Below are 45,420 nucleotides of genomic sequence, written 5' to 3'. Positions count from 1 at the left end.
TCGGCAGTATACTGGTAGGCCAATTTATTAGTTGAAGTCCAGGTAATCTCATCCGGCAAATTTGCCGCATTGTAAGCAACAGCAGTAATACCCTTGTTTACATCTGATATCAGCCTGCCATTCCCGTCATACACATATTCAGTGGCCTGCTGCGCCTGGTCGTTGAAGCCCAGTGCCTTCACCCCTGATGAAGCCCCGCTCAGGTCATCGATCTTTACATGCCGACCCCCTTCATAATCATAAACCAAGCTGTCGATCTTTTCCCTCACCCCGCTCAGCAAAGCATATCTATTCAATTTCTTTACGTTACCGAGATTATCATAAGTCGCATTCTCATTGTAATTACCGTTATCTGTCCCCGAGGTTGAAGACACCGCAGCCGTCAAGCGATCAAGCTTATCATAGGAAAATTTATATCCCAATTGCGGTGAAGTACTGGTACGGGCCACTTTCCATTTGCTCTCACTGATATTCCCATTATACTGCGGGCTAGCCCCATCATCATACTTTAGTTCCTGCCCGAATTTAGTATTCCCTGAATAAGAGACCCCTATATTATTAATGGACTTCAGCCAGCCTTGTTCATTAAAGGCATAATCTATAGTCTGTAAATAATTAGCGCCATTATCAACAGAATGCAGCTTTTTGTTGATCACCTGACCAAGCTCATTGTATTCTAGACTGGACAAGATCACTGGTGTCTGGCTATTAATGCGTTGTTTGGTTTTCAACAAACGTCCTGCATGGTCATACTCATAATACTCCCTGAGCGTAGTTGTCACACTGTTTCCCACACTAATCCTCTTGATAGAATCTATAGCTCCAGAAAAACTATAATAGCTGTAATACTCATCCGTACCATTTAAGTTGTTTTGCGCTTTGGCAACAATCAACTGTCCTTCTTCATCATAGTAATTAACTTTCCAGAGATAAGTGCCGGTGCCTAGTATCTTTGACACACTTGCTGTAGGCAATCCCTTTACCGTCTCAGTGCTGCCCGATGGCAAGGTATTCCATGGACAAGAACCGGGCAGATCATAGTCATCATAAAAATTGGCACTGTAGGTTTCTGCTACATTACTGGTAGGAAAAGCAACATTAGTATAACCAAGTGCACCGCCTGCGTCACGCTGCTCCCAATTTACTGTAGATGCACTTATCAATCCCTGCACCGTCGCCCTGCTGCCGCTATTTTGATAACGACCTGAAAGTGCTATCCTACCCATCATATCATATTTGATGAATGTCCATTCCTGATTGGTACGCTGTACCGAATCCTGGGTAAGCACAGGCATATCCAGCTTATTATACACAACATACTGCCAGCCCGCACCAGGTATTTTCTTTTCAACCAACCTGCCCCGCTCGTCATAATGATAAGCATACACATGTTTTTTAAACGTAGTATCACCTTCAACAAAACTTGAAGCCACTATCGATGGTGCCAAAACATACAAAACCCTATCGGTAATCACAGGATCATAAACATAATAAGTCGTGATGGCAACGCTTCCCGTTTCGAACAACTTCTCTGCTATCAGTCTTCCTCCCTGGTCTGTGTAAACTTCTTTCGTCCCAGCTTTTCCTGATACCCAGTTGGCATCCATTGCAATCTGTTTATATAAGCCTGAAAGCGTACCGGAACCTGAAATTGTAGAACCGCTCTTCTGCCAGTTTACAATACCGTCACCACTTACACTTAGTGCTACATCTGCTTTTGACGTATGACCGGATGAGGCAATACCTGAATCATAGGGTTGCCATGCCGCCCCTGCACTACCCTGTTCCTGCCTGCCAAGTGCAGTTGGATCAACTATAGTCTTAGCATATGGATAAGTTGTGTTTGGATAGCCCTGACCTGTCTGCTGATAAAAACTGTATTGTCCACTGCCTGAATAGCCGCCTGTGCCCGTTAAAGCATCTGTTTTAAAGCCCCCACCCACATTTGTACTGGTCGTGTAAGGCAAGTACTGCGTGTGCATTCTCCCTGCCTGATCATAATTTAATGGCTGCACAATGTCTTTGCCTGAGGGAGATCCTTGCACTACAATACTCTGCATGGGCCTACCCAGACCATCTACATATTCAATAGACTCAGTCACCTCACTGGTACTCCTGCCAGTCTGGTTTACATGAGTACTTGTTTTGATTCCAGGGATTTTAAATACCCGTACACTACTATAATTTAAGTTTGCATTTGGCGAAAACGAGAATGTAGGGTAAGCACTGCTAGTAATATATGCATGGAAGTTATTACCATAAGGAACATAAAAACCGTCTGTCAGCGTAATCGACTTGCGTGCTGCGATCAGTGGACTACTATAATTGTTCAGCACGATATCTTGCTGCGCATATACCCCGTTGGTTACCGCTGCAAATAAGAGAACCAGTAAGGTCTTAAAAAGCCTTTTTTGCGTTAATTGTTTGCTCATAAAATCAGATGATTAGTACTGTTTTTGATTATAACTATAACTTTTAATGATGTTTCTATTCATGTCCCTTTCGTACTTTAATCGCTGAAAGCCGTCATAATCATAATACAGGGTGTTGCCCCTGGCATCTGCTTTTGTAATGATCCCTACTAATGGTTTAAACGCAGTGCTACTCATCATCGCCTCTTTTGGATGCAACCTCAAATCATCTATATATCCTGTTCCTGATATAGTAATAGACCCCGAAGAAGTAGTTAAATATTTAGTGATCAGCGACCATCCATCTAAGGTTCTCCCCGTGATCGTCTTAATAAACGTAATTCCAATCCCGGTAACGGAAACCGTTGCACCCGACTTCTCCCAATAGCTCAATTGAAATGTCTTCGAATTGGAAAGCCCTGTTTTGGTGATATTACCCCCTGCAAGATTATAGCATTGTTCGCCAACCGGCGAGGTCACATCACCACTGCATGTGCCTGAAAAAGTCCAGTTGCCTTTTGCCCGTCTTTCAAAACTGGAATAAGCAACGTCAGTGATGGCCACATTACTGACTTCAGCAATGACATAACGGTTGTTATAACCCCATACAGAACAACTTGTAATCCCATTGGTGGCAGTACTTTGTAGTAAATTCCCCATACCGTCATAAACATCGTAGGTAACCCTCTTCTCGTAGCGCAAGTCAGGACTTATTCCATCAGTCAAATGCTGTGGTGTGCTCAATGAGTTTAAATTAGAATAACCAAATTCACTAGTAAATCCGTTCACAGGTCTAACTAGCGCCAACTGTTCCCGCATCAGCGCCTTTCCCGATGGATAGTAAAGAGATATTTGTCCACCCACTATGCTATCATGATCAAGAACAACTGTTTCCAAAGGCAAACTAAACAATCTGTTATTGATTAGGCTGTCTATCATAGGAGTACCTGAGCCAGACCAATAGTCCCTAGGATATAAATATCTCGTTACTCTATTCACCTTACCATCTGCTGTAGATATGAATTCTTCAGAAATAGCGTTGCTGGACAGGTAGGTATATTGATAGTATAGTTTAGTAGAGTCTGTTAGTGATTTAACCGGCTTCAACGGTTCCGCCTTGCTGACTAAACCTATAAAAGTTAAGCAGAAGATAATAAATATTGATTTAGATCTCATAACAATGTCTTTAAAATTATTCAGTATATTTTGTTACAATGCGGCTCGAAAGAAACCGATTTGGATAAGGTAAAATCAAGTAACTGTTAAAATCAAACACAGATTGAATACCTGTACTAGTATAAATACCCTCCAGACTCATACCTCCCGAGTAATCGGGCGCCATCATTGCATAATTACTGATCCTGATATTTCTCAACCCAGAACCATAAGTAAGCATATCATCAATATTTGAACCCGTATATGTATATTCTTCTCTACTTGTCTTTTTCCAGGTGGATTGGATCATCTGGTAATTCGTAGCAGAAAGCATCTTCGGCTTATATCCTAAAATAACCGCTCTAAAATTCTCAGGTTTATATATCCTTGAGATGACACCCCTTCCAGCTATGTTAGGATTGGTATTCCTCTCTGTTATTAAAGGAATACTTGGTTTTATTACATTAATCAGTGAATCATATACAAATTCAGTCTTGGATATAGCAACATTGCCATTGTATATTTTCTCCGTGACTTTTGCATAGTAAACAGGATTTTCTTCAAAACCTGCAAAATCCAGATTTCCTTTGTATTGATTGCTAAAATTGTAAGTATTGTATAATATCCAATTTGATGGATCTCCTAAATTATCTGGCAAAACACCTATTTCTGCACCTTGCCTGATTGTATTACCCCAATTAACAATGTTGTCCATGTTGAGCACATAACCCGTTCCCAGCGGTATATTCCCTGACTGAGGACTGTCATCGTCGTTATCACCATAGGTAAAAGTGCGCCTTTGAGCCTGTCCTATAATGCCATCATTACTGATAATTTCCCTGACCCTGTAACCGGCTCCAGGTCCATATACTTGATAAGGTGATGAGGAAACTAAATGATTTTCAAAAGAATATGTGGTCGTTCCACCTTTAGGGTATTTTATCTCTTTAAGTAAATAAATTGGTGGGGTTGCAGTATTTACTAATCGCGTATCAAACTCCATGCTCGACACATAGTCTTCTAAATATCCGTAGGTTCCATAATCAGGTTTATATATGGATACCCCCTGGCCAATCCCCTCGTTAAATGGAATGGATGTTTTCTTTACAATATTATTTACCCTCTTCGAAAGATACCCCCAGTTATCCGTACCCAAGGCTAAACTATCAAACAGGACATTATTCTGATCTTTCATTTGATACGTGAAGCGATAGACCAACGCTTGTTCACTTCCTCCGTTAATCTTTACTGAGTCAAGAAACGCGAAACGCAATCCTTGTGTATAATACAAATTCACCTTCCTGATCAAATTACTGTCTAGATCCATGATTTTTATCTCATTGATCAAATCTTCAACCACACCCCCTATGGTCATATTTTGATAACCATATGTAACGATCCCTTCAGGAAAATTAATGCCCGCCGGAATCTGATCCTGACCATATGTGACGCCTGAACTATCTGACCTTACATAATTGTAAATTGATTCATTATATGGAAAGCACTCTTTACATCCTTCTTTGATGTGTACAGATTTACCAAATCTTTTTTCTGATGGCCAGGGCATGAAATAACTAAAAGACACTGTATCCCCATTTAACGCAGTAGCAGATTTTAACATCCAGGCTGTATTTATAGCGCTAACGTCTGTGTAGACAAATTGGATCGCAGCATCCTTTCCAAATTCGTATTGGGTTCCCTGCTCATCTTTTACTGCGAAATATTGACTAGCTATAGGCCCATTAAAAAACTTAATATCCGTTCCTAAAAATGATTCATCCAGCGTGCTTATAACATAAGGACTTCTGGAAGTAAACACGAACCGTCCCGACGTATTAAATAAATTGTATCTGAAAATATCCATTTCTGAATCACGATAGTCCGTTGTGTGCAAGTCAGCATGATAAATGCTTGTAGAAGATCCATCCCTAGCTGGATCCGGGAAAATAAACTTCGAAAGATACATATCTCTAAAAGCGCTGTTATAAAATGTATTAGAAGGATAGGACGACATATCCGCCTGTGTTCCTTCTAAATACATACTATCAAGATCAGTCATAGGATAATATTCATCTTCTCTTCCACGTACTGTCCTAGAGATCTGAAAATTTGTCGAAATTGACCAACCTGCGCCAACCAAACCAGACTTCTGGTTCATTTTCAGGCCTCCGGCGTGATAGCTCAAAGAAATGGGAATCTTTGACCCTCCAAAATCAATGTCATACAGAGGAATTTGGATTTGAGGCAATCCTGTATTATAAGATACCGGATGATTCATTGATTGCTCAATCGCCTTGCTCGCTCCAATAGGACTTACCTGGGCCTTAATGATTAGATTAAATAAAAGCAAAAATGTAAGAATTGTTAATTTTCTCATTTTATAATTGTTATTCGGTTTTTCTCTATTTGATTTGCTCTATATTTTTTTTTAACACAGAGTCTCTACCACATACTATTGTAGTTCATTCACTTATAAAAAAAATGGAATTTAGTTAAGCCGTATCAGTATCAAAGGAAGGCCAAAGAAGATCTTTAATGATGTTGAGAGTGAAAGCTATTTCTAAAAGAAAAGAATTGAGAGGAGATAAAAAGCGTTTTTCCATAAGATTGAGTATTAGCGTTTAATTTAGATGCTCATTTTCAGTGACTAAGCATTGTATACCCAAATGTAATTTTTTAAATAGTCACTTGTATAATTTTTTTAATGAATTTAGAAAGAAAAATTTACAAAATCGGTTGAGCATAGGCATACTCGGCATTTTCAAATCCTAAATTTTGAGAAAATAAATAATTTTTTGATAAAATAATATGACCCTACTGTAAGGCCACCATAACCCCACAGTGACCCCATCTTTTTCTTACAAAAAGGTGGGGTCACTGTGGATTAATTATAGATTAATTGTGGCAGTACTATAATACAACTAATGGCAAGATACGACGGGAAACGACTCAGGGGAATAATTGGCCCTTACATTTTCAGAGATGGAAACAGCAAAAAACACACTATTGTTCAGTCTAAAGCTGAAAAAGTAACACAAACAGAAGCATCACAGAAAACTGCGGGCGTTTTTGGCAATGCAAGCGTTTTATCCAGAAACATCAGGGATGACCTGCGCTGTCTGACCGGAAAGTTCTACGACGGAACAATGATCAACCGGCTCAATACAGTAAACAGATCCATCATGGAACATTGTTTTGATAAGCAAACAGAAATCTACACCTATCAAAGCGATAGCTTCAACAATCTGGTAGGATTTGAATTTAATGATTACGCCAAACTTTCAGCCCATATTTGGGTAGAGCAGGTAATCTCGCTGGAGGGAAACAACCTGACGCTAAGCCTCCCGACTTTTGCTGTCCCGACAGAACTGACAATGCCTGTAAGGGCAAACGAAGCTGAAATAACTGTAACACTAGGACAGTATGTACTCGCAGACCGGGTGAAAAAGCAAAGGGAAGAACAAAAGCTGACCGTAGTAAACGGAGAACAGGTACCTGCACATGATTTTACTTTCGAAGTAGCGGAAGGATGCCTATGTGTACTTTCCATAAACGTAGAGTACTTTCAAACCCACCAGTCGATAAAAAAACCTTTGAACACAAAAACACTAAACCCTGCCGCAGTATTCGGAGCGGTTATCACACCAGGAACATTCGTATTACCTCCCCTAGAAAAAACGGAGTTTAAATCGAAGGCTTCGCCATGGTCAAGGATGGATAAATAAAACTTAATTTTGCTGAACTTGAAGGGTAAATCCCTTACTTTTGTATACTGTCTTAAAAAATTATGAAGCAATATTTAGATTTGATGCAGCATGTGCTCGATAATGGCACGCAAAAACACGACCGTACCGGAACGGGAACTATTAGTGTATTCGGTTATCAGATGAGATTTGACCTGCAAAAGGGCTTTCCGATGGTGACCACCAAAAAATTGCACCTCAAATCTATCATCCATGAATTGATCTGGTTTTTGAGCGGCGATACCAATATCAAATACCTGAAAGACAATGGTGTGAGGATCTGGGACGAATGGGCAGATGAAAACGGCGACCTTGGTCCTGTTTATGGTTCGCAATGGCGTTCATGGCCTAAACCTGATGGCGGTCATATTGATCAGATCTCAAAAATCATAGATACCATCAAAAATAACCCGGATTCCCGCAGGATCATCGTATCTGCATGGAACGTGGCCGAGGTAGACAATATGGCTTTGCCGCCTTGCCATGCCTTCTTCCAGTTTTATGTGGCCGACGGAAAATTGAGTTGCCAGCTTTATCAGCGCAGTGCGGATATATTTTTAGGTGTGCCTTTTAATATTGCTTCTTATGCTTTGCTGACCATGATGGTAGCACAGGTGTGCGGCTTGCAGTATGGCGACTTTATCCATACGCTGGGCGATGCGCATTTGTACAACAACCATATTGAGCAGGCCAGGCTGCAGTTGAGCCGTGACACCAAAGATTTGCCGGTGATGGAGATCAATCCTGAGGTGAAAGATATATTCAGCTTCAAATACGAAGATTTTACACTGAAGGGTTATGAACCCCATCCACACATTAAAGGAGTGGTAGCAGTATGATTTTATCTATCGTAGTAGCTATTGCTGAAAATAATGCTATCGGCAAGGATAATCAGTTGTTATGGCACCTTCCGGCCGACTTAAAACATTTCAAACAGATCACCAGCGGCCATACGATTATTATGGGCCGTAAGACGTATGATTCTATCGGCAGGCCCTTGCCAAACAGACGTAACATCGTCATCACACGCAATACAGGTTTGGAGATTGAAGGAGTAGAGGTTGTAAACGATATTGCTGCAGCCATTGAGCTTTGCCACGATGAGGAAGAAGTATTTGTGATAGGCGGCGCAGAGATTTACAAACATGCGCTAAACGATACCGACCGCATATATCTAACCAGGGTTCATCAGCGTTATGACGCTGATACCTTTTTTCCTGAAATCAATAGTGAGGATTGGGAAGAGCGTGATGTAGAACATCATGAGCCTGATGAAAAAAACAAGGTAGCTTATACGTTTTCAACTCTTGAGCATGCCTGAACAGGAGATCTCTCCTATCGTCGAGATGACGGACGCTGTTATAGTTGACGACAGAGCGTAGTTATAATTGATGACAGGGCGCTGTTATAATTAAAAAATTCAGAAGGTAGCCTATTAATTAAAAAAATAATTAGATTTGCCGACTTGTTAAAAAAATATATTGCATATAGACTAATTATTACAAACACAAACAAATAATGCAGGGTAAAGGTTTTATAAAATTTATGGCGATACTTTTAGGTATTGTCTGTGTGTATTCTCTCTCATTCAACTTTGTTACTTCAAAGGTTGAAAAAGACGCAAAAGCTTATGCTAAAGGAGATCCGGAAAAAGAAAAAGCTTATCTGGATTCAATGGCCACAGTCCCGGTTTATCCGTTATTTGGATTTAACTACCAGTTCTGCAAAGCAAAAGAAATTAACCTTGGGCTAGACCTTAAAGGTGGTATGAACGTAACGATGGAAATATCGTTAGCTGAATTGGTTAAATCTTTAGCTGACAATACTTCTGACGCCAACTTTAATCAGGCATTGGCTACTGCACAGCAAAAATTAAATGCTGGTGGTAAAGATTACATCGATTTGTTTGTAACTGAGTTTGAAAAATTATCTCCTAATGTAAAATTGGTAGACTTCTTCTCTAACCAGGATAACGCTAAGGAATTGAAACCTGATGCAAGCAATGCTGAAGTTAAGAAATTCCTTTCTAAAGAAGCTACCAGTGCGATCGACCGTTCATTCATCATCATCAGAAGCCGTATCGATGGTTTTGGTGTGGTGAGTCCGAACATGCAGAAACAAGAAGGTACTAACCGTATCCTGATTGAGATGCCAGGTGTTCAGGATAAGGAAAGGGTACATAAATTATTACAAGGTTCTGCTGAACTTCAGTTCTGGCATGTATACCAAAACCAGGAAGTATATCCTGTTTTGGAAAACATCAACAAAACATTGGCTTCTTCTTTAAAAGAAACCAAAGCTGTTGACACAACTAAAGCTGCAGGTACTGATACAGCTACTAAATCTGAAAGTAAACTTGCAGGCTTAGCTAAAAAAACTACTACTGCTGATTCTGCTAGCTTAAAAACTCAGGAAGCAGCAAAATCTAACCCGTTGTTTGCAGTGTTGACAGTTCCTTCTTACATGGGAGAAAATGGTCAGCAACAATTGCGTCCGGGTGCTGCTGTGGGTTGGGTAGCTCAAAAAGATACTGCAAAAGTTAATGCATTCTTGAAGAGACCAGAAATCGCTTCTATCATTCCTCAGAGCTACAAATTCATGTGGAGTGTGAAACCTGCTGATCTTGGATCTCCTGTAGGTGGTGCCAAAATATTTGAATTGTACGCAATTAAAGTGACTTCATTGGATGGCAGACCTGATTTAGGTGGCGAAGCAATCAGTGATGCACGTGCAGATTACGATCAAAACGGAAAACCGGAAGTGTCAATGGCTATGACTGGTGACGGTTCTGCAATCTGGAAAAAAATGACTGGTGAGGCTTCTGCTGATCCAAACAACAAAAGATCTATTGCAATTGTATTGGATAACCAGGTTTACTCTGCTCCTACTGTAAATGATGAAATTGCTGGCGGAAGGTCTTCCATCACTGGTAACTTTACGGTAGAGGATACACAGGATTTAGCGAACATCTTGAAAGCTGGTAAATTACCTGCTCCTGCAAGAATCGTTGGTGAGTTCGTAGTAGGTCCTACTTTGGGTGAAACTGCAATTCACAATGGTTTATTGTCATTCGTACTTGCATTTATCGTGATCCTGATCTTCATGGCCATGTATTACAACAAAGCCGGATGGGTAGCTAACCTTGCTTTGGTGATCAATTTATTCTTCATCATGGGAATATTGGTGTCTCTCGGCGCTGTATTGACATTGCCTGGTATCGCTGGTATCGTGTTGGTAATCGGTTTATCTGTGGATGCGAACATCCTGATCTTTGAGCGTGTAAGGGAAGAGCTTACTTTAGGCAAGCCTACTCCTGTAGCGATCAAAGAAGGTTTCAAACATGCAATGTCTTCGATCATCGACTCAAACGTAACGGTATTTGTATTGGGTGCTATCCTTTATGTATTCGGAACAGGACCTGTTCAGGGTTTTGCGACTACATTGTGTATCGGTATTATATCATCACTGTTCTGTGCTGTGTTAATTTCACGTCTGGTATTTGAGTGGTTATTAGAGAAAAAATCTAACATTACCTTCGGTAACAAATATACAATCCACGCATTTAAAGACATCGCATTCAACTTCGTTGGACACAGGAAATTATATTACACCATCTCTGCAGTAATCATTGCATTGGGTGTTATATTCTACATCAAAAATGATGGATTAAATCTTGGTATCGACTTTAAAGGTGGTAGAACTTACATCGTTCACTTCGATAAAGGAATGGATACTGAGGATGTAAAAGCTAAATTGAACTCAGTATTTACTGAGTCTGAAACCATCGTTAAGACAGCAGGTGCTGACAATGAGTTGAAAATCACTACTACTTACCACATTACTGACACTGATACTCAGGCTGATAAATTAGTAGAAACTGCCTTGAATAAAGGTTTAACTGAAACTGGTGTTAAATATACTATTGAAAGTAACGAGAAAGTAGGTCCAATCATCGCAAGTGATATCGTTTACGGTGCTTATGGTGCTATCCTTTTCTCTTGCTTGGTGATGTTTATCTACATCGTAATCAGGTTTAAGAAACTAAATTATGGTTTAGGTGCGGTAATCGCATTGTTCCATGATGTGCTGCTTGTACTTTCATTCTACACGATTCTTGATGGTGTGCTTCCATTCTCTCTGGAGATTGGTCAGGATTTCATCGCGGCGATATTGACAGTAATGGGTTATACGATGACTGAAACTGTTGTTGTATTTGACCGTATCCGTGAGAAACTTGCTGAGTCGGGTAAAGACGACCTATATGGTGAAGAAAGAAACAAACTGATCAACTTTGCATTAAACAGTACATTGAGTCGTACCATCTTAACTTCGTTAACGGTATTCTTCGTATTGGTTGTGATCTTTATTTTCGGTGGAGCTAGTATCCGCGGATTTATCTTTGCATTGCTGATTGGTCGTATCATCGGTACTTACTCATCACTATGTATCTCTACCCCTATCGTAATTGATTTGGGTAACAAGAAAAAATAAGAAATTACTTCTTTGTGATAAATAAAGGCATCCTTTTTGGATGCCTTTTTGTTTGTTATGTATATTTACCAAAATTGATATTTATGGATCAGCATTTTCCTAAAGGCAGTAAAACAAGGATTGTAATTGTAGGAGGCGGATTTGGCGGGATTGAATTGGCTAAGAAGCTTAAAAATCAAGATGTTGAGGTGATGATGCTCGACAAACATAATTATCATACTTTCCAGCCGTTGCTTTACCAGGTAGCCACAGGAGGTCTGGAAGCTGATTCCATTGCTTTTCCATTAAGAAAGATATTCAAAGGTCAGAAAAACCTGACCTTCCGGGTTACAGAGGCAAAAAGGGTTTTACCTGCGCAAAACGTATTGGAAACCAGCATCGGCTCCATCGAATATGATCATCTGGTCATTGCTACAGGATCTACGAGCAACTTCTTCGGGCAGGCAGAAATAGAAAGCAATGCCATGCCGATGAAATCAATTCCGGAAGCATTGAACTTGAGGAGCTTGATCCTCCAAAACCTCGAGGCTGCTCAGATTGCAGAAGATCCGGTTTTAAAAGCGGAACTGTTGAATTTCGTGGTGGTTGGCGGCGGCCCAACAGGTGTAGAAACTGCCGGGGCAATTGCCGAACTGAAAAAACATGTGCTGAAGAATGATTATCCCGAACTTGATCTGAATCAGGTAAACATTTACCTGATTGAGGGTTCTCCTGAACTATTGGGCGCTATGTCTGTGCAGGCACAGAAAAAATCAGAAGATTTCTTAAAAGAGCTTGGTGTGTCTGTGATGACCAATTCGAGGGTACAGGCTTATAACGGCAAGGTTTTGAATCTGGTCGACGGTAGAAATATCCCTACCTCTACAGTAATCTGGTCGGCCGGAGTAAAAGGTGTAGTTTTAGATGGCCTGAATGCTGAAAGCATCGTAAGGGGCAACCGGTTAAAAGTAAATGAGATCAACAGGATAGACGGGCATGAGAACATTTACGCGATTGGCGATGTATCTGCGATGATCACTACTGAATTCCCTAACGGGCATCCCGGAGTAGCGCCTACTGCTATACAACAGGGAAAACTACTTGCAAAGAACCTCTTAAATATCATTAACAAAAGACCTACAGAGCCGTTTAAGTATTTCGACAAGGGTGCTATGGCTACAGTCGGCCGCAACCGTGCGGTGGTCGATCTTCATAAGATCAGGTTTCAAGGCATTTTTGCCTGGTTCACCTGGATGTTTGTCCACCTCATGACCCTGGTAGGGTTTAGGAATAAACTCGTGGTATTTGTGAACTGGGTATGGAGCTATTTTAGTTATGACAGAGGTACAAGATTAATTATACGTCCATTTTTCAAAAAAACTAACGATGAGTCAAAGCTCAATTAAGCTAATTGAATGTCCGCGTGATGCGATGCAGGGTATCCATGATTTCATTGATACTGATTTAAAAGCTGAATACATCAACCTCTTGCTGCAAGTTGGTTTTGATACCATAGATTTTGGCAGCTTTGTATCTCCAAAAACGATTCCGCAATTGAGAGATACAGCGGAAGTATTGAGCAAGCTTAATCTGAGTGATACACATTCGAAGCTGCTTGCCATTGTAGCCAATTTAAGAGGCGTACAGGAAGCTATCCTGCATCCGGAGATCAGTTACCTGGGTTTTCCTTTTTCAGTCTCTGAGACCTTCCAGCAACGCAATACTAATTCAAGTATTATTGAATCCATGGAAACTATAAAGCAGATGCTGGAACTCTGTGATAAGAATAATAAAACTGCAGTGATTTATTTGTCTATGGGATTTGGAAATCCTTATGGGGATGAATGGAACGAAGAGATAGTGGAAAACTGGGCTTCACAATTGGTGGGTAACGGAGCAAAGATCTTGTCTTTATCGGACACTACAGGTGTCTCCTCTCCTGAAAAGATCAGGCAAATATTGCCCGCTTTAGTACAGCGTTTTGAAAGTGTTGAAATCGGATTGCATTTGCACAGTACGCCTGCTACGCGGTTGGAAAAGATTGAGGCAGCATATGAAAGCGACTGTAAACGCTTTGACAGTGCGCTGATGGGGTTTGGTGGTTGTCCCATGGCAACTGACGACCTAACCGGCAACCTGGCCACTGAAGACCTGATCAGTTACCTGCAAAGCAAGGGAGAAAATCTGGGATTAAATATGAGCAAATGGCAGGAAGCCCTGCAGTTTTCATCAAGGGTATTCTTTTAAGCAGAAGTTGCTTTTAAGCCTTTTTTACCATTTTCATGTGCTGGATTCCGGCTTCCTCAAACTGTTCGCCTTCGGCAATAAAGCCGAACCTGGCATAGGTACGCATGGCCTGCAGTTGGGCATTGAGGTATATGTATCCTGCATCGCTGGGTAAATCTGACAAAGCAGCAGCCACCAATGCCTGTCCTATCCTCTTGCCGCGGTGTTCTTTTAATACTGCAAAGCGTTCCAGCTTATATCCATTGTCCGTTTTGCGCCACCTGCATGCACCACATGGTTCGTTATTTAACAGGGCAAGAAAGTGCACGGAGTCATCTTCATGTTCCCACTCCAGTTCAGGCGGACAATTTTGTTCATCAACAAATACGGTTTTCCTTACTGCAAATACTTTTTCTAAGTCCTCTTTGCTATTTACCTTGTTTACCTGTAGCGCTTCCATGATTGAATAATTTATGTTAAATAACCGGTGATTTTGAAACAAAAAAAGCGCCACAAAATGGTGTTTGTGACGCTTTGGTATAATTTGAATCCAGGATTACAATTTATCGCTGGCGTCTTTGCAATTTAAGTCTTCGAAAGCCTGTTTTAAACGCTCAACAAACTTCTCCTCACCCTTGCGTAACCAAACGCGTGGATCGTAGTATTTTTTGTTTGGTTTATCTTCTCCATCCGGATTACCGATCTGGCCTTGAAGATAAGCTTCGTTAGCTGTATAATAATCTAAAATACCTTCCCAGAACGCCCATTGCATATCTGTATCGATATTCATCTTGATTGCTCCATAAGAAATGGCTTCTCTAATCTCTTCCTGAGTAGAACCAGAACCGCCGTGGAATACAAAATTGATTGGTTTTTCAGCAGTCAATGAGAACTTCTCTTTGATATAATCCTGAGAGTTTTTCAGAATAACAGGCTGTAATTTCACGTTTCCTGGTTTATACACACCGTGTACGTTACCAAAAGCAGCTGCTACTGTAAATTTATCACTTACTTTACTCAACTCTTCATAAGCATATGCTACTTCAGAAGGTTGTGTATATAATTTAGAACTGTCTACGTCACTATTGTCTACACCATCTTCTTCTCCACCGGTTACCCCAAGTTCGATTTCGATAGTCATACCTAATTTAGCCATACGCTCCAGGTATTTTGCAGAGATTTCCATGTTCTCTTCGATCGACTCTTCTGAAAGGTCAAGCATGTGCGATGAAAACAATGGTTTTCCATGTTCAGCAAAGAATTTCTCGCCATGGTCCAATAATCCGTCAATCCATGGCAATAACTTTTTAGCAGCGTGATCCGTGTGTAAAACCACTGCCACACCATAGTGTTCAGCTAATAAATGAACATGCTTAGCTGCAGACACTGCACCTAGTACGCAAGCGTTTAAGTTGTCATTGTTTAATGTTTTACCTGCATAAAACTGGGCACCACCATTTGACAATTGAATAATCACCGGTGAATTAACCGCTTTAGCAGTTTCCATTACTGCATTAATCGTATTTGTACCGGTAACATTTACTGCAGGTAATGCAAATTGATGTTTTTTTGCCTGTTCAAATAATTCCTGAACGGCATCTCCGTAAATTACGCCTTTGTAGCCTTTTAAACTCATTCTTTATAATTTTATATATGCCGAAGTTATGAAAAATATCACTTTGGGCAAATGAATAAGGGATTTATTTCGTTTCTTTGTGGTCGCAATTTTTCAAGATATAACACATGGCTTGGTTTAAGAGAGAAAAAAAAGGTATCAGTACGTCGACAGAAGAAAAGAAAGAAGCACCGGATGGTTTGTGGAACAAATGTCCGAATTGCAAAAAAGCTCTTCACAGTGCTGATCTTATTGAAAATAAATACGTTTGCCAATATTGTGACTACCATTTAAGGGTAGGATCAAAAGAATATTTCCAGGTACTTTTTGATGATAATACTTTTGAGGAGCTTTTTGCTAACCTGACCTCAGGAGATCCGCTTAAGTTTACCGATAGCAAACCGTACACTGACAGACTGGTAGAGAGCATGGCTAAAACAGGCCTTAAAGATGCCATCAGAGCAGGTGTTGGTAAGATAGAAGGTGAAGACCTGGTGATTACCTGTATGGACTTCAATTTTATTGGTGGTTCAATGGGTTCTGTAGTGGGTGAAAAAATTGCAAGGTCGATCGATTATTCGATCAAGCATAAAATTCCATTCCTGATGATCTCAAAATCAGGGGGTGCAAGGATGATGGAAGCTGCATTTTCATTAATGCAAATGGCAAAAACATCAGCCAAATTAGCCCTCCTAAGCCAGGCAAAAATTCCATACATCTCTTTGCTTACAGACCCTACTACAGGTGGCGTAACAGCTTCTTATGCGATGCTGGGAGACATCAATATCGCCGAACCAGGTTCGTTGATTGGTTTCGCTGGTCCGCGCGTAATTAAAGAGACCATTAAAAAGGATTTACCTAAAGGTTTTCAGACTGCAGAGTTTGTATTGGAACATGGTTTCCTTGACTTTATTGTAGACAGAAGAGCAATGAAAGCGAAATTGGCTTCGTTCCTGAAGATGATGAAGAATTAAGTATTTATAAAAATACTGATAACAATAAAGGCCCGTTCAGACTGAACGGGCCTTTATTGTTTTATTAAGACATTTTACTTACCTCCCTGCTTTCCATAAAATTCAGTGTCTTTGAATCGGCATAGCGTTATTTTTGCGAAGCTTAAATCATGCAGCCGGAGAAAAGATCACTTAATTTTTCCCTTTACTTCTCTGTTGAAAGCGAATAAGGAAAATCAGCCTCTTTGGTACCCCTTGTCTTATTAGGCGTCGCAGTCATATCGAAATCCAACACCGCACCTTTCAACAGATCAGAATGGCTCAGCCAGTTTTTGCTATGAACGGAACCATTATATTTCAAACTCTGAACGTACCTGTTATCATCGCTGTTTTTAGGTGCATTGATGACAATGGTCTTTCCGTTATCCAGTTTTAAAGTTACTTTCTTAAACAATGGCGCACCAAGTACATATTGGTCTACCGCAGGAGTAACCGGATAAAATCCTAACGCAGAAAACACATACCATGCTGAAGTTTGTCCATTATCCTCGTCTCCGCAATATCCGTCAGGCGTAGCTCTATACATCCTGTTCATGGTTTCCCGTACCCAATGTTGCGTTTTCCATGGCGCACCTGCATAATTGTACAGGTAGATCATGTGTTGAATCGGCTGATTTCCATGAGCATATTGTCCCATATTCGCAATCTGCATTTCGCGGATCTCATGGATCACTCCACCATAATAACTATCGTCAAAAATTGGAGGCAACGTAAATACAGAGTCCAGTTTGGTTACAAATTTTTCTTTCCCGCCCATTAACCTGGCCAGTCCGTCAATATCCTGAAATACCGACCATGAATAATGCCAGCTGTTTCCTTCAGTAAAGGCATCACCCCACTTAAATGGGTTGAATGGAGATTGAAACTTGCCATCTTTATTCTTACCACGCATTAAGCCGCTTGCAGGATCAAACAAGTTCTTGTAGTTCATACTGCGTTTTTTATAAATATCAATTTCCGAAGCGGGTTTTCCTAAGGCCTTACCTAATTGATAAATCGCAAAATCATCATATGCATATTCAAGGGTCCTTGCCGCATTTTCATTGATCTTTACATCATAAGGTACATATCCCAGGTCATTATAATAGTTTACACCACGACGGCCGGTTGCCCTTGGCCCTTCATTATTTGCACCATGTTTTACAGCATCCCATAGTGTATTGATGTCATAACCACGTAAGCCTTTGATGTAAGCATCCGCTACGACAGAAGCTGAGTTGTTTCCGATCATACAATCTGAGTAACCAGGACTAGACCATTCAGGCAGCCACCCACCTTCTTTGTAATCATTTGCCAGGCCTTCCTGCATCTCTTTATTGATTGATGGATACATCAGATTTAAGAAAGGATATAATGCCCTGAACGTGTCCCAGAATCCTGTACCGGCAAACTTATAGCCAGGTGAAGTTTTCCCGGTGAAAGGGCTCCAATGAACAATTTTATTGTCTTTATCCACTTCATACATCTTATGAGGGAAGAAAAGCGCGCGGTAAAGACTGGAATAGAATGTACGTGTCTGATCGATAGTACCGCCTTCTACAGAAATCTTATCTAAGGTTTTGTTCCAAACTGCCTTAGCTTTTGATTTTGTCGTCTCAAAATTATCATTAGCCAGTTCTCTTTTCAAGTTGACATCAGCCTGTTCAATACTGATAAAAGAAGAAGCAATTTTCATATGTACCTGTTCGCCCTTTGCTGTTTTGAAACCAACAATAGCTCCGGAGTGATCCGCCTTTACTTCAAGTTCGCCTTTCAGCAGTTCTTTTCCCTTCCATCCGTTTGCAGATGCAAATGGCTTGTCAAAATAAGCAACGAAATAGTTTTTGAAACTATCATCTACCGGATGAGAATGCCTGGTACTATAGCCTATAATTTTTCTTTCCGCAGGAATGATCTTAATGTAAGATCCTTTGTCAAAAGCATCTACAACTATGTAAGACTCATCAGATTTGGGGAAGGTAAAACGAAATTGCGCTGCACGTTCTGTAGGAGTAATTTCAGTAGTCACATCAGCATCAGCTAAATACACGCTGTAATAATAGGGTTTTACAGTTTCTGCTTTGTGCGAAAACCAGCTTGCACGTTCGTCTTCAGCAAACTTGAGCTTTCCAGTTACCGGCATTACAGAAAATTGTCCGTAATCGTTCATCCATGGAGAAGGCTGATGAGTTTGTTTAAATCCGCGGATTTTGTCGGCATCATATGTATATGCCCAACCATTTCCCATATTACCGGTTTGGGGCGTCCAGAAGTTCATTCCCCAGGGTAATGCAATAGTTGGATATGTATTTCCGTTTGATAATGAAGGCTTACTTGCCGTTCCCATAAGTGGATTGATCCACTCTACCGGGTCTGTAACTTTCCCTACGGTCTGGGCAAAAGTACCAAACGATGCCAAAACAAGGGAGGCGGTTAAAAATTGCTTGATCATATATTTAGTTTTGTGTGATTTAAATGGTCGGGTTTTCGGAATAGGCTTTCCATAGGTCATCCAATGTTTTTCCTGTTTCCTTTTGCCAGATGTCTTTTGTATAAGTATGAGAACGCATGCTGTTATCTAGTTTTTTTACAATTCCTTTGTGGCCATTGCTTTCCAGCCAGGCAAGGAATCTTGCGGTGATGCGGTAGCTATTGGTATAACTCTGATTGGTTTTGTATTCAGGCAGCGTCCACCCGGCACCTTTGTTATCCACACCAAATTTATACCTTACATAATCTGCAATACCTTCTGTAAGCCATCCTGGTCCGGAACGTCCTTTGTATGCCTGTACCACATGCATGGCTTCGTGAGTTACCACATCAATATCACCGGGGTTATTTTTAAAATATGCCGGGCTGTAAACTATCCTGCCCCCACCCGTTGCTGCTACACCTTTATATGCAGTGTCAATTACAAAATTTACTTCCTTATCTGCTTGTTTATTGTATTCTTTTACCAATTTGGGATAAATGATGAAGAAGGTCTCTACCATCCTGGCTTTTAATGCAGGATCAAAATCTTTATCGAGACTGGTGAAATTTAGTGTAAAGCCATGTTTTTTAAAAGTCTCCTTTTCCTGGGCATTTAATTGCTTTATCGCCAGCAAGGGAATGATAAAAAATAATAACGCAATTGTTCTATTCATATGTGTTTCAAGTTTTAAAACGTTTTAGCGAAAACAAATAAACATAATAAAAAGGAAATTACAAAGCAAAAAAAGAGCAGTATGATATACATACTGCTCTTCGATTATACGTTTTAAACTTTTTAAGTCTCAGTTCCCGGCATCACTCCTGGTTCATGACTGGAACCTAAAGGTTTATGTTGACGTGCTGGTTTCTTTGTAAATGCCGATCTGTCGAGATTGGCTACCGAGGAAGTCTCTCCATTAGTATCATTTTCTGTGTTGACTTCAGTTTCTTTATAAACTGTCTTTTTATGCTTGTCCTGATTTGTTTTCTCTGAAATGCTCATGATTCATAGGGTTAAGTTAAAAAATAATGAGTTACCATATTATTAACACCCTACAAATCATATTGTTTAAAAAAGCTTTAGGCTGTTACATTTTGACTGACAATCTGTTTTACTTTATCAACTACGAAATCCAGCTCTTCTTTTGTATTGTATTTACTGAATGAGAACCTCACTGAAGGGCGATTAGGATCAGCAGAAATACCCGTTAATACATGGGAGCCAATGTTGGAGCCTGAAGAGCAAGCGCTGCCACCAGATGCCGAAACACCATTTATATCCAGATTGAACAAGAGCATATCAGCCATATCCATTGCCGGAAAAGAAACATTAAGTACTGTATATAAACTTTTTTCCGGAGCGGTTTCTCCGTTAAAATAAAGATCAGGGATTTCGGCAGTCAGCTTTTCTTTCAAATAAGATTTTAGCTCCTGGATATGGTCCTGATGCTGATGCATTTCAGCGTAAGCAATTTCAAGTGCTTTCGCCAAACCAACGATACCGTATACATTCTCAGTACCGCCTCGCATATTTCGTTCCTGCGCACCTCCAAAGATCATTGGACTGATCTTTATCGTATGGTTCACAAATAAAAACCCTACTCCTTTAGGCCCGTGTAACTTGTGTGCCGCACAAACGATAAAATGTGCTTTGAGTTTTCTGACATCATGTGCATAGTGTCCCATGGTCTGCACGGTGTCGCAGTGATATATCGCATCGTACTGCTCACAAATGTCTCCTACCCTTTCTATATCGGTCAATGTTCCCAATTCATTATTGGCATGCATTAAGGATACAAATGAGCGTTCATTGGTCTTTAATAATTCTTCCAGATGATCATAATCGATATTGCCTTTGCTATCTACGTTGACAAAACTCAGTTTATCAATTACACCTTGCTTCAGTAGCATGTTTAGCGTATGCTCAACGGCATGGTGCTCTATTTTAGAGGTAATCGCGTGCTTAATGTTATAAGCTGTGATACCACAGCGAATGGCCGTATTATCGGCTTCTGTACCGCCTGAGGTAAAAAAGATTTCAGCAGGAGTAGCATTTAAAAGTCCGGCAACTGTCTTTCTTGCTTTCTCTATAAGAGTCCGCACCTCTCTGCCCTGCGCATGAATAGAAGATGGATTGCCATAATGTGTATTCATTACATTGACCATTTCTGCTATTACAACCGGATCAAGAGGAGTAGTTGCAGCGTTATCTAAATAAATCCTGTTCATTTTATCAACTCAGTTTTAATATTTCTTTGATGTCTGATATAATTTTTGAGGCCAGATTTTCAGCTACTGTTTCTGTACTTGCCTCGCTATATATACGAATAATAGGTTCTGTGTTTGACCTGCGCAAATGTACCCATTGTTTGTCAAATTCTATCTTCAAGCCATCAATTGTGGTATTCGGCTGATCTTTGTAACGCTCCTGAACTTTAAGCATCAGGGCATCAATATCCATTTCAGGTGTTAGGGTGATTTTATTTTTAGAAATATGATATTCAGGATAGCTTTTACGCAATACGGAAATAGGTTTTCCAAATTGAGCCAGATGGGTCAAGAATAATGCAATGCCCACTAATGCATCGCGGCCATAATGTAGTTCAGGATAGATGATACCTCCATTACCTTCGCCACCAATGATTGCGTTAGTTGCTTTCATCTTATTTACCACATTCACCTCGCCTACCGCAGAGGCATGATATTCACCTCCGGATTTTTCGGTAACATCTCTCAATGCTCTTGTAGAAGAAAGATTGGATACGGAGTTACCAGGGGTATTCTTCAAAATATAATCCGCAACAGCAACCAGGGTATATTCTTCTCCAAACATACTTCCGTCTTCATTTACAAAACACAAACGGTCTACATCAGGGTCAACTACGATACCCAGATCTGCATTTTTACTTTGCACAACTTTGGCTATCTCTGTTAAGTTCTCAGGAAGCGGTTCAGGGTTATGCGGGAAATGTCCGTTTGGCTCACAATACAGTTCATAAACTGTTTCAACACCAAGGGCTTTTAATAAAGCAGGGACAAATATCCCTCCCGTAGAATTTACACAATCAATTGCAATTTTAAAGTTGGCTGCTTTAATAGCGGCTACATCGACCAATGGAAGGTCCAATATGACATCAATGTGTTTCTGCAGGTAGGTATCATTTGGGGTTACTTTTCCCAATGCATCTACATCAGCAAATTCAAATTCAGACTTTTCAGCAATATCTAATACTTCTTTTCCATCAGCATCGCTAATGAATTCGCCTTTCTCATTCAAAAGTTTTAAAGCATTCCATTGCTTTGGGTTATGGCTTGCAGTTAAAATAATACCGCCTCCTGCTTTCTCCATTGGAACAGCAATTTCTACTGTCGGTGTGGTAGACAACCCTAAATCGATTACTTCGATTCCCAGACCTTGTAATGTACCAATAACCAGGTTATTGACCATTTCACCTGAAATCCTTGCATCACGGCCTAAAACAATCTTTTTATTATTTGTTTTATTAACCACCCAAGAGCCGTAGGCTGCTGTAAATTTAACAATATCAATAGGAGTTAGACCATTACCGGCTATACCGCCGATAGTTCCCCTTATACCAGAGATAGATTTTATTAGTGTCAAAGCTTTAAGATTTTTTTCAAACTTAGATAAATTGTGCATCAGTGGTGAACATTTTTTTAAAAAATTCAATATTGATTGGAATTAAACAAATGCAACAAAGTAAATAATACTTAAGGATGCAGTTCAAAATACTATCTTTGTCTTTTTCTAAAACATCAAAATACTGGCTCTATGCAGCGTAAATGGTTTCAATATTGGTTTAATTCTCCGTTTTATCATATTCTATATAGTCAGAGAAATGATGCAGAAGCTGAATTTTTAATTGATAATTTATCTGCTTATCTGAAACCAGCTGCACAGTCGAGAATACTTGATATCGCCTGTGGCAGAGGCAGACACGCGATATACCTTAATAAAAAAGGATACGATGTAACAGGTATAGATTTGTCAGAACAAAGCATCAGGTATGCCCAGCAATTTGAGCAGAAAAACCTGCATTTCTTTGTCCACGATATGCGTAAATTGTCGTTTATCAATTATTTTGACATCGCTTTAAATCTGTTTACCAGTTTTGGCTATTTTGAAACGGAAAAAGATCATGTAAATGCATTGAAAGCTTTCAGAAAGGGATTAAAAGAAAATGGCACTTTGGTGATCGATTATTTCAACACGGAAAAAATCGTTAAGAATCTTACTCACCAGGAGACTAAAACCTTAGAGGGGATAGAATTCCATCTGCATAAGTTTGTCTCAGAAGGAAAGATCATCAAACACATTAACTTTGAACACAGAGGCAAAGCTTATGCTTTCGAAGAGCGTGTACAGGCTTTCAAATTAAGCGACTTTGAACGCATGTTTGAGAAAAGCGGACTAACCATTACGGCTACTTTTGGCAGTTATGCGCTCGACGCTTACGACGAGATCCAATCCGACCGTTTAATCTTAGTTTGTAAAAAGGCATGATAGAGAGTTTACAGCAATTTGATGCCGAACTCTTTCTAAAGATTCACAGGGGACTTTCCAATCCTATTTTTGATTGGTTGCTACCCCTGATGAGGAACCGTTTTTTTTGGGCACCACTTTACCTGTTTATTCTTGTTTTCTGTTTTATTGAATATAAAAAAAAGGGTTGGTACATCATAGGTATGCTCCTTTTCACCTTTGCTATCGGAGATATGCTGGCATCCAGGTTAATTAAGCCCCTGATAGGACGATTAAGACCTTGTAACGAGCTTACTCTTGCGGACGATATCATTCATCGGGTGCCCTGCGGAAGCGGCTATAGCTTCCCCTCTGCACATGCCACCAATCATTTTGCGATTGCCATATTCCTGATATTTGTTTTTTATGACAAATGGAAGCCAATTTTGCCTGTAGGGCTCGCCTGGGCTTTTATCATTGCATTCTCTCAAATTTATGTGGGGGTGCATTATCCGATAGACGTTATGGTCGGATCAGTACTGGGTATCATCATTGGTTTATGCACATCAAAACTTTATAAAACACTACAACCACAACTATAATGGAAATCTGGAAGATACTTATTTTATTCTTTAGTGCATTTTTAGGGGGCATGGGCATATTCCTGGTTAAAAATGATAAATCTCAACTGCTAAAACTGATTTTATCCTTTAGCGGAGCTTATTTGTTTGCCATTACTGTTTTGCACCTGATACCTGATGCATATCATGGTGCCGATCATGAAGATATCGGAATTTTTATACTGATAGGTTTCTTGCTACAGGTATTTTTGGAGCAGTTTTCTGAAGGCGTGGAACACGGCCACATCCACAAACACAACGATGCTAAGATCTTCCCTTATGGGATTATGATCAGCTTATGTCTGCATGCTTTTCTTGAAGGGATGCCTCTGGCAAAAGACCAGCACAATGCTTTAATATTTGGGATTTCCCTTCACCATATTCCGGCTGCTTTTGCATTGGGAAGCATCCTGATGCAAAACCATTTCAAAAGAGGAAACATAGTGGTCTATATTGCAATATTTGCGATAATGGCTCCTTTGGGCTTTTACGTGAGCTATGGCATCAGTAATGGAAGCATCGGCGGTATTGAAAATTACTTCAGCCGGATCATGGGGATAGTAATAGGTATATTCCTGCATATATCAACAACCATTTTGTTTGAATCAAGTGTTGACCATAAAGTAACTAAAAGAAAAATGATCGCAGTGCTTTGTGGAATAGGTATAGCTTTAATAGGATATTTCACGTCCGGTCATTCGCATTAGCCTCTCATTTTATCCAACAAATAGTTAAGTTGTTCCGCTTCCTCATCAGTTAGATTAGATGAAACAGGAGCAGAAAGATCTACTTCCAGGTCCATTTGTTTTAAAAGGTCCAGTCCCTTTTCACTGATGAGTATGTCTACTGCCCGTTTGTCGATTGGATTGGATTCCTTTACCACCAATTCTTTCTGTACAAGCCTGTCTACAATCCTCGAAGCATCGCACATTTTATCCAGTATTCTTGCTTTTAAAAGATTGATCGTACTTGGCTTGGGATATTGTCCTCTCAAAATCCTTAGCACATTAAATTGCTGAGTGGTCACATTATAAGGCATCATAGCCTGTTTAAACTTATCATTGCACCAGTTACATGTAAATATTACATTCACAACTGCCTGCTGATGTGTACTTTCAAATCGGGAAGCCTGAATTTCGTTCTGCAATTGCATATTATATCCTCTTATCTTTTTTAGATGTACTTTTTACTTTGGGCTTTCCATAACCCCAGGGACAATGCCTGCATTTATTTTTACAGCAGTGTCCTCTTTTCAAATGATAGGCTTCGGTAAAAACCATAAGTCCCTCTTCATTAAAGTAATAGTCTACATCCTTTTCCATCAACTAAGCAATTTAACTACCAAACTTTTTTCATAATGCGTTTTTAAGTAATTGCCATTGCCATGGTTGGTCCAAACTTGTGACGGCTTGACCTTTTCAATAGTAAAAATGATGTCATTCCAGTCGGCGTGATCTGATATATAAAGTTGTATTTCATGGCTGCTCTGCAGGTGCTTCCAGCCCGTTGCAAACACACGAACCACATTTATTGCCTTAAAATAGCTTTTAAAAACCATTGGCGGAACAATATAGACCATATGTTCAGGATTATTTTTCATGACTTTCCTGTCATACATTTCATATTTCTTCATATTGACCCCCATCTGCTCATATATCTTCACAAAAGGCATCATGCTGTGATGTACTAATATCCTTTTTTCCGTACAATGATCATTCATTAAACTAATCAGTCTCTGGCATTTACCAAGCGCATAAGCCCCAAGCATGATGTTGCTTTTCGTTGAATTTAACTTTAGGATTTCCTCTTCAGCAGCAGGATGCTGCGTCGCGGGGTCGGCAAAGGTTGTTTCCGTAATCAATACATCCGCTTCTACAAAAGAAATTGGTTCACACGTCTTATCAGGCTGCAATTTGTAATCTCCCGTATATAGGTATTTAACTCCGTCATACTCCATTAAAACCATTGCAGAGCCCAGTATGTGGCCCGCGGGGATAAAGGTGACCTTCACTCCGTTTACATCAAAAACAGCATTAAAATTGTAGATATGGAACTCCCCTCCCGCAAACTTCCTATACCTGTGCTTCATAAATAAGGAAGTTGCTTCAGTACAGTACACATTGAGGTTCCCTCCGATAGCATGGTCACCATGAGCATGCGAAATTACAGCCTGCTTCACGGGTTCCTTTGGATCCAGATAAAAATTGCCATAACGGCAAAACAGACCGATTTTATCGATCACTATAAAATCTTCAAGTATCATTTAGTGTTTTATATTTAAGAATAACTGATGTAATTCCAGTACTTGTAGTATTAAAGAATTACTTTCATCATTGTGGATCAGGTAGTCGGCCATTTTCATTTTTTGTTCATCAGTAAATTGCTTATCCATTCTGGCTTGAACCTGGTCTGCAGTTACCTGATCACGCTTCATCACCCGGTTCAATTTTAATTCTAAAGGTGCAGTTACCAAAATGTTTTTGTCGCACATTTTATAGGATCCACTTTCAAACAGCAATGCAGCTTCTTTCAAAACATATGGCACCTCAGTTTTCAGGTTTGCCGCCCACACATCAAATGCTCTAAAAACAGCTGGATGTACCAATTGATTGAGCTTTGACAATTCTGCCTCATTATTAAAGACAATATTTGCGATGTACTTATTATTCAATGTTCCGTCACCAAAATAGCTTTCATGACCAAAAGTATCTTTCACTCCCTTAATCAGGATTTCATCTTCTACCATGATCTGCTTTGCTACCGTATCTGCATAAAAAACCAGTATTCCGAGCGTTTCAAACACCCTGCAAATTGTGGTTTTACCACTCCCAATTCCCCCGGTAATCCCTATTTTTATCATTTTAATTTGGAAAAGTAATTCATAATGACTTAGACATCATTTTTCAATAATAAAATCAATTTTTGCTGGTGCTATCTTTACTAACTTACAATAATCGGGAAAACGGGCTATTTTTACCCTCAGCTGATTGTGGTTAAGGTTCCTCCATTCACTTAAATCGACAACTGCATCTATAAAATTTTCGTCAATCTGCTGGTATTTTGACAATGATACCTGAAATGTGACTTTTATCTTTTTCGGATATAACTTAACGTTATAATATTCTTTATTGTTAATTATAGTAAGAGGCAGTTCGATTGTCTTTTCAGTAAATTCATCTACAGGAACTTTCACCTCAGCACTGTTAGGAAAAATACTGACATTCTTTAGCTTATTTTGAGCCATAGCAACTCTGGCGCCTACGGAAGTCTGTATGTTTTTTAGCGCCAGCGTATCCGTCGGCCATTCTTTTATTTTTTCCAGCTCCTGTTCGGGGCCTGATAAAGTAACATATTCAGGAACGATTTCTATGTCGTTGGAAATTCCAAACTGGTTTAAAAAAGTAAAGTTAGATACCAGTTTTACAGGCACTCTTTTCACTGTTCGTTCAGAAAAATCAAAGTAAAGCGTATCTGGCCTGACAGAAATGATTTTTTGTGAAGTTTCAAGTTGCCTGTTTACGTTAAACAACTGTTCGGAGAAAAGTATGAAATTTCTATTATTCAATTTTTCAAGACTGATACTTATGGATTGAGGCTTTACCCTAAGCCTGGCAAAAAGCAATTGCCATCCGGTTCCTTCGACTTGCAGGTCTACGGTATCAGACTGCAACGCATGGAAAGCTCTTTTTTGAGGGAAATTTTTATAAACAAGTACTGTCTTGGCCGTATAAACATATTTATTATTTAGTGCAAGAAATAACCATGCTCCAATTGCCATCAATAAACAGGTAATTAAAACAATGATACGCTTGCGTTCTATTTTTGTGAGTTTTATAAACGGCATAATTGTAAGGTAGACAAACTTACTAAAACAAAAAAGCCGCTCCAAATACTGAAGCGGCTTTTAAAAGTTAATTGTGAGGCTTAAGCCTTTGTAGTATCAATTTTTGGAGTTTCTACTTTAGGTGCCGCAGCTTTAGTAGCATCCAATGAAACTGCAGTTTTATCAAAACGGATTTTTGCACCGCTCTCTACTTCAATTAAAAAGGTTGTTTCGTTCATATCCACGATTCTTCCATGAATACCCGCAGTTGTCACGATTTTATCTCCTTTTTTTAGTTCTGAGACTAATTTTTTATGGTCTTTTGCTTTTTTAACCTGAGGTCTGATCATGAAGAAGTAAAACACAACCATGATGAGTACCATAGGAACCAGGGTACCCAACATATCTGGTGATCCTGCTCTTAAAATTATTGTTGATATCATATTATTATTAAAATTATTGACGTTCTTTTATTTCTCCTGTTAGGTGTAATGCAGTCACAGAAGGAACCGCATTAGAAGTAACAGTGATTACTTTATCCTGAAGACCAATTTTACCATCGCTGTTAAAAACTACTTTGATCTCACCGTCCTCACCTGGCTTAATTGGCTCCTTTGGAACCTCAGGCACAGTACATCCGCAACTAGCTTCTGCATTGGTGATGATGAGCGGTCCTTTTCCAGTGTTTGTAAACTTATAACTGTAAGACACTTTTTCACCTTGGGTGATCTTCCCAAAATTATAGTTAGCCGTTTCAAAGGCTATCACCGCATCTCCTGCACCTGCAACAGCACCTACATTCGATGATGAGTCTGAAGCCACTGTTGTCGCAGCCTCAGTTTCAGATGATTTGTTTTGTTGGCAGGATGCAAATGTTAAAGCAGCCAATGCCAGTAACAAGGTTTTTTTCATAATTATTATTCTTCTATAAGTCCGCGACCAATTTTAGTAATGCTATTGGTTCTTTTAAGGTCGCCCATAATCTTGTCCAAGATACCGTTAATAAACGAATTACTTTTCGGAGTACTGTAATCTTTTGACAGATCTAAGTATTCATTAATGGTTACTTTAACAGGTATTGAAGGGAAATTTAAAAGTTCACAAATTGCCATCTTCATCAGGATTGTATCCATCAAAGCAATACGTTCTGATTCCCAGTTTTTGGTACGCTCACCGATCATCACCTGATAATCTTTGTCATTCTTAAGCGTGTAAGCAAACAGATCTTCCACAAACTTGCTGTCTTCTTCCCAATCCTGACTAATTGGCGTCAGTTTATTAGCAAAAGGATCTTCGGACGTGAAATTTTTCAATGTCTTAGCAACCATTCCCTGCATGACCTCTTTATCTACAGACCAGTTGATGAATTTGTCTTCAAATGCCTGAATAATGTTGTGGCTTTTAAGTATAATTTTTCTAAAAATGTACTTAATGATCGTCTTCGACTCTTCCAGGCTATTGTCTTCGTCGGCAAGGTAAGCTGCGTACTCAGGAGTCACTTTCAGCGTGTTAAAAATACCTTTAACGAATTCAGGATCTGCCATCCAATTGATCTTGTACTTATGTACCGCAGCATTAAAATCTGGATTTGCTTTTAGTGTAACTGTAAACTTGTTGTTCAACAGTTTTAAATTAGGATTGAGATCTTCTGCAGTCGGCAAATGTTTATTTGCTCTTTCTACAGCGTCAATTCCTGTGTATTCTGTAACCTCAACTAAAAGAGAAAGCATCCATATGTACATTTCATATACATTGTCAATACTTTGCATCAGCGCCTTCTTGGAAGAAGCTACATCTCTTTTGTCTGTCATGTGCCAAGCAAATATATTTTGCAAAGCTTTAATTCTTAAGTGCCTTCTGTTTAACATGAATGTAAGAACGAGTGGTAAATTACCTGTTTATTTAAAATGATGATTTTATTTTTTTGATATCGATGATTCTTTGTTCTGCAATGCGGTTAGCTGCCCATACTGTCGGAATATTATCCTTCTTAGACATTTTAATCACATCACGCGTTGCGTTGTATATATTTTCGGTAAGCTGCATAGTACGTTTTTTGCCAAACCCTGTCAATTCTGAATAGCAGCTAATGAGTCCCCCTGCATTGATCAGATAATCCGGCGCGAATAAAATCCCTTTGTCCAGCAGCATTTTTCCGTGAATCTGCTCATCAGCTAATTGGTTATTTGCTGAACCAGCTATGATGGCAAACTTCATTTTCTCAATGGTTTTAGAGTTTACTGTGGCTCCCAATGCACATGGTGCGTAAATATCAGCATTCACTCCAAAAATCTTATCTGCGGCAATTGGCTTGGCTTTATAAGTTCTCGCTACATGCTGTAAGCGTTCTTCGTTAATGTCACTAATGTAAACTTCAACATTTTCTGCTCTCAGCAATTCTACAAGATGCTCTCCTACGTTACCTATCCCCTGTACCACAACGGATCTTCCTGCCAGCATATCTGTACCGAACACCTCTTTCACACAGGCTTTAATACCTAAGAAAACCCCTTTTGCAGTAGTTGGTGATGGATCGCCTGCGCCACCTAATGATTCAGGAACACCAGTAACATGTTGAGTTTCCATACGGATGTACTCCATGTCTTTGGTATTGGTACCCACATCTTCGGCTGTAATAAATTCTCCGTTTAAGTTTTTGATAAAGCGGCCATAACTCCTCATCATGGCTTCCGACTTACCTTTTCTTGAATCTCCGATAATCACTGCATTTCCACCGCCAAGGTTAAGACCTGTTATCGCAGCCTTATATGTCATCGCCCTGGACAATCTCAATACATCCTCAAGCGCCTCAGCTTCTCCTGAATAACTCCACATCCTGGTTCCTCCTATTGCAGGTCCGAGAGTGGTATCATGAATGGCAATAATTGCTTTTAAACCAGTATCAGGGTCATTACAAAAAACAACCTTCTTATGCCCAGAGGCACCAATTTGATCTAAGACGGAATTCACGGGAGAACTATTACCAGACATATAACTTTTGTTTATCAGATAAGCCGCAAAACTACTTAAAAAAACATTATTTTACCTAGTAATAACCAATTCTTTGAAAAAATTATCGGCATTTGGCTAACTTTACCACTTCATGAAACATCTCCGCTACCTAAACAAATACTTCTATAAATATAAATGGCGGATTATTCCAGGAATTTTCTTTGTAATCATATCAAATATATTCGGTGTGATTCCCGCGCAGGTCATTGGTCATGCCTTTAATTTAATTACTGAGAATATCCAGTTGTACAGTCTTTTTTCAGGGTTCGAACGCAAAGAAATTATATATGACATCTTTAGTTACAGCTTGTTATACTTTGGAACACTGGTATTGATATTGTATTTATTAAGAGGTCTGTTTTTGTTTTTCATGAGACAAACAATCATCCTGATGTCGAGGCATATTGAGTTTGATATAAAAAATGAAATCTATGCACACTATCAGAAACTCAGTCTTGGCTTCTACAGGAGAAACAATACCGGAGACTTAATGAATAGAGCTACTGAAGATGTAAATAGGGTGAGGATGTACGTTGGCCCAGCAATTATGTATGCCATAAATACGGGCGTCTTATTTCTGCTGGTTATCTACGCTATGTTTTCCGTAAATACCAAGCTGGCAATTTTTTGCTTACTACCATTACCAGCCCTTGTTGTCATCATTTACTTTGTAAACACTAAAATCAATAAGAAAAGCGAGTTGATACAAGAGCAGCTTTCAAAACTTTCCAGTTTTGTTCAGGAAAGGTTTTCAGGAATTCGGGTGATTAAATCTTATGTTCGTGAAGGACATACTGAAAAGGTATTCGCGGCAGAAAGTCAGGGCTATAAAAACAATGCTATGGGTCTCGTCAAAGTTCAGGCTTTGTTCTACCCAACCATGGTGCTCCTTGTCGGACTTAGTACGATACTGACTATTTACATAGGTGGTAAACAAGTCATTAATGGTTCCATCACCCCTGGAAATATTGCAGAATTTATTGTCTATGTGAATCAGCTCACTTTCCCGGTTTCCATGCTGGGATGGGTAACTACATTAATTCAAAGAGCCTCAGCTTCGCAAAAACGCATAAACGAATTCCTGGAGCTTCAACCTGATATCACGTCAGAGGCCCATGATAAAACTGAAATTTCAGGCAGGATAAACTTTCAAAATGTGAGCTTTACTTATCCCGACACTGGGATAGAAGCCATCAAAAATGTAAGCTTTGAAATTAAAGAAGGTCAGTTTGTTGCTATCATCGGCAGAACCGGTTCGGGAAAGTCTACCCTGGCCAATCTAATCATGCGAATGTATGACGTAGATAAAGGAGACATAAAAATTGATGGTACTTCGTTGAAATCACTGAATCTCCAGGATTACAGAAACCACATTGGCTTTGTTCCTCAGGAAGTCTTCCTCTTTTCAGATACCATAAAAAATAACATCAGCTTTGGGCTCGATACAACCACTACAGAACAGGTGGAAACCGCCGCAAAAAATGCAGCTGTATACCACAATATCATAGGATTTGAGCATCAGTTTGAAACCATGCTGGGAGAACGTGGCATCACCCTCTCTGGCGGCCAGAAACAACGTGTATCTATCGCAAGGGCGTTAATTAAGGAACCGAGGATCCTGATATTCGACGATTGCCTTTCAGCCGTAGATACCAGAACAGAAGAGGAGATTTTAAACAATCTTGGTCGGCTAATGAATGGAAAAACCAGTATACTGATTGCACATAGAATATCTACAATAAAAAATGCAGATAAGATACTGGTTCTCGACAATGGAGAGATCACTGAACAAGGCACGCATGAAGAATTACTGCTACTTTCAGGTGCATATGCAGAAATGTATCAAAATCAATTGCTCGAAGAGGAAAGTAAATCTATATGATTTCTATTTTGAAGTTTAATAATTATTCCTTTATATTTACCCGAACCAAAACCAAGAGCTATAGCAACCATGGGAGAATTTGACAACAAAGAGAGAGAAGAGGTTTTTTCAAAGAAAGTAAGAGCTGGTAAAAGAACTTATTTTTTCGACGTTAAAGCAACAAGATCAGGAGATTATTACCTAACCCTAACTGAAAGTAAAAAACGACTTGAAGACGGAGTATTTGTAAAACATAAAATCTTTTTATACAAAGAAGATTTTGAAAAATTTGCAGAAGGATTGAATGAAACTGTTGATTACATTAAAAACCATCAGGAAGTAGTGGAAAAACGCTACGAATATTCTGAAAACCAAGATGGTGTACCTAGCAGAATACAAAACGACGATTTTTCATTCTAAAGAAATAAATCAGAAAAGCCCTGTTCATATAATGAGCAGGGCTTTTTTATTTGCACTAAATTTGTGCAAAGTTATTATTTCTTACATAAAGCTACCATCTCCACGGCGTCGGATGCCTCTTCCGTCGCGACCGCCTTTGGCACCACTCCATTTTTGCAAACGCACGCTCAATCCTACCATGAAGTAGCGGCTAACTGCGTTTGATTTGGTATCTGTATAACCACCGGTATCATTAAAATCACGGTTTACAAAGTTATTTTGATTTAGAACATCAAATGCCTGAACTGTAACTCTTCCTCTTCTGTTGAACAATTCCTTTTCAAGGGTTGCATTAATTACGAACGGATTATTGTTAATATTTGCATTGATCCCACTTATATAGTTTTTACTTGCGTTATACTTAAAGATCCAGCTTCTCAGAAAATAAACTGTTCCATCAACATTAAATGCCAGTGTATTTGTTTCAGACTGATTTTTTAAAACTGTATTATCAGAGGTTTGGTGGTTATATGAAACATAGGGATTGATCTCAAACCAGTCGGTAGGATTTATTCTCGGACCAAAACTTTCTCTAAAGCTTTTTACAATATTGATATTTTTTTCACCATTTGTCATGGTAATCCTGTTATTATAATTTGCTGATCCGCTTAACGATAAATTGTATTTCCTATTATTTAGTTGTTTACTGATGTTGTAGTTTCCGCCAATCCTATAGACACCGTTCATATTTATATACCTGGTCTCTCGAATTTTGACAGGATTCTGTCCTGGCTTAACTATGACGTTTGGATCATCAATATCAACAGAACTTGATATTACATCATTCTGATTAAATGAGGCATTCACTCCTATTGAATAATTCAACTTTGAATTTGCGATATAGTTATTGTAATCTGACCGTATGGTATGAACAAATCTGGCTTTAAGATTTGGATTACCTATAACTGCATTATTAGGGTTAGTTACATCCCGTACCGGCTGAATCTGGTCGAAGGTCGGCTCAGAAGCATTCCCTGAGTAGTTTAATGCAACTTTGTGCTGTCTTGACCATAAATATTCCATCCGGGCTATCGGAATCAGGTTAAAACTACTTCTCCTCGTCGTAGTACCTAAGCTGACTTTTGTTCCAGACAATAATGCAGGCACTGCGGTAAGTCCGGCAGAAAACCTGATTCTTGACGTATTACTCATTCCATATCTGAAATTCACGGCAAACCTGGCTTGGGTAAATGAATAATTAAAAATATTACTCAGTGAATCAATTACCTGAGAAACTCCGCCGTTTACCCGATTTCTGGTAGTAGCATTATTGTCGTAACCGTTATAGTTAACCTGGGCATTTAATTCAATTTGAGTATTTGTACTCAGCGGCTCCACATAAGTCATGCTACCTCTATAGCTTGTATTTAAATTTTTGTTTAATCTTAGCCTATAGGCCAGGGAATCACTTTTTTCCGATTCGTCTTCATTCAAAAAGTATCTTAGAAAAAGATCCTGATCCGAATCGCTGCTTCTGTTATTTGTTCTTACCTCTCCCTCAACAAAGAAATTCCTTCTTAACTTATCAAAACGATGTTGATATCCAACCACCAATCCCAATTGTGGACTTTTACTGCTAGAAGAATTTGCATTAACCTGATATTGGTGTCTGTAACCTGTTTGATATGAAGTGTCTGCCTGATTTGAAGAAGATGATGAATAATTAATTGAAGGCCTAAAGCTTAAGTAATCATTACTATCCAGATTGATCTCTATTTCTGCCCTAAAATTATGGCCTCTGGAATCATTAGTCCTTTGACTGCCTCTGGTAGTAAAGGTGTTTACAAGTGAATCCGTTTGAAGTTTAAGTATATTTCTTAGGTTCGTCACTGATTTGGAAAAAGTACTGCTTAAATTAAGCTGATCATTTCCGTCATACTTATAGTTAACGTTGAAATTAACATTTTTACCTATTTTGTCCCGGATACTAAACGAAGCCTCTCCAGATGTAGTTGTACCTCCAGTGCCTCCCCCTCCAACGCCATTTACTGTATTTCTGTATTTTGAATCTACACCAATCGTTTGATTTTGATTAATCCTGGTTCCATTAATCTCACCATTATAACGGTCATTGCTTCCCCCAGCGCCACTTAATCTTACTATATTTCCAACAGATTTATCAGTTCTGGTTGTAATGTTCAATATTTTTTGAGGATCGCCGTCTTTAACACCGGTACGCGCAGCCTGATCACCGTAGTCGTCCACAATCTGTATTTTATCTACAATTTCGGCAGGGAGATTTTTAATTGCATTAGCGACATCGCCGCCCAGAAATTCCTTTCCATTTAGTTTAGCCCTTAGAACAGATTCGCCATTATGCACAAGCGATCCGTCACTCCCAACTTCCATTCCCTCCATTTTCTTCAATAGCTCATCAACCATAGAGTTTGCCCTGACCACATAATCACTTGCTTTATACTCTACCGTATCTGTCTTATAGGTAATTGAAGGCGTGCCATTGATGACTACAGTATTTAAGGTGTTTTTTTCTTCTTTCATGACAATTGGATCCATGACAATTCGCGGAGTCAAGTCATTTTGTTTGAAACGCATTGGCGAAGTTTTAAGATACCCCAAGCTTTGCACCACAATAGTATAAGTAGCAGATTTTACATCTTTAAACACGAAGATACCATCATTATTAGTTGAAGTTTTTAAAGTATCCTTGTCCGAGGTTAAACTTACTGTAGCTCCTGGAAGACCGAGGTCAAGTGTATCTTTTACGATTCCACTAATTTCTCTGGTAGGCAAAGGTGGTGGTGTCTCTCTTTTTGCTGGCTGTTGCGCTGATACCTTAGCTGTGCTGCTTATCAACAAAAACAGTACAACGGCCAGTTTACAAAGCCTGGCGTAATTCACGCCCATAGAATGGCCCGGCCCTGGGGCCGTGACCGGATTAAAATAATTCATTTGTGTGTTTATATGGTTTGGTTTGTGTGTGTTGTGCTGGATTTCGGTACTAGAGATTAGTACCTATTTTTTGGATAAAGTATATTTTCCCCAAAAATCTGTAGGACTCATCAGGGCTTGAAAATCTATTCCCCCACCTCGTTGACCACCGCCTCCGCCGAATCCACCACCACCGCCACCAAAACCTCCGCGACCGCCGCCACCACCACCGCCGAATCCTCCACGACCGCCGCCGCCGCCACCGCCATCAAAGCCTGGCATTTGCAATCCGTTCAGTTTGATGTTATATGCAAATTCTTTTGCTGAATCGGCAGAAATTCCCAATTCCTCAAGAGGGATAGCTGCTTCATAAAAATAGGTATTGGCTGTATCAATAGAAGCAAAAGCTTTAATTCCCGACTGATTATAAATCGAAACCAAGGTATCTGTAGTCTTTTTAAATCCACTGATTTTGATCTCTTTCGCTGTTACCAATTGAGTTCTTAATCTGGCTACTGAAGCTGAATCCCTTTGCTTTGTTGTCAGCGGAGTACCTCCGCCTCCACCCATGCCACCCATTACCCTATCCATTCTAATTCCGCCACCTTGTCCGCCAGCTCCTCTTGTTGGGCGGGCAATACTAGGGTAAGTAAGAGCCAGACTTTCTTTTTCTTTCTTCTTACCATCCGGATTGATAGAAAAAGTAATTCCCCCAGCCAGAATTTTACTATTATTAGTTAAATCAGTAGATTTCACTACCAGGTACAGGTTCTTGTCATCGTTACTGATGATATAAGAAATACTAGTACGCTTATTAGATGAAAAATCAGCAGCAGCCCACTCAAAATTCTTACCGTCAATTTTCAGACTGTGGGGAGCTACTATACTCACTTCCTGTAATTCATTAACTTTCTGTGCTGAAGCTGTCAATCCAAAACCAACCAGTAGTAATGTATTTAACATATTTTTTGAGAATCCTGATTTCATAACTAGTGAAAAGTTGATATTTAATTTGTGTTTTGAGATTATGACTAAACAAATTGCTTTAGGTTTAATTAAAACGTTAAGTTTTATTCAAACAATAATCCGCGAATTACGCACAAAATTTAAATCTTTGAAGGTTGCTCACCTATTTGTTACAGGAAGAAAAGGCAAGTAATAAATGCCTTATACAGGGCCTACGTTGGGATTACAAACTCGGTTCATTACAATTTTGAACCCAAATCCAACCACACCAGGTGAACATTACAGCTTAGTTTAAAAAAACAATAAAGTTAAGTCATACTAAATTGTTACAAAACGACCTAGGATGTAATCTCACAATTTTTGATGTTTATCGATGTTACAGGTATCCAGTTTTCTTCAGGACTAACATTAAGTCCAATTCTCATTGCAGTTTTACTGGTAGCCTCGTCCTCGATAGATCCCAAAGTTTCGTTGGTGATGGCTTTATTATTGATCCTTACCGGTTCGTCAAGGCCATTTGTTTTGAGTTCAATATCATAGATGCGGGCATTCATGGTTTTACAAATTACAAGTTCAAAAGAATGCTGCACCGCGATTTTCTTCAATGTTGAAAAAGCATGGATTACCTGATCTGTATTTACAATCTTAAACCCAAGCACCAACGTGGCATTTGGATCCAAAGCGTTATTGTTTTTCAACAAAGAAATTTCATTTACATCTTCAAATGTTGCTTCTATGATTAACCGATCCATATTCTTTCTAAATTAAACCTCTGCTTAAAAAGGATTTATACGTCAGTATTGTTTCAATTATTTTAAATCTTTATATCCAAAGCCTGATAAAACAACACAAACCTACCTTTTCTGCTGAAAAATGTAAATCAGATAACCCAATGCAGGTAATATAAAAATACTCCCAATGAGGAGCGCATAGCCTAATGATGCTATCGTTTTTGCCTGCCCCTGATGTGTAAGTAATGACAGATTAGCACCGCCCTTAAGCAACACGATGTCGGGGAAATGAGTATACGTAGCCGCAAACAAAATCATTGTCACCTGAAAACCTGCCAGCAGACGTAATGATATAGGTTGATCTTTATTCAATGCATACCACATAAAAATCAAAGAAATACTAGCCGCAATAATGGCTATCAGACCAGGGGTATCACCAAATATCCAATCGACAATAGGTATCTGTTCTACATGTGCAGCAATGAAAACCAAAGCTCCGCAAAACATGACGATAAAAATGGTACGCTTTGCTTTACCTACAAAATGCTGCCTGTCGCCATCATTGTCTGTCTGGCCAATAATAAAAATAGTTGCAAGAAAACCACAGATACTGACCGTAAAAATGCCTACAGCTACTGAGAACCAATTGAGCCAGCTAAATACGTAGGCAGATAAAAAATCACTTGCCTGAGGATCGATTTGCCCGGAAACTGAACTGGCCGCAATAATCCCTAAAAAGAAGGGGGTAATCAGACTTGAATAAACAAATATAGGCGTGTATATCTTCTGCATATCGTCCTTTACAGCATCATAATTTCTAAATACAAAAGCAGTTCCCCGCGCTATTATCCCCAACAACATACATACAAGAGGTATATGAAGGTAAACGGATATTGTGGTATAAATTTTTGGAAAACCAACGAACAAGATCACAATTGCTATGATCAGCCACATATGATTGGCTTCCCATATCGGACCAATTGCCTTATACATCGTTTTACGCGTCTTAGGTTTATTGGTCTTAGACGTAAGCAATTCGATTATTCCCGCACCAAAATCAGCCCCGCCTAATAGTATATACAAAAGAATAGATGTCCAGAGGAAAACAATAACTACATATATCATAATTCAGAATCTTTAGCAGTTGAATCATATAACTTGCCCACCATTGTAATTTGCCTGTACAACAATAAACTCACAATGATGGATAGTGAGATATAAACTGCGGTAAACAAATAAAAAGAATATGCGATACCGGGCATTGGGGTAACTGCATCTGCGGTACGCATGATGCCTCTAATGATCCAGGGCTGGCGACCTACTTCAGTGACAGTCCACCCAGCCTCCAATGCAATGAACCCCATAGGTATAGCAATGACGAACAACTTCATCAACCATTTACTTTCCATCCAGGATTTCTTTTTCCATAAGGCAATGAAGTATAGTACGGAAATCAACACCATCGCCATACCCAAACCAACCATAATCTGAAAAGCATAATGTGTAATGGCAACCGGAGGTCTGTCTTCCTTAGGCACCTGATCCAATCCCTTTACTTCCCCATTAAAATCGCCTGTCGCCATAAAACTCAGCAATCCAGGTATCTTAATCGCATAATCCACACGGCTATTAGCTGTATCCGGAATCCCGCCGATGATCAACGGCGCATTTCTCTCAGTATGAAAATGCGCTTCCATTGCTGCAAGTTTCTCGGGCTGGCGTTTAGCAATATCTTTAGCAGAAATATCTCCGCTTAAGGGCTGCAGACAAGCAGCTACAGTTCCGAATATTGCTGCGATCTTAAAAGCCTTATGATGAAACTGCACATTCCGACCCCTCAAAATCATTAAAGCATGTACGCCAGCAACTGCAAAACCCGTAGAGACAAAAGCAGCAATACACATATGTAATGCCTGTGAAAACCACGCATCGTTAAACATAGCCTTAATAGGGTCTATATTCAGGTATTCCCCGTTGATATAATCAAAACCGGAAGGACTGTTCATCCATGAATTTGCAGCAACCACAAGTATCCCCGACAACAATCCGCTAATTCCAACAACAACTCCCGTAGCCCAATGAAACCAGGCATTGATTTTATCCCATCCGTACAAATAAAATCCCAATGCGATCGCCTCTATAAAAAATGCCGTCCCCTCTAAAGAAAACGGCATTCCAAATATAGGTCCGGCATGCTCCATAAATTTGGGCCAGAGCAGACCAAGTTCAAATGACAGTACAGTCCCGGAAACAGCACCAGTTGCGAAAAAAATAGCCACACCCCTACTCCAGGCCTTGGTAACATCCCTGTAGACCACATTTTTGGTCTTAAGCCAATAAAAGTGTGCTACTGACATAAAAAAAGGCATTACCATACCAATACAAGCAAAAATAATGTGAAAGCCAAGTGAAAAGGCCATCTGGAGGCGGGCAGCTAAAAAATCGTCCATATTTTAATAAACGTTACGTGCTAAAAAATTTGCTATAAAAGTAAGGGTTTATTTGCACAGAATCGTCATTCTGAATCAAATTACAGGCTATTTTCAGTAAAAAAATGTCAGCAAAACCAAGCATTAGTAATTGAAATAATATTCCAAAAAATTGTATTCAAGATTAACAATCCCGGATAACTATTCAGTATTCAACCAACACAATAAAGAAATTTAAATTTAATATCAAGAAATTATGTTTAATTAAAAATGAAATAAAAGTACACATAAAGATAAATACATATATATTTGTTTTTATAAAACTTATAATCATGAAAGCTAAAGAAACAGTTATCATTTACCTTTTGTCACTGCTGATCATTTCCTGTAAAAAAAATAAATCATTTAAACCAGATCCCATTCAGCCTCCTGAGGACCGGCCTGCACAAAAAGTGTTTCTTCCTGTTAAACTCGAATCTGATAAACTGGCGATTTATTTAAAATATCAAGACAATAACCTCACTGAAATTGAAAACTCTGATGGCTATAAATCTCAAATCACCTATAAAAATGACTTGCCATTAAAACTGAGGCGATTTAAATATGATAAGCCCATGAGCTTTAGTGAGTATAATTTTTCAGACGTCATGAAAACTAAAATCAGCTCCTTTGATGAAGATGGCAATCTCCTAACCCCCACAGGTCATCGATTTCTAACAAAAAATGCAGCAGATCAAATTATGAAGATCAGCTATTTTGGTGCGGACAAGAAGTTGTTTAAAGAGCAAACACTTACGTACTCTTCATTTAACCCGTCGGCCATATCTACAAACGACCTCGTATCCAGCCTCACAACTAATTTTAGTTACTCCTATGATAGCAAAAATGGGATTTTCAAAAGTGTTAAACATACTCAGCTGTTATTCTTAGAAACCGGCTACGATTTTTTCAATCACGCTATTAATAACCCACTCGGCTATAATTCCAATACCGAAAAAACAACATATACCTATAAATATAATTCTGAAAATTATCCCTCTGAACTTACCATTGCTAAAAACAATAAAAGTCAGACCTACAAAATAACCTACAAGGAAATCAAGTGACGGTTATTTTTTCAAAAGCGATTCAGCCCTAAAAAGGTTATCCACAGCCTGCAGAATTTTTGCTTTTAACTTTGGATTATATTGGGGATTTTGTTGTAGAAAATCCCTAACTACTTTACCTGCAAACGGACTTTGGTAATAGCTGAATATAGACTGCAGCCAGTTTTGCGGGAAAAAGATATCCCCCGTTGTCTGGATTTCCTGGAGCATCTCCAAACTTTTCTTTAAATACTTTTCAGACGTGGCCTGCCTAAGGGGATGGTGTAAATAGAATAAGGCGGTTCCTACATTTGACTCCTTTTCACGATTCGATTTCAGCTCCAGGCCTTTAAAAAATCTATCTCTATCTGCGGGATTCGAAGAAACTGCAGGGATAATAAATTCAAATCTTTTAATCCTGTCAGCATTGGTAATCCTCGACAATTGTTTTTTCAGAATTTCTGAATTTTGATCTTCTCTCAAAGCGAGGTTAAATGCGAGCGATGTATAATCATCCTCATTAAGTTTTAGAACTCCGGGAGCGGGTTTCTGCTGATTCCAGATAGCATATAACTCATCTTTAGCATTTTTTGATAAAAACACGTCCTGATAAGTCTTAAATAGCAATCTTTTGTTGTTAGTCAGGGATTGCTGCTCAAGTGCGCTCCATAAAGATTTTTCTACTGATAACGAAAGTGATCGTCTGTCTTCTGCTGTGATAAACTCCCAATAAATTACGTTGAGATAATTACTGATCAACCTTAAATTGAGCTCCTCTTTTTCTCTTGTCAATCCCTCCCTGAAGACTTCAAGTAATTCCTTCGGCGATATACTCCTGCCATTAAGCATATTTTCATAAAGTGATATATATGCAGATGCCCGGTTTAGCGGCAATTCCATATCATAAACATGATTTACCATATTTTTATCAATCGGCCACACCCCATATCCCTGACCTGTGGAGTTAAACAGCACATATAAAGGCACGTCTAAACCTGCCGCATTTTTCACTTCTACCTAATCAGCATTTAGATCTACAGTGATCTCCTTGCTGTAGTTGGGGTAAATAAGCTTGAGTTCAAATAATTGAGGCCAGTACCTTTTAGCTCCATATTCGGACGATTGCATGATGCTGAACTTTTTGATCTTCCCATTTTCTTGCTGCATATCATAATGAATAACTGGTCTGCCAGGCTCGTCCACCCACACCTTGTTCCATTTCTGCAGATCAGCACTGGCGTAGCGGTCCAGGATTGTTATTAAATCCGGCCATGAGGCATTTCCATTCGAAAATTTCCTAAGGTATTCTCTTACGCCGGTTTGAAACTTTTCTTTCCCCATCAGCCGCTCCAATTGCCGCATCATGATTGGTGATTTATGATAGATAATGTTTCCATACAAAGTACCGGCATCTTTTAGATTATCCAGGGGCTGCCTGATCGGATTCGCACCGGTTGTCCGGTCTATTCCGTAAGCTGCAGGAAAATGATCTATTAGAAACTTAAGATCAAAAACATTGGCACCTTCGCTGCCTTCTGTACTTTTATCAGCCATAAAATTGGCGAATACTTCTTTCATCCATACATCAGTAAACCAATTCATGGTTACCAGATCGCCAAACCACATGTGCGCAGTTTCATGCGCTATGAGGTGAGTTCTCGAATTCAACTGGTCCTTAGTCGCGCCACCATCCAGAAAGAAGGTGGAAGCTTTATAATGTATCGTTCCCGGATGCTCCATGCCACCGAATTGAAAATCCGGGATGGCAGAAAATCCAAACTTCTGAAATGGATAAGGAATACCTGTCCACTTCTCGAAATAGTCCAAAGATTCGGAATGAATTTTAAAGATTTCAGGCACACTCTGCCTGATTTTTACACTATCTGTTTCCCGGTAAAGAAACTCCGACGTCATCCGCCCTGTTTTGCCATATACTGTTTTAAATTTACCCGCCACAAATGAAAACAGGTAGGTACTTAAAGTATCTGAAGTATTGAAAACGTAAGTCCTTCGGTCCGGTGCTAGCAATGAATCTTTGAGTTTGGCATTCGCTAGTGCAGTCCAGTCATTTGGCATACTCAATGTCAGATCATAAGTAGCTTTCAAATCCGGCTGATCAAAGCATGGAAATACAGTCCGGGCCCTATCGGGAACAAACAAAGCATATAAATAATCGGCATTGCGATTCAATGCCCCATTTCCGGCGATGAATTCCAGGTCGACAATATTTTTTCCTGACTTAAGGTATTTTGGTTCGATCACGATATGCTCGTCACTATGAACGATAGTTACAGCTTTTCCATTGACCACTATTTTCTTAATGTTTTCAGTCCTTTCCTTAAAATCCAGTTGAAGCGGATGTTTGTTGGTCTTCAGTTGAAAACTTACCCTTGCCTTAGCAGCAATAGACGAGGCTTTATCAGCCGGAATATCCAGACTAAGTTTGTAATTCAATTGACTCAAGACCGACTTTCGGTAAGCAGCAAGTGCCTTGGAAACACCTGTCTCCAGCTTTGGATTTGGAAGGTCATCTATCCACGAGAAAGACAGTAAACATACGGAGAGCAGCACAAGTGTGTAACGAAAGTGAACCATCTGGCTAATTTAGTTAATGATTTTCTAATTCATAAGTCAAGTTTTGAATACAAAGAAAATTTTTCCGTTAACTAAGTCCAAGAAACGTAATTTAGCATAATCAAAACTTAATCAATTCATTGATATGAAAACGACACTAAAAACTCTATTGACACTGGCGCTGGCAGTTTCCATTAACTCCCAACTTCAGGCACAAGGACTCGCCATGCCACAAGCGAGTACCTCACAAACAATTACCCAAAGCTTTGGATTGGGAAAAATGACCTTGAATTATTCACGTCCAAATGTGAAAGGCCGCCAGGTTTTTGGCGCACTGGCTCCTTATGGGGAAGTATGGCGTACGGGTGCAAACTCTGCAACCTTAATCACTTTCAGTGAAGAAGTAAAAGTAGAAGGACAGACCTTACCTGCAGGTGAATATGGTTTGTTTACAATTCCCGGTAAAACAGAATGGATCGTTATCTTCAATAAAGGCTCTAAACAATGGGGATCTTACACTTATAAAGAGTCGGATGACGTGCTTAGGGTAAAAATAAAACCAACAGTTTTAAAAGATAAAGTAGAAACCTTCACTATTCAGCTGGCAAATGTATATCCTACCTCGGCTCAATTACAATTGTTGTGGGATAAAACCGGCATCAACATCAACCTGGGCACTGAAGTAGACAGCAAAGTGATGGCCAGCATAGATCAGGCAATGCAAGGTGAGAAAAAGCCATATTTTCAGGCTGCTCAGTATTACTATGAAAACGGCAAAGACATCAATAAAGCCATGGAATGGATGAATAAAGCTGATGAAGGAAACACGACAGCACCTTGGGTAAAACTTTGGAAAGGTCGCGTACAACTGAAAATGGGTGATAAAAAAGCTGCTGCTGCAACTGCTGAGCAAGGTTTAAAAATCGCTACAGAAATCAACAATGCAGAATACATCCGCCTGAATACAGCTTTGATTGCTGAAGCTAAGAAATAAATAATACGATAGTATGACACTTGTCATGCTGAAAGTACGGTCGTCATCCCGAGGAAGCGAGGGATCTCTTGAACTATTCTTAAACAAGAGATCTCTCCTTCGATCGAGATGACGATTTTTTTAAATTGACCTTGAGGAGGAAACCAGCTTTTGAATAATAAGCGAAAACAACACAACCAGCATACAGCCAATTACATTGAGCCATAAATAGGCAACCAGTTCCATCTGACCAATTACCACAACCAATATCTCCGCTGCCAAAGCTGCAAAAAACACAGCCCTTCCTCCTACTTGTTTCACATAAAAGGCTACCAAAAACACACCCAGTATAGTTCCGTATATGTAAGATCCAAGTATATTCACTGCCTCCAGCAAATTCCCTATCTTGCTGGCATACAAAGCCATTACAA

At 39.4% G+C, this 45,420-nt stretch carries 41 protein-coding genes (1 of these 41 running past the window's edge); 14 read left to right on the top strand and 27 right to left on the bottom strand.

Features of this window, described 5'->3' with window-relative positions:
• The 3 genes from FA047_RS18795 to FA047_RS18785 form a co-directional block, all read right to left on the bottom strand.
• Window positions 1–2,432: DUF6443 domain-containing protein (locus FA047_RS18795; protein WP_225872792.1), on the bottom strand; the 2,432-nt coding region annotated here is incomplete at its 3' end.
• 12 nt (window positions 2,433–2,444) lie between these two features.
• Window positions 2,445–3,587, bottom strand: a complete 1,143-nt coding sequence (locus FA047_RS18790; protein WP_136837631.1) for a hypothetical protein — start codon at window positions 3,585–3,587, stop codon at window positions 2,445–2,447.
• Between the two features lie 16 nt (window positions 3,588–3,603).
• Entirely contained in the window at window positions 3,604–5,943 is a 2,340-nt protein-coding gene (locus FA047_RS18785) for a hypothetical protein (RefSeq protein ID WP_136837630.1), read from the bottom strand.
• A 547-nt stretch (window positions 5,944–6,490) separates the two neighbouring features.
• Between FA047_RS18785 and FA047_RS18780 the strand changes: the two genes are divergently transcribed.
• From FA047_RS18780 to FA047_RS18755, 6 genes are all read left to right on the top strand, one after another.
• Window positions 6,491–7,291, top strand: a complete 801-nt coding sequence (locus tag FA047_RS18780) for a hypothetical protein (RefSeq protein WP_136837629.1) — start codon at window positions 6,491–6,493, stop codon at window positions 7,289–7,291.
• Between the two features lie 62 nt (window positions 7,292–7,353).
• On the top strand, window positions 7,354–8,148 hold the full coding sequence (locus FA047_RS18775) for a thymidylate synthase (RefSeq protein ID WP_136837628.1): 795 nt from the start codon (window positions 7,354–7,356) through the stop codon (window positions 8,146–8,148).
• Entirely contained in the window at window positions 8,145–8,630 is a 486-nt protein-coding gene (locus FA047_RS18770) for a dihydrofolate reductase (protein WP_136837627.1), read from the top strand. Before FA047_RS18775 ends, FA047_RS18770 begins: the two co-directional genes overlap by 4 nt.
• Window positions 8,631–8,827: 197 nt before the next feature.
• Window positions 8,828–11,800, top strand: a complete 2,973-nt coding sequence (secDF, locus tag FA047_RS18765; RefSeq protein WP_136837626.1) for a protein translocase subunit SecDF — start codon at window positions 8,828–8,830, stop codon at window positions 11,798–11,800.
• 83 nt (window positions 11,801–11,883) lie between these two features.
• Window positions 11,884–13,185: an NAD(P)/FAD-dependent oxidoreductase gene (locus FA047_RS18760; protein ID WP_136837625.1), complete on the top strand. Its 1,302-nt coding sequence runs from the start codon at window positions 11,884–11,886 to the stop codon at window positions 13,183–13,185.
• Window positions 13,166–14,026 (top strand): hydroxymethylglutaryl-CoA lyase, encoded by an 861-nt coding sequence (locus tag FA047_RS18755; protein ID WP_136837624.1) that lies wholly within the window; start codon window positions 13,166–13,168, stop codon window positions 14,024–14,026. The genes FA047_RS18760 and FA047_RS18755 overlap by 20 nt, the downstream gene beginning before the upstream one ends.
• Before the next feature lie 13 nt (window positions 14,027–14,039).
• Here FA047_RS18755 and FA047_RS18750 read toward each other — a convergent pair whose 3' ends face one another.
• Both FA047_RS18750 and fbaA read right to left on the bottom strand, forming a co-directional pair.
• Complete coding sequence (locus tag FA047_RS18750; protein ID WP_136837623.1) at window positions 14,040–14,465, bottom strand: GNAT family N-acetyltransferase; 426 nt, start codon at window positions 14,463–14,465, stop codon at window positions 14,040–14,042.
• Between the two features lie 96 nt (window positions 14,466–14,561).
• A complete protein-coding gene (gene fbaA / locus FA047_RS18745; RefSeq protein WP_136837622.1) occupies window positions 14,562–15,641 on the bottom strand; it encodes a class II fructose-bisphosphate aldolase in 1,080 nt (359 codons plus the stop codon).
• A 107-nt stretch (window positions 15,642–15,748) separates the two neighbouring features.
• On the opposite strand from fbaA, the gene accD reads away from it, so the two are divergent.
• Window positions 15,749–16,594: an acetyl-CoA carboxylase, carboxyltransferase subunit beta gene (gene accD, locus FA047_RS18740; RefSeq protein WP_136837621.1), complete on the top strand. Its 846-nt coding sequence runs from the start codon at window positions 15,749–15,751 to the stop codon at window positions 16,592–16,594.
• A 184-nt stretch (window positions 16,595–16,778) separates the two neighbouring features.
• Here accD and FA047_RS18735 read toward each other — a convergent pair whose 3' ends face one another.
• From FA047_RS18735 to glmM, 5 genes are all read right to left on the bottom strand, one after another.
• Complete coding sequence (locus FA047_RS18735; protein ID WP_136837620.1) at window positions 16,779–19,064, bottom strand: GH92 family glycosyl hydrolase; 2,286 nt, start codon at window positions 19,062–19,064, stop codon at window positions 16,779–16,781.
• 19 nt (window positions 19,065–19,083) lie between these two features.
• Window positions 19,084–19,758, bottom strand: a complete 675-nt coding sequence (locus FA047_RS18730; RefSeq protein ID WP_136837619.1) for a basic secretory protein-like protein — start codon at window positions 19,756–19,758, stop codon at window positions 19,084–19,086.
• Window positions 19,759–19,880: 122 nt separating this feature from the next.
• Window positions 19,881–20,087, bottom strand: coding sequence for a hypothetical protein (locus tag FA047_RS18725; protein ID WP_136837618.1), 207 nt, complete (start codon window positions 20,085–20,087; stop codon window positions 19,881–19,883).
• A gap of 77 nt (window positions 20,088–20,164) precedes the next feature.
• Window positions 20,165–21,313 (bottom strand): cysteine desulfurase family protein, encoded by a 1,149-nt coding sequence (locus FA047_RS18720; protein ID WP_136837617.1) that lies wholly within the window; start codon window positions 21,311–21,313, stop codon window positions 20,165–20,167.
• Between the two features lie 4 nt (window positions 21,314–21,317).
• Entirely contained in the window at window positions 21,318–22,706 is a 1,389-nt protein-coding gene (gene glmM / locus FA047_RS18715; protein WP_136837616.1) for a phosphoglucosamine mutase, read from the bottom strand.
• A 171-nt stretch (window positions 22,707–22,877) separates the two neighbouring features.
• Between glmM and FA047_RS18710 the strand changes: the two genes are divergently transcribed.
• Genes FA047_RS18710 through FA047_RS18700 form a run of 3 tightly spaced genes read left to right on the top strand, consistent with a single transcriptional unit; the run spans window position 22,878 to window position 24,894 of the window.
• Window positions 22,878–23,609, top strand: a complete 732-nt coding sequence (locus tag FA047_RS18710) for a class I SAM-dependent methyltransferase (protein WP_136837615.1) — start codon at window positions 22,878–22,880, stop codon at window positions 23,607–23,609.
• Window positions 23,606–24,169 (top strand): phosphatase PAP2 family protein, encoded by a 564-nt coding sequence (locus FA047_RS18705; protein WP_136837614.1) that lies wholly within the window; start codon window positions 23,606–23,608, stop codon window positions 24,167–24,169. The genes FA047_RS18710 and FA047_RS18705 overlap by 4 nt, the downstream gene beginning before the upstream one ends.
• Window positions 24,169–24,894 (top strand): ZIP family metal transporter, encoded by a 726-nt coding sequence (locus FA047_RS18700; protein ID WP_136837613.1) that lies wholly within the window; start codon window positions 24,169–24,171, stop codon window positions 24,892–24,894. The genes FA047_RS18705 and FA047_RS18700 overlap by 1 nt, the downstream gene beginning before the upstream one ends.
• Here the strand turns inward: FA047_RS18700 and FA047_RS18695 are convergent.
• From FA047_RS18695 to FA047_RS18660, 9 genes are all read right to left on the bottom strand, one after another.
• Window positions 24,891–25,340 (bottom strand): MarR family winged helix-turn-helix transcriptional regulator, encoded by a 450-nt coding sequence (locus FA047_RS18695; protein WP_136837612.1) that lies wholly within the window; start codon window positions 25,338–25,340, stop codon window positions 24,891–24,893. The two genes, FA047_RS18700 and FA047_RS18695, sit on opposite strands and share 4 nt — an antisense overlap.
• A 1-nt stretch (window position 25,341) precedes the next feature.
• A complete protein-coding gene (locus FA047_RS20585; RefSeq protein ID WP_169304458.1) occupies window positions 25,342–25,509 on the bottom strand; it encodes a DUF5522 domain-containing protein in 168 nt (55 codons plus the stop codon).
• On the bottom strand, window positions 25,509–26,450 hold the full coding sequence (locus FA047_RS18690) for an exonuclease (protein WP_136837611.1): 942 nt from the start codon (window positions 26,448–26,450) through the stop codon (window positions 25,509–25,511). The genes FA047_RS20585 and FA047_RS18690 overlap by 1 nt, the downstream gene beginning before the upstream one ends.
• Window positions 26,451–27,047 carry a dephospho-CoA kinase gene (gene coaE / locus FA047_RS18685; protein ID WP_136837610.1) on the bottom strand — a complete coding sequence of 199 codons (597 nt, stop codon included), beginning with the start codon at window positions 27,045–27,047 and terminating at the stop codon, window positions 26,451–26,453.
• Between the two features lie 36 nt (window positions 27,048–27,083).
• Entirely contained in the window at window positions 27,084–28,031 is a 948-nt protein-coding gene (locus FA047_RS18680; RefSeq protein WP_136837609.1) for a YbbR-like domain-containing protein, read from the bottom strand.
• A gap of 80 nt (window positions 28,032–28,111) precedes the next feature.
• Complete coding sequence (yajC, locus tag FA047_RS18675) at window positions 28,112–28,453, bottom strand: preprotein translocase subunit YajC (RefSeq protein ID WP_136837608.1); 342 nt, start codon at window positions 28,451–28,453, stop codon at window positions 28,112–28,114.
• 13 nt (window positions 28,454–28,466) lie between these two features.
• Window positions 28,467–28,922: a DUF1573 domain-containing protein gene (locus tag FA047_RS18670; protein WP_136837607.1), complete on the bottom strand. Its 456-nt coding sequence runs from the start codon at window positions 28,920–28,922 to the stop codon at window positions 28,467–28,469.
• 5 nt (window positions 28,923–28,927) lie between these two features.
• Window positions 28,928–29,878, bottom strand: a complete 951-nt coding sequence (nusB, locus tag FA047_RS18665; protein WP_136837606.1) for a transcription antitermination factor NusB — start codon at window positions 29,876–29,878, stop codon at window positions 28,928–28,930.
• A 34-nt stretch (window positions 29,879–29,912) separates the two neighbouring features.
• Complete coding sequence (locus FA047_RS18660) at window positions 29,913–31,001, bottom strand: Glu/Leu/Phe/Val family dehydrogenase (protein ID WP_136837605.1); 1,089 nt, start codon at window positions 30,999–31,001, stop codon at window positions 29,913–29,915.
• A 112-nt stretch (window positions 31,002–31,113) separates the two neighbouring features.
• Between FA047_RS18660 and FA047_RS18655 the strand changes: the two genes are divergently transcribed.
• Window positions 31,114–32,904 (top strand): ABC transporter ATP-binding protein, encoded by a 1,791-nt coding sequence (locus tag FA047_RS18655; RefSeq protein ID WP_136837604.1) that lies wholly within the window; start codon window positions 31,114–31,116, stop codon window positions 32,902–32,904.
• A gap of 69 nt (window positions 32,905–32,973) precedes the next feature.
• A complete protein-coding gene (locus FA047_RS18650) occupies window positions 32,974–33,303 on the top strand; it encodes a DUF3276 family protein (RefSeq protein ID WP_136837603.1) in 330 nt (109 codons plus the stop codon).
• 81 nt (window positions 33,304–33,384) lie between these two features.
• Here the strand turns inward: FA047_RS18650 and FA047_RS18645 are convergent, their stop codons facing one another.
• The 5 genes from FA047_RS18645 to FA047_RS18625 all read right to left on the bottom strand — a co-directional run bounded on the left by FA047_RS18645 (window position 33,385) and on the right by FA047_RS18625 (window position 40,378).
• A complete protein-coding gene (locus FA047_RS18645; protein ID WP_225872790.1) occupies window positions 33,385–36,252 on the bottom strand; it encodes an outer membrane beta-barrel protein in 2,868 nt (955 codons plus the stop codon).
• Window positions 36,253–36,315: 63 nt separating this feature from the next.
• Window positions 36,316–37,194 carry a hypothetical protein gene (locus FA047_RS18640; RefSeq protein WP_225872793.1) on the bottom strand — a complete coding sequence of 293 codons (879 nt, stop codon included), beginning with the start codon at window positions 37,192–37,194 and terminating at the stop codon, window positions 36,316–36,318.
• A gap of 341 nt (window positions 37,195–37,535) precedes the next feature.
• Window positions 37,536–37,949: a hypothetical protein gene (locus FA047_RS18635; RefSeq protein WP_136837601.1), complete on the bottom strand. Its 414-nt coding sequence runs from the start codon at window positions 37,947–37,949 to the stop codon at window positions 37,536–37,538.
• Between the two features lie 102 nt (window positions 37,950–38,051).
• Entirely contained in the window at window positions 38,052–39,053 is a 1,002-nt protein-coding gene (locus FA047_RS18630; protein WP_136837600.1) for a cytochrome d ubiquinol oxidase subunit II, read from the bottom strand.
• Complete coding sequence (locus tag FA047_RS18625; RefSeq protein WP_136837599.1) at window positions 39,050–40,378, bottom strand: cytochrome ubiquinol oxidase subunit I; 1,329 nt, start codon at window positions 40,376–40,378, stop codon at window positions 39,050–39,052. The genes FA047_RS18630 and FA047_RS18625 overlap by 4 nt, the downstream gene beginning before the upstream one ends.
• A 311-nt stretch (window positions 40,379–40,689) precedes the next feature.
• Between FA047_RS18625 and FA047_RS18620 the strand changes: the two genes are divergently transcribed.
• Entirely contained in the window at window positions 40,690–41,463 is a 774-nt protein-coding gene (locus tag FA047_RS18620) for a hypothetical protein (RefSeq protein WP_136837598.1), read from the top strand.
• Window positions 41,464–41,466: 3 nt separating this feature from the next.
• Here the strand turns inward: FA047_RS18620 and FA047_RS20925 are convergent, their stop codons facing one another.
• On the bottom strand, window positions 41,467–42,453 hold the full coding sequence (locus FA047_RS20925) for a hypothetical protein (RefSeq protein ID WP_225872789.1): 987 nt from the start codon (window positions 42,451–42,453) through the stop codon (window positions 41,467–41,469).
• Between the two features lie 6 nt (window positions 42,454–42,459).
• The gene (locus tag FA047_RS20920; protein ID WP_225872788.1) at window positions 42,460–44,037 is read right to left on the bottom strand and encodes a M1 family metallopeptidase; all 1,578 of its coding nucleotides are present in this window, start codon (window positions 44,035–44,037) and stop codon (window positions 42,460–42,462) included.
• Between the two features lie 124 nt (window positions 44,038–44,161).
• Between FA047_RS20920 and FA047_RS18610 the strand changes: the two genes are divergently transcribed.
• A complete protein-coding gene (locus tag FA047_RS18610; protein ID WP_136837597.1) occupies window positions 44,162–45,010 on the top strand; it encodes a DUF2911 domain-containing protein in 849 nt (282 codons plus the stop codon).
• 120 nt (window positions 45,011–45,130) lie between these two features.
• Here the strand turns inward: FA047_RS18610 and FA047_RS18605 are convergent, their stop codons facing one another.
• On the bottom strand, window positions 45,131–45,420 hold the 3' end of the coding sequence (locus tag FA047_RS18605) for a sodium:solute symporter (protein ID WP_136837596.1). It continues 1,405 nt past the right edge of the window; the window shows 290 of its 1,695 coding nt (coding positions 1,406–1,695); its start codon lies beyond the right edge, outside the window; the stop codon is at window positions 45,131–45,133.

Origin of the sequence: Pedobacter frigoris (assembly GCF_005116445.1) — a bacterium.
GTDB lineage: Bacteria > Bacteroidota > Bacteroidia > Sphingobacteriales > Sphingobacteriaceae > Pedobacter > Pedobacter frigoris.
This window is presented reverse-complemented; position numbering and strand designations above follow the sequence as displayed.

What these genes read in the sequence shown, in the direction of transcription:
- FA047_RS20585 (WP_169304458.1), bottom strand. Translation starts at nt 25,509, where the DNA reads ATGGAAAAGGATGTAGACTATTACTTTAATGAAGAGGGACTTATGGTT.
- FA047_RS18730 (WP_136837619.1), bottom strand. Translation starts at nt 19,758, where the DNA reads ATGAATAGAACAATTGCGTTATTATTTTTTATCATTCCCTTGCTGGCG.
- FA047_RS18720 (WP_136837617.1), bottom strand. Translation starts at nt 21,313, where the DNA reads ATGAACAGGATTTATTTAGATAACGCTGCAACTACTCCTCTTGATCCG.
- FA047_RS18680 (WP_136837609.1), bottom strand. Translation starts at nt 28,031, where the DNA reads ATGCCGTTTATAAAACTCACAAAAATAGAACGCAAGCGTATCATTGTT.
- nusB (WP_136837606.1), bottom strand. Translation starts at nt 29,878, where the DNA reads ATGTTAAACAGAAGGCACTTAAGAATTAAAGCTTTGCAAAATATATTT.
- FA047_RS18635 (WP_136837601.1), bottom strand. Translation starts at nt 37,949, where the DNA reads ATGGATCGGTTAATCATAGAAGCAACATTTGAAGATGTAAATGAAATT.
- FA047_RS18770 (WP_136837627.1), top strand. Translation starts at nt 8,145, where the DNA reads ATGATTTTATCTATCGTAGTAGCTATTGCTGAAAATAATGCTATCGGC.
- FA047_RS18625 (WP_136837599.1), bottom strand. Translation starts at nt 40,378, where the DNA reads ATGGACGATTTTTTAGCTGCCCGCCTCCAGATGGCCTTTTCACTTGGC.
- FA047_RS18610 (WP_136837597.1), top strand. Translation starts at nt 44,162, where the DNA reads ATGAAAACGACACTAAAAACTCTATTGACACTGGCGCTGGCAGTTTCC.
- FA047_RS18775 (WP_136837628.1), top strand. Translation starts at nt 7,354, where the DNA reads ATGAAGCAATATTTAGATTTGATGCAGCATGTGCTCGATAATGGCACG.
- FA047_RS18660 (WP_136837605.1), bottom strand. Translation starts at nt 31,001, where the DNA reads ATGTCTGGTAATAGTTCTCCCGTGAATTCCGTCTTAGATCAAATTGGT.
- accD (WP_136837621.1), top strand. Translation starts at nt 15,749, where the DNA reads ATGGCTTGGTTTAAGAGAGAAAAAAAAGGTATCAGTACGTCGACAGAA.
- FA047_RS18645 (WP_225872790.1), bottom strand. Translation starts at nt 36,252, where the DNA reads ATGAATTATTTTAATCCGGTCACGGCCCCAGGGCCGGGCCATTCTATG.
- FA047_RS18620 (WP_136837598.1), top strand. Translation starts at nt 40,690, where the DNA reads ATGAAAGCTAAAGAAACAGTTATCATTTACCTTTTGTCACTGCTGATC.
- yajC (WP_136837608.1), bottom strand. Translation starts at nt 28,453, where the DNA reads ATGATATCAACAATAATTTTAAGAGCAGGATCACCAGATATGTTGGGT.
- FA047_RS18640 (WP_225872793.1), bottom strand. Translation starts at nt 37,194, where the DNA reads ATGTTAAATACATTACTACTGGTTGGTTTTGGATTGACAGCTTCAGCA.
- FA047_RS18790 (WP_136837631.1), bottom strand. Translation starts at nt 3,587, where the DNA reads ATGAGATCTAAATCAATATTTATTATCTTCTGCTTAACTTTTATAGGT.
- FA047_RS18780 (WP_136837629.1), top strand. Translation starts at nt 6,491, where the DNA reads ATGGCAAGATACGACGGGAAACGACTCAGGGGAATAATTGGCCCTTAC.
- secDF (WP_136837626.1), top strand. Translation starts at nt 8,828, where the DNA reads ATGCAGGGTAAAGGTTTTATAAAATTTATGGCGATACTTTTAGGTATT.
- FA047_RS18705 (WP_136837614.1), top strand. Translation starts at nt 23,606, where the DNA reads ATGATAGAGAGTTTACAGCAATTTGATGCCGAACTCTTTCTAAAGATT.
- FA047_RS20920 (WP_225872788.1), bottom strand. Translation starts at nt 44,037, where the DNA reads ATGGTTCACTTTCGTTACACACTTGTGCTGCTCTCCGTATGTTTACTG.
- FA047_RS18650 (WP_136837603.1), top strand. Translation starts at nt 32,974, where the DNA reads ATGGGAGAATTTGACAACAAAGAGAGAGAAGAGGTTTTTTCAAAGAAA.
- FA047_RS18725 (WP_136837618.1), bottom strand. Translation starts at nt 20,087, where the DNA reads ATGAGCATTTCAGAGAAAACAAATCAGGACAAGCATAAAAAGACAGTT.
- coaE (WP_136837610.1), bottom strand. Translation starts at nt 27,047, where the DNA reads ATGATAAAAATAGGGATTACCGGGGGAATTGGGAGTGGTAAAACCACA.
- fbaA (WP_136837622.1), bottom strand. Translation starts at nt 15,641, where the DNA reads ATGAGTTTAAAAGGCTACAAAGGCGTAATTTACGGAGATGCCGTTCAG.
- FA047_RS18690 (WP_136837611.1), bottom strand. Translation starts at nt 26,450, where the DNA reads ATGATACTTGAAGATTTTATAGTGATCGATAAAATCGGTCTGTTTTGC.
- FA047_RS18750 (WP_136837623.1), bottom strand. Translation starts at nt 14,465, where the DNA reads ATGGAAGCGCTACAGGTAAACAAGGTAAATAGCAAAGAGGACTTAGAA.
- FA047_RS18655 (WP_136837604.1), top strand. Translation starts at nt 31,114, where the DNA reads ATGAAACATCTCCGCTACCTAAACAAATACTTCTATAAATATAAATGG.
- FA047_RS18760 (WP_136837625.1), top strand. Translation starts at nt 11,884, where the DNA reads ATGGATCAGCATTTTCCTAAAGGCAGTAAAACAAGGATTGTAATTGTA.
- FA047_RS18785 (WP_136837630.1), bottom strand. Translation starts at nt 5,943, where the DNA reads ATGAGAAAATTAACAATTCTTACATTTTTGCTTTTATTTAATCTAATC.
- FA047_RS18755 (WP_136837624.1), top strand. Translation starts at nt 13,166, where the DNA reads ATGAGTCAAAGCTCAATTAAGCTAATTGAATGTCCGCGTGATGCGATG.
- FA047_RS18710 (WP_136837615.1), top strand. Translation starts at nt 22,878, where the DNA reads ATGCAGCGTAAATGGTTTCAATATTGGTTTAATTCTCCGTTTTATCAT.
- FA047_RS18630 (WP_136837600.1), bottom strand. Translation starts at nt 39,053, where the DNA reads ATGATATATGTAGTTATTGTTTTCCTCTGGACATCTATTCTTTTGTAT.
- FA047_RS18735 (WP_136837620.1), bottom strand. Translation starts at nt 19,064, where the DNA reads ATGATCAAGCAATTTTTAACCGCCTCCCTTGTTTTGGCATCGTTTGGT.
- FA047_RS18700 (WP_136837613.1), top strand. Translation starts at nt 24,169, where the DNA reads ATGGAAATCTGGAAGATACTTATTTTATTCTTTAGTGCATTTTTAGGG.
- FA047_RS18670 (WP_136837607.1), bottom strand. Translation starts at nt 28,922, where the DNA reads ATGAAAAAAACCTTGTTACTGGCATTGGCTGCTTTAACATTTGCATCC.
- FA047_RS18695 (WP_136837612.1), bottom strand. Translation starts at nt 25,340, where the DNA reads ATGCAATTGCAGAACGAAATTCAGGCTTCCCGATTTGAAAGTACACAT.